General features: G+C 69.6%; 45 protein-coding genes and 5 pseudogenes (2 of these 50 only partly in view). 32 read left to right on the top strand and 18 right to left on the bottom strand.

Translation table 11 applies throughout. The annotated features are described in order from the left end of the window. The 3 genes and pseudogenes from AC07FK_RS23810 to AC07FK_RS23800 form a co-directional block, all read left to right on the top strand. On the top strand, positions 1–712 hold the 3' portion of the coding sequence (locus AC07FK_RS23810; protein WP_479106933.1) for an MFS transporter. The gene continues 494 nt to the left of window position 1, outside the view; only the last 712 of its 1,206 coding nucleotides appear in the window; its start codon lies beyond the left edge, outside the window; it ends in the stop codon at positions 710–712. 333 nt (positions 713–1,045) lie between these two features. Continuing rightward, a pseudogene (locus AC07FK_RS23805) lies at positions 1,046–1,834 on the top strand (serine/threonine-protein kinase); the annotation flags it as partial. Positions 1,835–2,329: 495 nt separating this feature from the next. Beyond that, positions 2,330–3,544, top strand: coding sequence for a branched-chain amino acid ABC transporter substrate-binding protein (locus AC07FK_RS23800; protein WP_479106987.1), 1,215 nt, complete (start codon positions 2,330–2,332; stop codon positions 3,542–3,544). 192 nt (positions 3,545–3,736) lie between these two features. Here the strand turns inward: AC07FK_RS23800 and AC07FK_RS23795 are convergent, their stop codons facing one another. After that, a complete protein-coding gene (locus AC07FK_RS23795) occupies positions 3,737–4,807 on the bottom strand; it encodes a GlxA family transcriptional regulator (RefSeq protein WP_479106932.1) in 1,071 nt (356 codons plus the stop codon). 138 nt (positions 4,808–4,945) lie between these two features. Between AC07FK_RS23795 and AC07FK_RS23790 the strand changes: the two genes are divergently transcribed. After that, on the top strand, positions 4,946–5,776 hold the full coding sequence (locus tag AC07FK_RS23790; protein ID WP_479106931.1) for a dienelactone hydrolase family protein: 831 nt from the start codon (positions 4,946–4,948) through the stop codon (positions 5,774–5,776). 90 nt (positions 5,777–5,866) lie between these two features. Here AC07FK_RS23790 and AC07FK_RS23785 read toward each other — a convergent pair whose 3' ends face one another. From AC07FK_RS23785 to AC07FK_RS23775, 3 genes and pseudogenes are all read right to left on the bottom strand, one after another. After that, positions 5,867–6,982 carry a substrate-binding domain-containing protein gene (locus AC07FK_RS23785; protein ID WP_479106930.1) on the bottom strand — a complete coding sequence of 372 codons (1,116 nt, stop codon included), beginning with the start codon at positions 6,980–6,982 and terminating at the stop codon, positions 5,867–5,869. Between the two features lie 221 nt (positions 6,983–7,203). After that, the gene (locus tag AC07FK_RS23780) at positions 7,204–7,647 is read right to left on the bottom strand and encodes an 8-oxoguanine DNA glycosylase OGG fold protein (protein WP_479106929.1); all 444 of its coding nucleotides are present in this window, start codon (positions 7,645–7,647) and stop codon (positions 7,204–7,206) included. Between the two features lie 272 nt (positions 7,648–7,919). Continuing rightward, a pseudogene (locus tag AC07FK_RS23775) lies at positions 7,920–9,012 on the bottom strand (hypothetical protein). Positions 9,013–9,564: 552 nt separating this feature from the next. On the opposite strand from AC07FK_RS23775, the gene AC07FK_RS23770 reads away from it, so the two are divergent. Together AC07FK_RS23770 and AC07FK_RS23765 are read left to right on the top strand one after the other, a co-directional pair. Beyond that, positions 9,565–10,497 (top strand): hypothetical protein, encoded by a 933-nt coding sequence (locus tag AC07FK_RS23770; RefSeq protein WP_479106928.1) that lies wholly within the window; start codon positions 9,565–9,567, stop codon positions 10,495–10,497. 555 nt (positions 10,498–11,052) lie between these two features. Then, a complete protein-coding gene (locus AC07FK_RS23765) occupies positions 11,053–11,790 on the top strand; it encodes a S1 family peptidase (RefSeq protein WP_479106927.1) in 738 nt (245 codons plus the stop codon). 158 nt (positions 11,791–11,948) lie between these two features. Here the strand turns inward: AC07FK_RS23765 and AC07FK_RS23760 are convergent, their stop codons facing one another. Continuing rightward, positions 11,949–12,557, bottom strand: coding sequence for a TetR/AcrR family transcriptional regulator (locus AC07FK_RS23760; protein ID WP_479106926.1), 609 nt, complete (start codon positions 12,555–12,557; stop codon positions 11,949–11,951). A 142-nt stretch (positions 12,558–12,699) separates the two neighbouring features. Here AC07FK_RS23760 and AC07FK_RS23755 point away from each other — a divergent pair, with 142 nt between their 5' ends. The 4 genes from AC07FK_RS23755 to AC07FK_RS23740 all read left to right on the top strand — a co-directional run bounded on the left by AC07FK_RS23755 (position 12,700) and on the right by AC07FK_RS23740 (position 17,751). Next, positions 12,700–13,506 carry an alpha/beta fold hydrolase gene (locus tag AC07FK_RS23755; RefSeq protein WP_479106925.1) on the top strand — a complete coding sequence of 269 codons (807 nt, stop codon included), beginning with the start codon at positions 12,700–12,702 and terminating at the stop codon, positions 13,504–13,506. A gap of 82 nt (positions 13,507–13,588) precedes the next feature. Further along, positions 13,589–13,801: a DUF4287 domain-containing protein gene (locus AC07FK_RS23750; RefSeq protein ID WP_479106924.1), complete on the top strand. Its 213-nt coding sequence runs from the start codon at positions 13,589–13,591 to the stop codon at positions 13,799–13,801. Positions 13,802–14,929: 1,128 nt separating this feature from the next. Continuing rightward, entirely contained in the window at positions 14,930–16,678 is a 1,749-nt protein-coding gene (locus AC07FK_RS23745) for a SpoIIE family protein phosphatase (protein ID WP_479106923.1), read from the top strand. A 569-nt stretch (positions 16,679–17,247) separates the two neighbouring features. Further along, positions 17,248–17,751: a nucleoside deaminase gene (locus AC07FK_RS23740; RefSeq protein ID WP_479106922.1), complete on the top strand. Its 504-nt coding sequence runs from the start codon at positions 17,248–17,250 to the stop codon at positions 17,749–17,751. A gap of 116 nt (positions 17,752–17,867) precedes the next feature. Here AC07FK_RS23740 and xdhC read toward each other — a convergent pair whose 3' ends face one another. The 4 genes from xdhC to cpt all read right to left on the bottom strand — a co-directional run bounded on the left by xdhC (position 17,868) and on the right by cpt (position 23,795). Further along, positions 17,868–18,677 carry a xanthine dehydrogenase accessory protein XdhC gene (gene xdhC / locus AC07FK_RS23735; protein WP_479106986.1) on the bottom strand — a complete coding sequence of 270 codons (810 nt, stop codon included), beginning with the start codon at positions 18,675–18,677 and terminating at the stop codon, positions 17,868–17,870. A 1-nt stretch (position 18,678) separates the two neighbouring features. Beyond that, positions 18,679–21,126 carry a xanthine dehydrogenase molybdopterin binding subunit gene (gene xdhB / locus AC07FK_RS23730; RefSeq protein ID WP_479106921.1) on the bottom strand — a complete coding sequence of 816 codons (2,448 nt, stop codon included), beginning with the start codon at positions 21,124–21,126 and terminating at the stop codon, positions 18,679–18,681. Continuing rightward, a complete protein-coding gene (locus AC07FK_RS23725) occupies positions 21,123–22,604 on the bottom strand; it encodes a xanthine dehydrogenase small subunit (protein ID WP_479106985.1) in 1,482 nt (493 codons plus the stop codon). The genes xdhB and AC07FK_RS23725 overlap by 4 nt, the downstream gene beginning before the upstream one ends. 660 nt (positions 22,605–23,264) lie before the next feature. Continuing rightward, entirely contained in the window at positions 23,265–23,795 is a 531-nt protein-coding gene (gene cpt, locus AC07FK_RS23720; protein ID WP_479106920.1) for a chloramphenicol phosphotransferase CPT, read from the bottom strand. Positions 23,796–24,264: 469 nt separating this feature from the next. Here cpt and AC07FK_RS23715 point away from each other — a divergent pair. Next, positions 24,265–24,537: pseudogene (locus AC07FK_RS23715) on the top strand (alpha/beta fold hydrolase); the annotation flags it as partial. 8 nt (positions 24,538–24,545) lie between these two features. After that, entirely contained in the window at positions 24,546–25,811 is a 1,266-nt protein-coding gene (locus AC07FK_RS23710; protein ID WP_479106919.1) for a PP2C family protein-serine/threonine phosphatase, read from the top strand. A 72-nt stretch (positions 25,812–25,883) separates the two neighbouring features. Here AC07FK_RS23710 and AC07FK_RS23705 read toward each other — a convergent pair whose 3' ends face one another. Continuing rightward, complete coding sequence (locus tag AC07FK_RS23705; protein WP_479106918.1) at positions 25,884–27,938, bottom strand: pectinesterase family protein; 2,055 nt, start codon at positions 27,936–27,938, stop codon at positions 25,884–25,886. 464 nt (positions 27,939–28,402) lie between these two features. Here AC07FK_RS23705 and AC07FK_RS23700 point away from each other — a divergent pair, with 464 nt between their 5' ends. Then, the gene (locus AC07FK_RS23700) at positions 28,403–28,777 is read left to right on the top strand and encodes a VOC family protein (RefSeq protein ID WP_479106917.1); all 375 of its coding nucleotides are present in this window, start codon (positions 28,403–28,405) and stop codon (positions 28,775–28,777) included. A 184-nt stretch (positions 28,778–28,961) separates the two neighbouring features. Here the strand turns inward: AC07FK_RS23700 and AC07FK_RS23695 are convergent, their stop codons facing one another. Continuing rightward, positions 28,962–29,840 carry a hypothetical protein gene (locus AC07FK_RS23695; RefSeq protein WP_479106916.1) on the bottom strand — a complete coding sequence of 293 codons (879 nt, stop codon included), beginning with the start codon at positions 29,838–29,840 and terminating at the stop codon, positions 28,962–28,964. A gap of 534 nt (positions 29,841–30,374) precedes the next feature. On the opposite strand from AC07FK_RS23695, the gene AC07FK_RS23690 reads away from it, so the two are divergent. Both AC07FK_RS23690 and AC07FK_RS23685 read left to right on the top strand, forming a co-directional pair. Further along, the gene (locus AC07FK_RS23690; RefSeq protein ID WP_479106915.1) at positions 30,375–30,857 is read left to right on the top strand and encodes a cupin domain-containing protein; all 483 of its coding nucleotides are present in this window, start codon (positions 30,375–30,377) and stop codon (positions 30,855–30,857) included. 402 nt (positions 30,858–31,259) lie between these two features. Continuing rightward, a pseudogene (locus AC07FK_RS23685) lies at positions 31,260–31,711 on the top strand (dienelactone hydrolase family protein); the annotation flags it as partial. 312 nt (positions 31,712–32,023) lie between these two features. Here AC07FK_RS23685 and AC07FK_RS23680 read toward each other — a convergent pair. After that, the gene (locus AC07FK_RS23680) at positions 32,024–32,998 is read right to left on the bottom strand and encodes a threonine ammonia-lyase (RefSeq protein ID WP_479106914.1); all 975 of its coding nucleotides are present in this window, start codon (positions 32,996–32,998) and stop codon (positions 32,024–32,026) included. Between the two features lie 334 nt (positions 32,999–33,332). On the opposite strand from AC07FK_RS23680, the gene AC07FK_RS23675 reads away from it, so the two are divergent. The 3 genes from AC07FK_RS23675 to AC07FK_RS23665 all read left to right on the top strand — a co-directional run bounded on the left by AC07FK_RS23675 (position 33,333) and on the right by AC07FK_RS23665 (position 34,838). Then, positions 33,333–33,764 carry a hypothetical protein gene (locus tag AC07FK_RS23675; RefSeq protein ID WP_479106913.1) on the top strand — a complete coding sequence of 144 codons (432 nt, stop codon included), beginning with the start codon at positions 33,333–33,335 and terminating at the stop codon, positions 33,762–33,764. Then, positions 33,758–34,387, top strand: a complete 630-nt coding sequence (locus tag AC07FK_RS23670; protein ID WP_479106912.1) for an O-antigen ligase family protein — start codon at positions 33,758–33,760, stop codon at positions 34,385–34,387. The genes AC07FK_RS23675 and AC07FK_RS23670 overlap by 7 nt, the downstream gene beginning before the upstream one ends. A gap of 121 nt (positions 34,388–34,508) precedes the next feature. After that, complete coding sequence (locus tag AC07FK_RS23665; RefSeq protein ID WP_479106911.1) at positions 34,509–34,838, top strand: glycosyltransferase family 2 protein; 330 nt, start codon at positions 34,509–34,511, stop codon at positions 34,836–34,838. A gap of 362 nt (positions 34,839–35,200) precedes the next feature. Here the strand turns inward: AC07FK_RS23665 and AC07FK_RS23660 are convergent, their stop codons facing one another. Then, the gene (locus tag AC07FK_RS23660) at positions 35,201–37,759 is read right to left on the bottom strand and encodes an AMP-binding protein (RefSeq protein WP_479106910.1); all 2,559 of its coding nucleotides are present in this window, start codon (positions 37,757–37,759) and stop codon (positions 35,201–35,203) included. A 266-nt stretch (positions 37,760–38,025) separates the two neighbouring features. On the opposite strand from AC07FK_RS23660, the gene AC07FK_RS23655 reads away from it, so the two are divergent. The 6 genes and pseudogenes from AC07FK_RS23655 (at position 38,026) to AC07FK_RS23630 (ending at position 44,366) form a co-directional block, all read left to right on the top strand. After that, complete coding sequence (locus AC07FK_RS23655) at positions 38,026–39,045, top strand: iron ABC transporter substrate-binding protein (RefSeq protein ID WP_479106909.1); 1,020 nt, start codon at positions 38,026–38,028, stop codon at positions 39,043–39,045. 6 nt (positions 39,046–39,051) lie between these two features. Beyond that, positions 39,052–40,650 carry an ABC transporter permease gene (locus AC07FK_RS23650; protein ID WP_479106908.1) on the top strand — a complete coding sequence of 533 codons (1,599 nt, stop codon included), beginning with the start codon at positions 39,052–39,054 and terminating at the stop codon, positions 40,648–40,650. After that, complete coding sequence (locus tag AC07FK_RS23645) at positions 40,647–41,690, top strand: ABC transporter ATP-binding protein (protein ID WP_479106907.1); 1,044 nt, start codon at positions 40,647–40,649, stop codon at positions 41,688–41,690. The genes AC07FK_RS23650 and AC07FK_RS23645 overlap by 4 nt, the downstream gene beginning before the upstream one ends. A 31-nt stretch (positions 41,691–41,721) precedes the next feature. Beyond that, a pseudogene (locus tag AC07FK_RS23640) lies at positions 41,722–41,891 on the top strand (MFS transporter); the annotation flags it as partial. Between the two features lie 387 nt (positions 41,892–42,278). Continuing rightward, positions 42,279–43,553 (top strand): extracellular solute-binding protein, encoded by a 1,275-nt coding sequence (locus tag AC07FK_RS23635; RefSeq protein ID WP_479106906.1) that lies wholly within the window; start codon positions 42,279–42,281, stop codon positions 43,551–43,553. 264 nt (positions 43,554–43,817) lie between these two features. Then, the gene (locus AC07FK_RS23630) at positions 43,818–44,366 is read left to right on the top strand and encodes a nitrobindin family protein (RefSeq protein ID WP_479106905.1); all 549 of its coding nucleotides are present in this window, start codon (positions 43,818–43,820) and stop codon (positions 44,364–44,366) included. Positions 44,367–44,493: 127 nt separating this feature from the next. On the opposite strand, the gene AC07FK_RS23625 is transcribed toward AC07FK_RS23630, so the two are convergent. From AC07FK_RS23625 to AC07FK_RS23615, 3 genes are all read right to left on the bottom strand, one after another. Then, complete coding sequence (locus AC07FK_RS23625) at positions 44,494–45,669, bottom strand: acyltransferase family protein (RefSeq protein ID WP_479106904.1); 1,176 nt, start codon at positions 45,667–45,669, stop codon at positions 44,494–44,496. Positions 45,670–46,049: 380 nt separating this feature from the next. Further along, positions 46,050–47,063, bottom strand: coding sequence for a hemolysin family protein (locus tag AC07FK_RS23620; protein ID WP_479106903.1), 1,014 nt, complete (start codon positions 47,061–47,063; stop codon positions 46,050–46,052). Next, complete coding sequence (locus AC07FK_RS23615) at positions 47,060–48,403, bottom strand: hemolysin family protein (protein WP_479106983.1); 1,344 nt, start codon at positions 48,401–48,403, stop codon at positions 47,060–47,062. Before AC07FK_RS23615 ends, AC07FK_RS23620 begins: the two co-directional genes overlap by 4 nt. A gap of 372 nt (positions 48,404–48,775) precedes the next feature. On the opposite strand from AC07FK_RS23615, the gene AC07FK_RS23610 reads away from it, so the two are divergent. Continuing rightward, complete coding sequence (locus tag AC07FK_RS23610) at positions 48,776–49,210, top strand: VOC family protein (RefSeq protein ID WP_479106902.1); 435 nt, start codon at positions 48,776–48,778, stop codon at positions 49,208–49,210. Positions 49,211–49,883: 673 nt separating this feature from the next. On the opposite strand, the gene AC07FK_RS23605 is transcribed toward AC07FK_RS23610, so the two are convergent. Next, entirely contained in the window at positions 49,884–50,063 is a 180-nt protein-coding gene (locus AC07FK_RS23605) for a CsbD family protein (protein WP_479106901.1), read from the bottom strand. Between the two features lie 305 nt (positions 50,064–50,368). On the opposite strand from AC07FK_RS23605, the gene AC07FK_RS23600 reads away from it, so the two are divergent. The 6 genes from AC07FK_RS23600 (at position 50,369) to AC07FK_RS23575 (ending at position 55,359) form a co-directional block, all read left to right on the top strand. Beyond that, complete coding sequence (locus tag AC07FK_RS23600; RefSeq protein WP_479106900.1) at positions 50,369–51,556, top strand: PP2C family protein-serine/threonine phosphatase; 1,188 nt, start codon at positions 50,369–50,371, stop codon at positions 51,554–51,556. Between the two features lie 59 nt (positions 51,557–51,615). Next, a complete protein-coding gene (locus AC07FK_RS23595; RefSeq protein WP_479106899.1) occupies positions 51,616–52,023 on the top strand; it encodes an STAS domain-containing protein in 408 nt (135 codons plus the stop codon). Positions 52,024–52,323: 300 nt separating this feature from the next. Then, entirely contained in the window at positions 52,324–52,791 is a 468-nt protein-coding gene (locus tag AC07FK_RS23590) for a MarR family winged helix-turn-helix transcriptional regulator (RefSeq protein WP_479106897.1), read from the top strand. A 264-nt stretch (positions 52,792–53,055) separates the two neighbouring features. Beyond that, positions 53,056–54,249, top strand: coding sequence for a PP2C family protein-serine/threonine phosphatase (locus tag AC07FK_RS23585; protein WP_479106896.1), 1,194 nt, complete (start codon positions 53,056–53,058; stop codon positions 54,247–54,249). Positions 54,250–54,589: 340 nt separating this feature from the next. After that, positions 54,590–54,817 carry a DUF5133 domain-containing protein gene (locus AC07FK_RS23580; RefSeq protein ID WP_479106895.1) on the top strand — a complete coding sequence of 76 codons (228 nt, stop codon included), beginning with the start codon at positions 54,590–54,592 and terminating at the stop codon, positions 54,815–54,817. 170 nt (positions 54,818–54,987) lie between these two features. Then, positions 54,988–55,359 carry a VOC family protein gene (locus AC07FK_RS23575; protein ID WP_479106894.1) on the top strand — a complete coding sequence of 124 codons (372 nt, stop codon included), beginning with the start codon at positions 54,988–54,990 and terminating at the stop codon, positions 55,357–55,359. 154 nt (positions 55,360–55,513) lie between these two features. On the opposite strand, the gene AC07FK_RS23570 is transcribed toward AC07FK_RS23575, so the two are convergent. After that, positions 55,514–57,109, bottom strand: a complete 1,596-nt coding sequence (locus tag AC07FK_RS23570; protein ID WP_479106893.1) for a sulfite oxidase — start codon at positions 57,107–57,109, stop codon at positions 55,514–55,516. Positions 57,110–57,436: 327 nt separating this feature from the next. Here AC07FK_RS23570 and AC07FK_RS23565 point away from each other — a divergent pair, with 327 nt between their 5' ends. Next, positions 57,437–57,671: the 5' portion of an ATP-binding protein gene (locus AC07FK_RS23565; protein ID WP_479106982.1), read on the top strand. It continues 233 nt past the right edge of the window; 235 of the gene's 468 nt are visible here — the first part of the coding sequence; it begins with the start codon at positions 57,437–57,439; its stop codon lies off the right edge, out of view.

The raw sequence follows: 57,671 nt of genomic DNA, 5'->3' as shown, positions 1-57,671 counted from the left end.
AGGCACCTTCATGGGCAAGGCGCTCACCTGGCAGGCGGCGTTCCTGACCATGAGCGTCCTCGCTGTCGCCCTGATTGTGTGGATCATGGTCGTCGTGCCCGATTACCCTGGGCGGCGCCCGGAGCACCGCGCGCCCATGCGTCAAGCGCTGCGCGTCCCCGGTGTCGCTCCGGTTCTCTTGGTGACACTGGTCTTCGTCCTGGCTCACACCATCCTGTACGCCTACATCGCCGCCTTCCTCGCCCATGTCCGGATGACCGACAGCACCGGGCTGGTGCTGCTGGTCTTCGGCGGCGCCTCCCTGGTGAGCATCTGGATCACCGGTGTTCTGATCAACCGCCGCCTGCGCAGTCTGACCACCGCCGGCACGCTCCTGGTCGGCGCGGCCGCCGCCATCCTCGCGGTCCTGGCCGACAGTCCGGTTCTGGTCTACCTCGCCGTGCTGCTGTGGGGCCTTGGTTGGGGCGGCGTACCGACGCTCCTGCAGACGGCTGCCGGACAGGCCGGACGTGACCAGGCGGACGCGGCGCAGGCGATGCTCGTCACCCTGTGGAACGTGGCCATGGCCGGTGGCGGTGTCGTCGGCGGTGTCCTGCTCGAGTTGCTCGGTGCCACATCGTTGCCCTGGAGCGTCCTGGCCTTGCTCGTACCGGCTTTGATCGTTGTCGTCGGCGCCCGCATCCACGGTTTCCCAGCCAAGCGATCAAGCTGAACGGAGGAGAGTCCCGGGCTCGTACGCCCGCGAAGGTCCGCATTCCGTGGCAGGTGCGCTGCCCGTTCGTCCATCCAGGCCGGTCCCGGTGACCACCCAGGCGGTCGGCCGCCTGGACGGACGAATCGGGCGACAGGGATGCCCGCTCGCCCCGACCGTCATCAGGTCGCGGCGCGCTGTCAGACGGTCGCTCCAGCGCATGGCGCGTGGTTCCGGGCCGGCGGGCGACGGTGGAGGCCGGGGCCGCTTGCCGAGGGCTCACCGAGTCACCTGGGTGAGGGCCGTGATCAGGCCATCATTCTGTCTCCTGATCGGCCTGCCAGCGCCTAGAGTGTGCGAGTGACCGAGCAGAACTCCGAACTCATCGCCGGCCGGTACCAACTGGTCGAACGCATCGGCCAGGGCGGCATGGGCCGGGTCTGGCGGGGCGTCGACCAGCAGCTCTTCGGACGCGAGGTCGCCATCAAGGAGATCCTCTTCCCGGTGGGGCTGGACGACGGCGACCGCGCCACGCTGCTCCGGCGCTTCACCGGCGAAGCCCGTGCGGCGGTCACTCTCAGCCATCCCGGCATCATCACCATTCACGACGTCGTGGAGCACCAGGGCGCCCCCGTCATCGTCATGGAGTTCATCCGGGGGCAGTCCCTGGCCGCGGCCATCCGCCAGCAGGGCCGGCTGTCCGTGCAGCGGGTGGCGGAGATCGGTTCCGCCATGCTCGATGCGCTTGCCGAGGCGCATGCAGCGCGGATCGTCCACCGCGACATCAAGCCGGACAACGTGCTCCTGACCAAGGACCGCGTCGTCCTCACCGACTTCGGTATCGCTCATCTCGCGGACGCCACGACCAAGCTCAGCCACAGCGGGACGGTCATCGGCACCCCGCAGTACATGCCGCCGGAGCAACTGGAGGGCAAGCGCCCGACGTCCGCCAACGACCTGTGGGCGCTCGGCGCCACCCTTTACCACGCCGTCGAGGGGCGGCCGCCGTTCGACGCCGAGGGGCTGCACGCCCTTGCCGTGGCCGTCTTCACGCGGCCGCACCTGCCGCCGCAGCACGCGGGCCCGTTGGCGCCCGTACTGGACGCGCTCCTCATCAAGGACCCGGCGCATCGACCGGGGGTCGCAGAGGCCGCCGAGTTGCTGGCGTCGGCGCTGCGGTCCTCCCGGCACCGGAGAGGCGTAACCGCCGCGGCCGACCAGCCCGAGCCCGAGCCCGCGCCGCCCGAGCCCGAGCCCGCGCCGCCCGCACCCGAGCCCGCGCCGCCCGCACCCGAGCCCGCGCCGCCCGCACCCGAGCCCGCGCCGCCCGTGCCCGAAGCCGTACCCGCCCCGGATCCGGCATCTGTTGCGGACGCGGTGACGGAGCACGCCCCGACTCCGACGGAGCGGGAGGCAGAACTGCCGTCCCCGCCGCCCCTGCCGACGCCCACGGTCAGGGACTCCGCATCCACCCCCGGCTCCTCCCGCAGACCCGTACCGAACCGGCCGACCACCCCGCCCGTGCCCACGACCGAGGCCGAGCACGTGGTCTCGCTCGGCGGCACGCACGAGGAAGGGCACGGCGAGGGGGCGACCGCCCGGCGGCGCGCTCTCACCCGGCGCTCCACTGTCCTCGGAGTGGCTGTGGCCACGCTCGCCGGCTCCGTCCTGACCTGGACCTTCAATCGCGACGATCCGCCCGGCGGCGGTGCGGCCGGCAGCGGTTCCGAGGCTTCGCGCGCGACTGTGGTGATCGGAGTGGACGCACCGCTGAGCGGCGCCCTGTCCCCGCTCGGCGTCGGAATCAAGAATTCCGCCGACCTGGCAGCCAAGACCGCCAACCGAACCCGCCACGTACCCGGCGTGAACTTCCAGATCAAGGCCCTGGACGACGGGGCCTCTCCTGCCAAGGGCGGGCCGAACGCTGCCCGGTTCGTCGCCGACGAGAAGGTGCTCGGCGTCGTCGGACCGCTCAACTCCGGTGTCGCCCGGACCATGGCGGAACCGCTCGCACAGGCGAAGCTGGTCAACGTGTCGCCGGCCAACACCGACCCCGTGCTGACACTGGGCCCCCACTGGGCCGAGGGCACCAAGTCCCGCCCGTACAAGACGTATTTCCGCACCGTCGCGACGGACGTCGACCAGGGGCCGTTCGCTGCCCGGTACCTCCACGAAGAGGCCCGGAAGACGAAGCTCTACGTCATCGACGACAGCAGCGACTACGGCACCAGCCTCACCTCCGGGTTCACGGCCGAATTCACGAAACTCGGCGGAACCGTCGTCGGCACCGAGCAGGTCGATCCCGCGGAGAAGGACTTCTCGGGCCTCGCCACGAGGGTCCGTAGCTCCGGAGCCGAGGCCGTCTACTTCGGCGGCTACTACGACACCGCCGCACCGCTCTCCCGGCAGCTCAAACAGGCGGGTCAGAACATCCCGCTGATGGGTGGCGACGGCGTCTTCGACCAGCAATTCCTCACGACCAACCCGAAGGCCGAGGGCGACCTCGCCACCAACATCGGCGTACCCGCCGAGAGCCTGGCGAGAGGAGAGACCTTCCTCGCCCGGTACCGAAAAGCGGGGTACCCCGAAGCAGCCGGTTCGTACGGCCCTTATGCGTACGACGCGGCCTGGGCTGTCATTGAGGCGGTCAAGGCCGTCGTGGCGGCTCACGGAGGTCTCCCCGAGGATGCTCGGGCGAAGATGCCGCAGGCGGTGGCGGGACTGGGGTTCGACGGCGTCACGGGTCGTGTGGCCTTCGACAAGTACGGCGACACGGTCGACCGCCGACTGACGGTGTACGCGGTGAAGGAAGGCAGCTGGACGACCGTGAAGAGTGGCTCTCTGACACCCTGACCCGCCCCGGCGGACGAGCCGCAGGTATCGGGCCCGGTGTGCCGAGCGCGTCCTGCCTGACGAATGACGCAGGATGCCTCCCGGCCAGGTGTGCGCCAAGAGCACCCCTGCCCGGCCTGCGTACGTTCATTGGTCGAGCCGGACGACGGTGTCGGCGAGGGCGAGGGCGGGCAGGTGGCGGTCGAGGCGTTCTTAGCGGGTGGCGATGCTACGACGCTGGACGCCGCCTTCCGGGGCGGACGCCCCGGCCGTGCGGCGGAAGGCGGCCCGGTAGGCGCTCGGGCGGTGGCCGGTGTGGCGGGCGAAGAGGGCGGCGAAGGTACCGGGGTCCTGGTAACCGACTGCCGCGGCGACGGAGGCGACGGTGCGGTCGGTGGTCTCCAGAAGATGGCGGGCGCGGCGGACCCGGGAGGCCTGCAGATGGGCCAGTGGGCTGCGTCCGGTCTCTTCGGCGAAGCGGCGCAGCAGCGTGCGGGTGCTGACCCGGAAGGAGTCCGCGAGCGCGGTGAGGTCGTAGCGCTCGGTGAGGTTCTGGTCGAGCCGCCGCATGACGCGCTGGGAGAACTCCCGGCCGGGCTGCGGAAGGAGCCGCGGGTCGACGTACGGGGTCTGGGAGGTCCGCGCGTCGTCGACGAGCGCCAGCCGTGCGGTGGTGCGGGCCACCCCGGCGCCGTTGTGCCGGCGGATCAGGTCCAGCGCGAAGTCGTACATGGCACTGAAGGCGGCCGTGGTCGTCACCCCCGTGTCCGTGACGACCAGGCGCTCGGGCCGCACGTCGGCGCCCGGGCAGCGCCTGGCCAGTTCGGCGGCGTACAGCCAGGAGGTGGTGGCCCGGCGCCGGTCGAGGATCCCGGCCTCGGCGAGCAGGAACGCGCCGACGCAGAGGGAGACGACGGCGGTGCCGGCGGCGGCCTGTGCGCGAATCGCCGCGATCTCGGGGACGAGCCGGGCGAGCCGCGCGTCGAGGTCCGTGTCCGGGAGAAGTTCGAATCCGGGGACCACGAGCACGTCGACCTCGCGCAAGGGACCCACGTCCAGGTTCGTGCCGCCCGAGGCGGTGACCCGGCGGCGGGGCGAGACGACCGACACCCGATAGCCGGGGGCGTCCGGTCCGGCGACATGCCCGGCCATCGTCAACAGGTCGGGGACGCCGAACACTTCGGAGGCGAAGCAGTCCGGGTAGGCCAGGATTCCGACCCGCAGCGCCTCCGGCCCGGCACCCGGACCCGCACCTGCCTCTGCCTGCCGCGTCGCCTCCGCCATCGCCCCGTACCTCCTGGTGTCCCGCCCCCGGGTCGTCGGCCGCGTACCGCTCGCCTTCCGCGCGTGTGGCGAGATTACCCCTTGCCTTGGCGATTCCGCCTCTCACCCGGTGGCTGGCCCCGGGACCAGGCTGGCCCCATGGGCAACGATGATGCGATCACCGATTTCAGCCGCCGGAGGGTGGACGTGGAGGGGGTGGAGAAGACGGTGTACGTAGGCGGAGTCGGGCCCGCGGTCGTGCTGCTGCCCGAGATGCCGGGGATCAGCCCCGACGTCCTGCGGCTCGCGCGCTGGGTGCGGGACGCGGGGTTCACCGTCCATGTGCCCTCCCTGTTCGGGACGGACGGCTCCTGGCCCACGGTCGAAGGCGGCCGGGAGGTTGTCCGCCGCGCCTGTGTCAGCGCCGAGTTCCGCGCCTTCGCCGGGGGCGGCACCAGCCCGGTGACGCTCTGGCTGCGCGGCCTGGCGCGGCAGGCCCACGCCGAGTGCGGCGGGCCGGGGGTGGGCGCGATCGGCCTGTGCTTCACCGGCAACTTCGCGCTCACCATGGCCCTGGAGCCGGCGGTGATGGCCCCGGTGGTCAACCACCCGTCGCTGCCGCTCGACGACCCCGGCGGACTGGAACTCGACGCGGCGGACGCGCGCGCGGTGCGTGACCGGCTCGTCCGCGACGGACTCACCGTCCTCGCCTACCGCTTCGAGGGCGACCGCTGGTGCACGGGGCAGCGCTTCGCCGCCTATCGCTCGCTGCTCGGCGACGCCTTTGACGGGCGCGTCCTCCCCGACAACGCCGCCAACCCGGCCCCGCCACCCTTCTTCGCCGACCTGGTCGGCACCCCGCACAGCGTCGTCACCGCTCATTTCGTCGACGAGGCCGGCCACCCCACAGCGCGGGCCCGCGACGAGATCCTCGCCTACCTCACCGACCGCCTGCACCCGCACGGGAACCGACCGCTGCCCGCCACCTGACGGGCCACGGCCCGCCGGACAGCTGGTGAACTGAGGCTGTTCAGGACGACAGAGCGAACGGGGCACAGGACGCGAGGCCGTCCTGGTGGACTACTTGAGCCCGAGCTCCTCGCACTCGGCCTTGACCTTGGGAATGCAGATCTGGTCCACCGTGTAGAGGCCGTCGGTGACGACGGTCTCCTCGATGTTGTCCTTCGTCAGGGCGATGACGGGGATGCGCACCGTCGGGACGGACGTCTCGGTCGGCGTGTCGATGTCCGTGTGCGCTGCGGCGCCGAGCGACATGTTTCTGGCCAGCAGGATCGCCATCTCGGCGGCGGCCTCCGCCTCCGGCGCGTACTGCTTGTAGACGGTCATGTACTGATCACCGGCAACGATCCGCTGGACTGCCGCCAGTTCGGCGTCTTGGCCGGTGACCGGCGGGAGGTCGGTGACACCGGCGGACTTGAGCGCGTCGATGATGCCGCCCGCCATGCCGTCATTGGCGGAGTAGACGCCGGTGATGGCGTCCTTGCCCAGTGCGGCGATCGCGGCCTCCATGTTCGCCCTGGCGTTCTCCGGCTTCCAGTCCTTGGTGTCGTACTCGAGGCCGATCTCGACCTTGCCGTCGAGTTCGGTGTGGGCGCCTTTCTTGAACATGGCGGCGTTCGGGTCGGTGAGGGCGCCGTTCATCATCACGATCTTGCCCGACGCGGGGCCGGGTTTCGAACCGGACCCCGCCTCGGCCTTGAGAGCCTTGAGCAGGGACTCTCCTTGGCTGTGGCCGACCTGTTCGTTGTCGAAGGAGACGTATCCGTCGATGGGGCCCTCGGCGAGGCGGTCGAAGGAGACGACCGGGATCTGGGCTTCGTCCGCCTTCTCTATCGCGCCGGCTATGGCCTTGGAGTCCACCGGGTCCACGATCAGCACGTCGACCTTGTCCTTGATCATGGATTCGACCTGCTGCGTCTGCAGGTCGGCGTCGTTCTTCGCGTTTGCGTAGCGGACCGTGCCCTTGCTGTTGGTGAGAAGCGCGATGCGCTCCTCGATGACGGGCTTGTCGAACTGCTCATAGCGAGCAGCCTCGTTCTCCGGAAGCAGCAGACCGACAACGATGTCGTCACTCAGCCTCACACCCGGGTCCTCGGTCGACCCGCAGCCGAAGAGGGACATGGCCATCGCGGGGGCGGTGGCTGCGACGGCGGCACGACGCAGTAGTGCGTTCATTGGTTGAATCCAACCTCCAGGGTTGACCGCATGAATCGCGGCCAATGTGGCCGAAACTCAACTATGTGGTGGAGGAAGCGTCAAGATGCCTCTGATTAACGTGACCGCAACGTGATTCTGTGTAAGCAAGCGTTCAAGGATCTGTGATCGCAGGGGTGTACGAATCCCAGGCGAAGGCAAGCGGGCCCCCGCAGGCCGAAGTCGAGTCGGGGCTGCCGACGCTACCGAGGCTCCGGATCGCGTACAGCTCCTGGCCGGACCGCACCGTCAGCCCACATCCACGTCGCTACCGAGCCATCGGGGTCGTGACCGGTCTCCCGGCCGACCTCGGCCGCCAGAGACCGCAGACGCCGCGACAGGACACGGTCGAGGATGAGCGGTTCCGGACCTTGGGCAGGCGGCACGGTCTTGCCGACGACGTACAGGAACTTCGTGAAGAAGGACGGCCCGAACCCCGGGATCCGCTGGTGGAGCGTCGCGTAGGCCTCGCGCGAACCGCGGTCACGAAGTGCGGTGACCCCTGCCGCCAGCGCCGCATCCAGGCCTTCCACGGCCAGGATCTCGCCCAGGGTGGCCGGTCCGCTGCCGCGAGGCGTGCCGCGCTTGCCCTTCCCCCATATGTAGGTGGCGACCAGGGCCTCCCGTAGTCCTCTGCCTGCCGTCATCTGGGGCACGGAGCGTGTCCAGGTACGCATGAAACCTGCCGCGCTCATCCCGTCGCCGGGCAGGTGGCAGATTCTCGGATCGGCCGCCGGTTGTTTCGTCAGCCCCTCGCGAAAGATCGGTCAAGATCCGAAGCGAGACAGGCCACCAACGGTGGACGAACTGCAGGGGGAGAGGGCCGGCTGAACCAACTGGTCGCTGATCAGGCCCATGCCGGCACGTCGATCCGCTCGCGGAGCGCCATGAGCTGGGACGTGACATCCAGCGCCAGGCTCTAGGAGCGGGTGGCCGTCGCGCAGCCGTTTCCCCTGGCCGTCGTGCCGTTGTCCGTGTCAATGGGCTTGCTGCGGTCGTACGGATCGACCCGGTGGGCCTCGTCGGCGGGCTGCTCGTCGGCCGTGCCGAAGGGCGGCACGAAGTAGCCAGTCGGGGCGGAGCAGCCGCCGTTGGTCATGTCGAGTGCGTACGAGACGAGGGACATAGCGCCCGGTTCGGTGATGACCCTGGCCGGGTCGTCCCAGCTCATCACCACCTCGCGCCGCACGATGGTACGGACGACCTCGGCGTCCCGGTCACCGTCGCCCGCGGGGGTCGTCGGGTACACAAAGGTGACGTCCGCCGTCACCTCGACCGTCCGCCGCTTCCCTTCCCGGTACGTGAGCCGACCGCGCGTCTTGACCACGTCACCGACCAGCCGGGCCTGCTCCGGACGGAAGCGGCTGAACAACAGCAGTGGGTCGGTCTCCGGAGCCGGCGCCGTCGACGACAGGGCGGTGCGCAGATACTTCTGGACGTCCCTCTGGTGCGGGTTCAACAGCGCGATCGCCTTCGTGGGCCGCTCGCCGCGCAGCACACGGGGGTCGAGACCCGCCGCCACCAGGAAGTCCCGGCTCTGCCGTAGTGCCCGCCCGACCTGCGTGGCGTCCATCCAGCCGGTCGCCTTGGCGGATGGCACCGTGATCCCTGCCGCTCCGTCGGCCCAGCGGGCGGCAGGCGAACCCCGGAAGGGTGTCAGTCAGGGTAGGACGCAGATCCGGCTCGGCGCCGGGCGCCTGGCGCAGGCCTTGCGACTCGGCGGCCAACGGAGCCCCGTCCTGCCCGCCGTCGTTGCCACCGAACCAGCCGACGACCCGCTGAGGGAAGAGCCCCACGACCAGGAGGGCCACGGCAGCCACCAGCCCGGTCGCGTACCAGCCTGTCCTGCGCCGGGGCCGGGGCGGTGAGTACGTACGCCAGCCCTCCGGCTGCCCGGAGCGCTCCCGCAGCCGCCGCTCCACTTCGCGGGCGCGCGCCGACGGCTCCACCGGGGCCCCGGCCGCACCCGTCGCCGATTCACGGAGGAACCGCTCCCACTCCTCTTCGGGCACGGACGACCCGTCCTGCCCCCCAGCCCCGCTCACACCGCACTCCCGTTCTCGTTCGGTTGCTCGATCTTCTGTCGGTTGACTGTGCACCGGTCGATCGAGAGCCGCCAGCGTGATCACATGAGCGGTCCTCCGGCTTGCCGGGCGGTTGGTGCGGCGTCAGGTAGCCGCGCTGTCCGCCGGCACGGGCGTGGCGCGACAATTGAGGACAGAACCTAATTCCCTCGCATGGCACGTGTGTTGTGTTCGGCGGCTCCGGGGCGGGGTGCGGCGGAGCGCGGTCCAGTCGCTCCTCAGCGGCGGCCGTCCGGCCGGTGAGCAACAGGAGCAAGGCGTAGATCGGTCCGCGGATTTCCGGCTCCTGGCCGCGGGGCCAGTCGATGTCGGTGGCGATCAGGCGGGCCTTCGGCAGCGGCCATGGGCGGGGCGGGAAGCGCATCGTCCGGACCCGGTCCGCGGCGTCGCGGGGAATCACTCGTGGAGTGTGTGGATCGTGCCGGCCCGGCCGATGGTTGGTGTGGGAGGCCCCCCACAGCAACCGTCTACGCTCTCGGGATGCAGCGCAGCGATGTCACGCGGGACGACGGCACGTGGGTGGGCCTGTCCCTGGACGTACAGGACCGCCACCAACCGGGGCTGTGTGTCTTCAGTGCCGGGCCGAGGCTCTTGGTCTCCCGGCTGTCGCGGCCCGTGCTGCTCGCCGTCGTCGACGAGCACCTGGAGGGCGTCGACTTCTGGCGCACCGACGAGTACCGCTCCTTTGTTCCGCCGCTGCGCGCGGACGTGGCACGCACTCTGGCGGGCAGCCCTGAACGGTGGGCTCACCGCTTCGCGCAGTACCTCATCGCTGCGTCGGACAGCCCGCTGCACGAGGGTCGATGGCTGCTCTCGTGCGAGAGTCCGCTGCTGCGCTGGCGCCACGCCGGCACTTCGCATGCCGAGTACTGGAGTTCCATGCTCGTCGACGGCCAGCCGGACGGGCACATCGACTGGTTCGTCCACTCTCATTCCTGGGAGGTCCTGCCGCTGCGCCCGATGCCCGGTCCCGGCGACAGCCGGGTCAAGGCGTACCGTAAGCAGGCCCGTGAAGGGACGCTCCCGCCCGTTCTGTTGTGGTGGGTCAGTGGCCTGGACTGCCATCTGATCCTGGACGGTCACGCGCGGCTGGCCGCGGCGATCGCCGAGTCCGTGGAGCCTCCGCTACTGCAGTTGCACCGCACGGTGCCGCGCGACGACCTGGCCGCGCGCACCGATGAGGCCGTGAGCTTCTACGCGTACGAACTGGCACGCTTCGCCGAACTCCGCGCCGCCCATGGCCCCACCGTCCCGGACGGCGCCGCCACCGCCGGCCCGCAGCTCGTCCGCCTCCTCCACGACCTGAACACCGCGGAACAGCCGACCTGGGCCTGGCCCCTGCCCGGCGGGGAGAGCCAGTGGCGGCGCATCGCACACGGGGTGACCGCCGAGCAGGACTGGCCCGGTAGCTGAGCGCTGTCGCACCCCTACCACCGGCCGTCATGTCCGGACGTACCGCCGCCAGTTGCCCGCCGTACCGCCAGGGGCACACAGGCGCGAACCACCACGAGGGCCGTGGGCAACCGGCCTGGGGCCGACCCTGGAATCTTCGGCGACCGGCGCTGAATACCGCAGAATCTGGCCTGTGCATTCCTGAACACGCATATCTACGCGGATAGTTGGCCTGGCAACCGTCGGGATTCCGCTGGCGACCAGAGGCCCGTTGATCGCGCCCATGACGTCGAGCCGTTCTGGTCGGCAGGCAAAGCCCGATTGTCGCCATTCGGCGTGAGAACGTCCGTTGAACAGGGCAAATGCCTCTGAATCGTCGACTCGGCGGGCTGGTTGGCGAACTTTCGCAACCCAACCCCTTGTGGGATTGAGGGCTCGTCTGCCACATTCGCCACAGCCGAAATGGCATGCACGTGACAGGCTCACCCCGGCCTGTGCGTGCGCAATTACCGCATACCTATGCGGACATGTGGTCCTCACCGAGGACGTTCCACCCCCCACACAATGGAGACGAACGTGCGAATAGCCAGACTGCTCCCTGCCCTCGCGATCGCCGCCCTTTCCGTATTAGGGCTGGCTCCCAGCGCTGCGGCGCAGGCATCGCCGCCCCCCAGCACCCCCGCAGTTGCCCCCGGCACCGAGGCCCAGCCGATCATCGGCGGCGGATACGCCGGCAACGCCCCCTGGGCTGCCCGCCTCTTCTCCAACGGCCGGCAGACCTGCAGCGCATCGATCGTCGCTCCCACCTGGATCCTCACGGCGAAGCACTGTGTCGGTGGCGGCGGACTGTCGTTCCGCATCGGCAGCCTCGACCAGACCACCGGCGGGACCGTGGCCAACGGGACCAGCGTGTACAACCACGCGTCCTCGGACCTGTCCCTGGTCAGGCTCGACCGTTCCGTCTCCGGTACCTACGCCCGCCTGGGCCAGCCGGGCTCCGTGTCGGTGAACCAGACGGTGCAGGTGTACGGCTGGGGCGCGACGTACCAGTGCGGCTCGGAAGCCAACTGCCAGTCCCAGTACCTCAAGGTCGCCGACGTGGTCGTGACCGGCGGTTGCCGTGACGCGTACAACGGCTCCGCCATCTGCGCCCGCCGAGGCAACGGCATCACGGCGGGCGGCGACTCGGGCGGCCCCATGATGGCCAACGGTGTGCAGGTGGGTGTCGCCTCCACGAGTGACCGCCAGACCACCACCGCGTACACGAACGTGACGGCGTACCGCTCCTGGATCCAGAGCATCGCCGGCGTCTGACGCGACACAGACCGGCTCGGCGCCCCCCGGCGCCACGCAACACGGCCCTCCACCGCGCCGCGGTGGAGGGCTCCGCGCGTCCACACCACCGAGTCGGTCGACGTCCGCCGCCGCCGTTCACCCCGTGCGGGTCAGGCGCGACTGCTGGAGGGCTCGGGTCAGGCGTACGCGGCGAGGAAGGCGCGGATGCCGCCTTCGGCGTAGCGGTTGAGGTCGGCCTCGCTGTGCCGGGGGCCACCGTGGAACATGGCCTGGTTCACAGGGATCCACAGCAGCAGTCCGGCGAAGTGGTGAGCGGCCAGCATCGGGTCGTCGGTCTTGAGCAGTCCCTTGTCGGTGAGGCGCTGGAAGGTGGCCGCCAGGGTCGCCAGCACCCGTTCGAAGCCTTGCTCGTACCAGGCAGCGCCCAGCTCGGGGAAGGCGTCGGCGTTGGCGATGATGAGGCGTCGCAGCTGGATCACCTGAGACTGAGTGAGAGCTGTAAGGAACTGGCGGGCGAGGCCGGTCAGGTTCTCGTCGAGGGCATCGGCGTCCGCGGGGATGTCGGCCACCAGGTCCACCATGGCGTCGATGCGGTCGGTCGTGGCGAGCACGATCTCGGCGAACAGCTTCTCCTTGTCCGCGAAGTGCTTGTAGACGGTCTGCTTGGACACCGCGGCCAGCTTCGCGATGTCGTCCATGCTGGTACCCGCGTAGCCCTTGCTGAGGAACACGGTGGTCGCCGCGTCCAGGATCGCCTGGTGCTTGCGCGCTGACCGGCTGTCCATCATCGGCTTCCTCTCGCTGTTCCATCCGCTGTCGCCCCCCGCCGAGGATAGTACTGGACTGACCAGTACCCATATGGGTACTGTACCGTCCAGTTCCGAAGTCAGGGCTGTCGCCCGCGCTGCGCATCAATGGGGGTTCCGCATGGATCAGGTAGTCTCCGCCGACGGCACGGTCATCGCTTTCGAACGTCAGGGCTCGGGCCCTGAAGTGGTGCTCGTCGGGGGCGCGTTCATGACGCGCGGCGATTGCGCCGAACTCGCCGGCCTGCTGGCCGAGCGCTTCGCAGTGATCACGTACGACCGCCGGGGCCGCGGCGACAGCGGGGACAGTCCTGCCTACGACGTGCGACGCGAGATCGAGGACCTCGACGCGCTGATCGACGGCCCGGGCGGCGGAACAGCCATGGTCTTCGGCATGTCCTCGGGGGCCGTCCTCGCACTGGAGGCCACTGCCCGCGGCAGCGCCGTGTCGCGCCTCGCGCTGTACGAGCCGCCGTTCGTCACCGACGACAGCCGGCCGCCGCTGCCCGCCGACTACGTGGAGCACCTGACCGCACTCGTGGGTCGCGAGGCGTACGGGGATGCCGTCGCCTACTTCATGACGGCGGCGGTCGGCCTGCCCGACGAGGTCGTCGCGGGCATGCGGCAGGCCCCGTTCTGGGCGGGCATGGAAGGCGTCGCGCGCACCCTGCCCTACGACGGCCGGATCATGGGCGACACCATGTCCGGGCGCCCACTGCCGGTCGAGCGATGGACGCCCGTGACCGTTCCCGTTCTGGTCGGCTGTGGAGACGCGGGCGCGCCGCACATGCTGACCGGCGCGCGGGAACTCGCCGCGGGGGGCGACAACTTCACCCTGCGCGTCTTCCCGGGGGAGGAGCACGCCATCGACGCGAAGGTCCTGGCTCCGGCCCTTGCCGACTTCTTCGCCGGGGAGCACGCGGGATGAGCGCCGGACTTTTTGACGGACTGGAACGTACGCGACAAGGCAGTGCAATCCAAGATCACGAGCAAGGAAATGAGGTAGCGGTATGACCGCACCGGTGAAGGGGCCCGCCAGCTATTTCCCCGCCATTGAAAAGAAGTACGGCCGTCCCATCGCGGAGTGGAAGGAGATCATCCGCGCGTCACACCTGACCAGGCACATGGAGCTCGTGGCCTGGCTCAAGGCCGAGCATGGTCTGGGCCACGGGCACGCCAACGCTCTCGTCGCTCACTCACTGGCCGAAGACGGCGCCCGATGAGCCGCCGATCTGCTTCATCGCGCGCAGTTTTCGCCAGGCACCTCTCGGGCGCCGCGCCGGCCGAGAGGCGCTGCATGCCCGCCCGCGACCGGTGACTCGGCCGGCTTTCAGCCGTACTTCCGAGCCACCGGCGGCGGCAGGCCGCGCACGTGGCCCCCGCCTCCGCCCCGCGCAAGGTGACCCGCGGAACCTGCCGGCCACACCCGGGCATACGTCATCCCCACCGCTCTGCCGACGACACCCAGCCGGATCAGGACGAACCCCCACCGGGGCTACGGCAACACGGTACCGAGCCTAATCCGTAACGAAACGGCTTGGGCCGGGTCAGGCCACATGCGGGGAGCCGAAAGCCGTCCGCGACGACGGCCGGCAACGTCGGACGGGCCGGTCCCGGGCGCCACGCCGACGAGCGGGAATGAGCATTCGACGGCACGGAGGGCTGCGGCCGCCCGCAGCCTGGGGGAGGGCGATGGCGAACAACGGCGAGAGCGTACGGAGACCCACGGGGCCAGCGGGACAAGGAGGGTCGGGAGCTCGCGCCGCATCCCCCCTCGCGGGCGCGCGGGCCCAGCAGCCGCCACTTGGATGACAGCCGTGGCGGGGGTTCTGATCATGCTCATGGTCGGCGGGCTGTTCACCCTGGTGCCGGACGCGCTGGCGGGCAACTGCGCGTATCGCTCGGCCCCGGAGCGCGGCCGGGGCGTCGCGCACGGATGCCTGCCGGACCGGAGTCCACGCCGTGGTCGAGAACGTTCGGTGCGTTGGCCGGTGCGCCCGGGACGTTTACGGAGACACCGCGGTAGGCCGTCGGTCGGGCGTGCGGCACCGACGGGGATGCAGCTCCGTCGGCTGGTGCCTCAGCCCGATCGCGCAGCACCGCGAGTCACACGGAGGATGCCTCCGGTTGCGCCCTTCGCCTCGCCACTCGAGCAGGGCGCACAAGGGATACTGTTGCTGGCCATGCGAAGGCGATCTTGCGCTGAGCGGCATCCGGGAAGAGAGCATGCGAGCGGTCACGATGTGTATGAAGGAGGTGCCATCCGGCCGGCCCCGGCATGCGACTCCCAGAATCGGGCACCGCATCTGGCATATGCGAAATGATGCGGCCGAGGGATTGAGGTGCGGGCGATGAGCGGTTCCTACCAGCCGCCGGAGGCCGGCAAGCGCCTACAGGCGATGCAGCGCCTCTTGGGTGACGCATTGGATCGCCTTGGACTCGGAGCGTACGCGGTCGACGCCGACGGGCTCATCGTCGCGGTGAACGCTCAGGCCGAGGTGCTCCTCGACCGGGGTGCAGACAGCCTCCTCGGTCAGGACGCGCACGATCTCCTGCACCGGGACGCCCACGGGATGCCCCTGCCGCGCAGCCGGTGTCCGATGATGGAGGCCTTCGTCGCCGGCCGGGCACGGCAGGAGGATCTGGGCTACTTCGAGCGCGGGAACGGGGCCCTGCTGGCCATGTCCTGGCTGCTCGCGCCCTTCCGTTTCACACCCCGCGAAGTCGGCGCTCTGGTGACGTTCCACGAGTACGACCGATCAGGCGCGCATCTGCCCGTGCCGGCCATCGAGGCGGAGCTGCTGCCGGAGCTGGAGCGACTGGCGCTGCTGGCCGAGACCACCACTCAGCTGACCGCCACCCTGGACGTCGACGAGGCGCTGGACCGGCTGGTGCGGCTGGTGGTCCCCCTGCTGGCGGACTGGGCGGTCATCGATCTGATCACCGACACCGACGAGGTGGTGCGCGCTGTCGTGGCCTGCGCCGAGGACGGCCGGATCGTACGCCGCGAGGACCTGCAAGGGGCCATGCCGCCAGTGCCGGCGGCCTCGCCGCTGCCGTTGTCCCGGGCCCTGCGCGGTGCCGGTTCCACACTGGCGACACCGCAGACGTACCAGGGCCCACCGGACTCCGGCATCGCCGTCGAACAGCGCAACCTCTTCGACACCACAGGCATCCACTCGGCCGTCATCGCACCCGTCCGGGGCCTTCGGGAGGTCCTCGGAGCACTCACCCTCGGCAGATCCACGCGGCCCGAGCCCTTCACCACCGCCGAAATCCCGCTGGTGGAGGACATCACACGCCGCGCCGGCCTGGCACTCGACAACGCCCGCCTCTACCAGCGCCAACGCAAAGTCGCCGAGACCATGCAGCGGCACCTGCTGCCACAGATGCCGCAGGTCCCCGGTCTTCAGATGACAGCCCGCTACCTGCCCGCGCCCCATGCCTCGCAGGTCGGCGGCGACTGGTACGACGCCTTCCACCTGCCCGACCGCGCCCTCGCCCTGGTCATCGGCGACGTCGTGGGACACGATCTCGATGCTGCGGCCGGCATGGCCCAGCTCCGCAACATCCTCCGCGCCTACGCCTGGTCCCAGCAAGAGCCGCCCGGTGTCATCGTCAGCCGCTTCGACCAAGCACTGCCGCACATCGCGGAAGTAGCCATGGCCACCATGATCCTCGGACGGCTGGAACCCACCGACGACGGCCAGTGGCAGCTGCAGTGGACCAACGCCGGCCACCCACCGCCCCTGCTGGTCACACACGACGGCCAGGCGCGCTACCTCACCGACGGTCACGGTCTTCTCCTCGGTGCTGAGGCCGGCATGCCCCGCGTTGACGCCACGTGCGTCCTGCCACCGCTGTCCACCCTCGTGCTCTACACCGACGGCCTGGTCGAATCGCCTCGGAACCCCATCGATCACGGGATGGAACGACTGCGCCGGCACGCCGCGTCCCTCGCCCACCGGCCCCTGGAGTCGTTCAGCAACCTGCTCATGGAACGAGCCCGCCCCACCGACAACGACGACGATGTGGCCGTACTCGCCGTGCGCCTCCCCGTGTCGGGACAGCCCGTCCCCAGCGTCGCGAGAACAGGCTGACCGTCGGCCTCCTGCGCCCAGTGCGCATCCCACAGTACGTGCGGTACCAACTGCCGTGTCCTGTTACGGTCGTTGAGGCAGAACGGTTCTTGTAGAAGTCTACGAAGAGGCGGCCTCAGCCAGCGGGGCTTTCAGGTCTTCCGCCCCTACCTGGCTCCGCTCGCTCTGCTGTGTACTCCTCACACAACGTGCAAAAAACACGGGGGAGTTGCATCTGTTGTGAGCGCACTACCACCACGTTCGAGGGGCGTCCGCGTCGTACCGGATCGCCTGGCCAAGACCTCGATCCTCCTGGCATCCCACCGTACGGGGGACAGTCCTTGTCCGACCCGGCGGTCGTGAATGCGATCCGCCATGCGACGGGGGTCGCACCCGAGCTGCGCCCCGATCTGAACCGGAGCCCATGGCCGGCGCCCGGCCGCATTGGACTCCGGAGGTGTCGCCTACCCGGCTGATCTCAAGTCGGCATACGCGAAACCCCACGTGTCGCCCCCGATCGTCGCCCGTCCGGAGTCCGGCCCGGGCAGAGCATTCGGGGGAGTCCTCACGTCTGTGACAAAGGAGTGAACATGACCGCGCACGCCCAGGAAACGAGCATTCAGGAGCTCGAGCGCACCTGGATGGACCAGGCCATCGGCCTGGCCACCAACAGCGTGCAGAACGGCGGAGGTCCGTTCGGCGCACTGATCATCAAGGATGGCGAGATCGTCGCGATCGGGAACAACCAGGTCACTTCACACCTGGACCCGACGGCGCACGGCGAGGTGAGCGCGCTCCGTGCCGCCTGCCAGAAGCTGGGCAGCTTCTCACTCGAGGGCTGCGTCCTGGTCACCTCGTGTGAGCCGTGCCCGATGTGTCTTTCCTCTGCGCTGTGGGCGCGAGTCGACCGGATCATCTTCGCCGCTGACAGAGATGACGCGTCAGTGGCCGGTTTCGACGACCGCAAGTTCTACGAGCTGTTCGAGAAGAAGCCCGCGGAGCTGTGGCCCATGGTGATCGAGCGAGTGGAAATGCCCAACCGGACGGCGCCGTTCGACGCCTGGCTGGCCAAGACCGACCGCATCGATTACTGACAACCGGGTTTGCCGCGCCCTGGCATCGAGCGAATCGAACCCGCCGGATCACCAGGGTGCCCCGCATCCGTGCGTTCGCACGAGCGCGGGGCACCCCGGTCGATCCGAGTGAAGCGTCAGTCTCCCTCGGTTTCGAAGGTGCGCAGCAGATCGGCGGCGACGCTCACGGCGATCGTCGCCGGTTCCTTGCCGGTGATGTCGGCCAGCCCGATAGGGGTCTTGATCCGTTCGATCGTGGCCTCGTCGTGCCCGCCCTCGACAGCGAGGCGCTTGCGGAACCGCACCCACTTGGCCGCGGACCCGATCAACCCGATGGAGCCGAGGTGTGATGTCCGCAAGGCGGCATCACACAGAGCGGCATCCTCGGCGTGATCATGGGTCATGATCAGGACATGGGTGCCGTGCGGCAACTCTTCCAGCACCTCCTCGGGCAGCAGCGGCGTGTGATGCACGTGCACCTGCGCCACCGCGTCCGCCAGCACCTCGAGCCGCTCCTTGGTGAGGAGGTCGGAGCGGGTGTCGATCAAGTGGAGGTCGAGGTCCTGACGTGCCAGGATGCGCGCCAGTTCCAGCCCGACGTGCCCGACGCCGAAGACCGCTACCGCCCGTACGACCGGCAGCGGTTCCAGCAGCACCGAGACCGTGCCACCGCAGCACTGCACGCCGTGCCGGTTCGTCACCTTGTCGTTCAAAGCGAAATCAATCAGCTCCGGCTCGGGCTTGGACGCGGCGAGCATCTCCCGGGCCCGGTCGATCGCGACGGCCTCGACATTGCCGCCGCCGACTGAGCCCCATGTCTCGGTCTGCCCCACGACGAGCTTCGCACCGGCATCGCGCGGGGCATGGCCGCGCACGGTCGCAACGGTGACCAGCACGCCGGACTCCCGGCGTGCTCGCAACCGCGCGACCGCGGCAACCCACGTCATGTCAGGCACCGTTCAACGCTATTGCGCCGGTCCGGATCCTGCCGTTGGCGCCGAGCCCGTTTCCGGTGTGGCCGCCGGCGGCAGATCCGGTACGGGCATGACCATTCCTGGCGGCATCGTCCTGGCGAGCCGCCTGGATCGCCCAGTACACCGCCTCCGGGGTAGCGGGCGAAGCCAGCTCGACGCTGGTCCCGCTCGCCCCGAACGCGGCGGCGGCCTGCCGCAACGCCTCCCGCACCGAGAACGCCAGCATCAGCGGAGGCTCACCCACCGCCTTGGACCCGAAGACCGCGCCCTCCTCGGTGGCGTTCTCCAGCAGCGTGACGTTGAACTCCTCGGGCATCTCCGAAAAGCTCGGCAGCTTGTAGGTGCTCGCGGCCTGGGTCAGCAACCGACCGCGGTTCGGCCCGTCAGTGGCGTCCCAGCGCATGTCCTCGAGCGTCAGCCAGCCCGCCCCCTGCACGAAGCCACCCTCGACCTGACCGATGTCGATCAGCGGGGACAGGCTGTCACCGACATCGTGCACGATGTCCACCCGCCGGATGCGGTACGCGCCGGTGAAGCCGTCCACCTCCACCTCGGCCGCGGCGGCGCCGTACGAGAAGTACTTGAACGGCGAGCCGCGGAACGTCTTCGCGTCCCAGTGCAGACCTTCGGTCCGGTAGAAACCGGCCGCCGACAACTGGACCCGCTGGAAGTACGCGGTGCGGACCAGGTCGTCCCAGGCCAGCTCCTTGTCGCTGCCCAGGGCGCGCGCGACCCCCTCGACGATGCGTACGTCCGAGGCGTTCGTGCCCAGCTGGGTGGCGGCCACCCGCAGCAGCCGCTCACGCAGCTGCTCGCAGGCGTTCTTCACCGCCGCACCGTTGAGGTCCGCCCCGGAACTGGCGGCGGTGGCCGAGGTGTTGGGCACCTTGTCGGTACGCGTCGGGGCCAGCCGCACCTTGTGCAGCGGGATGCCCAGCGAGGTCGCCGCCACCTGCAGCATCTTGGTGTGCAGGCCCTGGCCCATCTCGGTGCCGCCGTGGGTGATCAGGACGGAGCCGTCCTTGTAGATGAGCACCAGCGCGCCGCCCTGGTTGAAGGCGGTGAGGTTGAAAGAGATGCCGAACTTGATCCCGGTGATCGCGAGCGCCCGCTTGGTGTTCGGGTGTGCGGCATTGAAGGCCGCGATCTCGCGCTTGCGATCGGCGATGCCGGCGTCGGCCTGCACCTGCTGCCAGATGGTGGAGATCCGTTCGGCCTGGGTGACCGGCTGCCCGTACGGCGTGGTCTGGCCCTGCCCCGGCCGGTAGAAGTTGCGCTCCCGCAACTCCATCGGATCCAGGCCGAGGAGCGGCGCACACCGGCCCAGGACGTCCTCGATCACCAGCATGCCCTGGGGGCCGCCGAAGCCGCGGAAGGCGGTGTTGGAGACCTTGTTGGTCTTCGCGATGCGGCCGGTGACGCGGGCGTTGGGGATCCAGTAGGTGTTGTCGATGTGGCACAGCGCGCGTGCGACAACCGGCTCGGACAGGTCCAGGCTCCAGCCGCCGTCCGCGGTCAGGGTGGCGTCCAGGGCCTGGATGCGGCCGTCGGCGTCGAAGCCGATCTTCCAGGTGGCGTGGAATCCGTGCCGCTTCCCGGACATGGTCAGGTCCTGGGTGCGGTTGAGCCGTACCCGGACCGGCCGGCCGGTCAGCTTCGCGCCGAGCGCGGCGATGGCCGCGAAACCGTGGGGCTGCATCTCCTTGCCGCCGAAGCCGCCACCCATCCGCAGGCACTGCACAGTCACCTCGTGGCTGTGCAGGCCGAGCACGTGCGCGACGATCTCCTGTGTCTCCGAGGGGTGCTGGGTGCTGCTCTGGACGAACAGCTGCCCGTTCTCGTCGACAAGGGCCAGCGCCGCGTGCGTCTCGAGGTAGAAGTGCTCCTGGTCGGAGAACTGGAACTCGCCGGTGAACACGTGCGCGGAGTCGGCGAAGCCCGCGTCGACGTCGCCGGTCACCATCGCGGGCCGGGCGCCGTGGAAGCTTTCGGCCGCGATCGCGTCCTGCAGCGTGATGACGGAAGGCAGGTCGTCGAGCTCGACCTCGACGGCCGCCGCACCGAGCCGGGCCGCTTCAAGGGTCTCGCCCAGCACCCAGGCGACCGCGTGGCCGTGGAACATGACCTCGTCCGGGAACAGCGGCTCGTCGTGCTTCATACCGGCGTCGTTGACACCGGGCACGTCGGCGACGGTCAGCACGCGGACCACCCCGGGCACGGCGAGCGCGGGCTTGGTGCGCAGTGCGGTGATCCTGCCGTGGGCCTTCATGACCTGCACCGGGTAGGCGTGCAGCACGTCCTTGGTGCGGTGGATCAGGTCGTCGGTGTAGAGCGCGGTACCGGTGACGTGCAGGCCGGCGCTCTCGTGCGGCATGGAAAGGCCTACGGTGGGCATTTCGGGACGCTCGGACAGATGGCTCATGACGACACCGCCTCGGTGGTCTGGGCGTACAGCTTCAGCAGGCTCTGGCCGAGCATCGCGGAACGGTATCCGGCACTGGCGCGATGATCGTCCATCGGTGTGCCCTCGGCCTCCAGTACGGGGGCTGCGGCTTCGACGGTCTCCTTCGCCCACGACTTGCCCTCCAGGGCCGCCTCGGTGGCGAGGGCGCGGATCGGGGTGGCGGCCACGCCGCCCAGGCCGATGCGCGCCTTGCGGACGATTCCGTCCTCGATGTCGAGCGCGAAGGCGACTGCGACGCTGGAGATGTCGTCGAAGCGCCGCTTGGCGATCTTGTGGAAGGCTGCGGTCCGCGACAGGGGCAGTGGGATGCGCACCGAGCGGATCAGCTCGCCGGGACGGCGGACGCTCTGCCGGTAACCGGTGAAGTAGTCCGCCAGCGGGACCTGGCGCTCACCGTCGGCGTCGGCGAGCACCACAGATGCCTCCAGCGCGAGCAGCACCGGCGGGCTGTCACCGATGGGGGAGCCGGTACCGAGGTTGCCGCCGAGGGTCGCACCGTTGCGGATGAGCCGGGATGCGAACTGCGGGAACAGCTCGGCCAGCAACGGGACATCGCCGTCGAGGCGGCGTTCTATCTCGGTGAGTGTCAGCGCCGCGCCAATCTCGACGCAGTCGGATTCGACCCGCAGCTCCCGCAGTTCGGGCAGCCGGTCGATGGCGACCACACAATCCGCCCTGCGAGAGCGGATGTTCACTTCGACGCCCCAGTCGGTGGAACCGGCGACAACCACCGCGTCGGGCCGCTCGCGCAGCAACTCCAGCGTCTCGGCCAGAGTGCTCTTGCGCAGGAAGGCACTGTCGCCCTGGGTGTACTCGGTGGCAGCCGGTGCGGGCGGGGACTGCTCGCGACGCCGCGCCAGCGGATCCTCGTCGGTGGGTGCACCGACGGCGAACGCCGCATCGCGAATCGGACGATAACCGGTGCAGCGACAGAGGTTTCCGCTCAGCGCGTGCAGGTCGAAACCGTTCGGACCGTGCTCGGCGTCCGTGCTCTCGTCCGCGCCCGTGCTGTCGTCCGATGCCGCGTGGGCACAGCGGTTGGGCCGGTAGTACTCGGCGGCCATGCTGCAGACGAATCCCGGTGTGCAGTAACCGCATTGGGAGCCGCCGCGCACGGCCATCTCCTCCTGCACCGGGTGCAGGGTGGGCGGCTTGCCGGGTTCACCGGCGGTGGCGAGACCCTCGGAGGTGATGATCTCCTGACCGTCGAGTGCCGCGACCGGCACCAGGCAGGCGTTGACCGCCACCCAGTCGGTGGGCTTGTTCACCCCGGGACGGGCCACCAGGACCGAGCAGGCGCCGCACTCACCTTCGGCGCAGCCCTCCTTGGTTCCGGTGAGGCCACGCTCGCGCAGGAAATCCAGCGCTGTGGTGTGGGGCGCAGCCGGTGAAATGGGTGCTTCTTTCCCGTTGACCGTGATCCGCGCCGCTACCATGACGGACCTTCGTTTCGGTGCGCGATCGGTGAATTCATCATATTCGCCAATTTTCAGGCAGCTTTCTGTGTTCAGATGCGCCACGGGAGAGGTGCGGGCGCAGCAGGGCACGCAAGACAGGCGTGCCGGAAGGTGTTGACGGGAAACCCGGAATGCGCCACGAACGGGCACATCAGAACGGCGTGATCAGCAGCCGTGCGCGATCCGACCCGGAACCCAGGCAGTGCACTGGGCGAGGCGACCGAGATCAGAGCTGGTGTACATCCGCTGGTCGCCTCCTTCCGGTAGATATGGGTCGACGATTACCGCAAGTTAGTGGCTCGGGCCGCCGAGGTCAAGAGGTTGACCCCGGCCTCTCACGAACCGATCGGGGGGCAACCGCAGCCGGGTCGTACTGCCCGACTCATCCAGCCACTCTCCGCCGTCGCCGCGCTGGTCTGTGCCGTCGCGAACGACGCGTGGGTCACCTGATCATCACTCAGGTCTCCCTCAGAGGCCTGTCATCCGGGGACGGCACCCTCACCTTTCAAGCTCACAACCGATTCGATTGCGCCGTACCGCCACCGGTGGGCAGGACGACCCCTGGCCTCAGCACCCCGGGAAGAACCGCCTGACCGTCCCGGCGACGGGGGTCGAAGGGGCAGGCGGCCGTGCCGCCGGTCAGCTGACATGCGCGGCGATGGCCCGGGCGCACTCCATCGACTCGGCCTGCGAGGTGTCCACCTCCAGGTCGTAGACCACGCCTCGATGGACCAAGTCTGCCTGAGACGCCGCCATCCCGATGACCCGATTACCTCGTGCGACCTCCCGGCCCGCGGCGACGGCACTGTCACACCGGACGCCGACCCACAGCACCCGCAGCTCGCCCAAAGCCTTCAGCCATCGCTTCTGCGATTCCGCTCCACCGAGGAAGACCTCATCGACGATGACCCGGGCACCCGCACGGGCCATCGCGGCGACCCCCTCGAGCCAGGCCGCTTCCAACGTCCGGAACTCCGGCCCTACGCTCACCTGTCCGTTCGGAGCGAACTCGATCCCGGCATCCGCTGTCTGCATGGACGCCGGCATCGCCTCAACCAGTGTGTCGGTCCCGAGGGCCAGCCACGGATCCGGCAGGACTGCCTGCAGACACCGGGCGATCCCGGACTTCCCCGAGCTGGAACCACCGTTGAGAACGATCACGTCAGTCATCACCGCGCCACAGTAGAGGCACCGCGGCAACACTCGAAACGGCTTTCCGTGAATCCCGCACCGGCTGCCAGGTCATGGGCACCGACCGGCGCACACCGGCCTCGGTTCCCGGCAGACCGCTGGCGTCGGCGGGGCCGGTGGCGCGGGGGAGGGTGTCTTCGACCAGGCGGACCGTGGCAGGCCCGGATGGCAACCGCCTCCGCACCGGCCCGTGCTCGCCGACGTGGGATACGGCAGCAATCCCGTGCACCACCGGCTGACACCGGGCGGGTCATGCTCCCTGGCGGCCGGTGAGCCGACATGTCGCAGCGTTGATCATGAGTGCTCTCGCCAGGCCCTCCGTGTCTGCGAGGATGGCTTCATGGACGTGCTGAGCAGGAACCGGGTACGGGTGTCCGGCCGGCCGGGCGGACCGTCGGTGCTGCCGGCCCATGGGTTCGGGCGCGACCAGAACATGTGGCGCCCGGGCTTCTGCGCCACCGACCCGGACATCGCCCGGGTCTCCGCCCGTGTGACGTTCCTGTCCGACAACCGCGACGACCTGGCGAAGGTCGAGGTGGCCACCCTGGTGGCCGAGACCTCCAGTGACGCCATCGCCCCACCGGAGGCCGGCGCCTTCGTCCAGTCCCAGACCGAGGGCGGCCGGCTCGTCACCCTGGACGCCACCGGGCACTGCCCCCGGCTCAGTGCCGCCGAGGAGACCGCTGAGGCGATCGCCGCGTTCGCCGGGGCCCTGCGGTGATGTGCGAGATGGGCGGCGACCAGGGCGGCGACCCCCATGGTGAAGAGCGCGCGGACGACGACCAGACGTTCTCCGCACTGCTGGAGGACAGCACGGAGGACCTGTACGAGAACGCCCCGTGCGGGTACGTGTCCACCCTCCTGGACGGCCAGATCGCCAAGATCAACGCCACCCTGCTGGGCTGGCTGGGCTTCGAGCGGGACGACCTGGTGGGCCGCAAATCCTTCTCCGAGCTGCTCACCGTCGGCGGCCGGCTCTATTACGAGACCCACTTCGCCCCGCTGCTGCAGATGCAGGGCGAGATCAGCGGCATCGCACTGGAACTCGAGGCCGCCGACGGTTCGCGCCTGCCGGTCCTGGTGACCTCCACCGTCAAGACAGCCAGCGACGGGCAGCCGCTGCTCATCCGTACCACCGTCTTCGACGCCCGCGACCGCCGCGCCTACGAGACGGAGCTGCTGCGCGCCCGCAGGGAAGCCGACCAGGAACGCGACCGACTCCAGCGCCTGAACGCCACACTGCAGAGGACGCTGCTGCCGCCGGCGCTGGCGAACGTCCCGGGCCTGGACGTGGCCGCGCACTACCACATCGCCTCCGTCGACGAGGTCGGCGGCGACTTCTACGACCTCTTCCCCCTCACCGCGGGCACCTGGGGGCTGTTCCTCGGCGACGTCTGCGGCAAGGGCGCCGCCGCCGCGGCCGTCACCTCCCTGGCCCGCTACACCCTGCGCGCCGCCGCCGTCTACGACCCAGACCCGGCCGCCGTCCTCGCCAACCTCAACACGGTCCTGAACCACGAGTACCACGGCATTGATCCCCGCTTCTGCACCGTCATCTTCGGCCTGCTCACCCCTGACAACGAACAGGGCGGCTTCCGCATCGTCCTGGCCAGCGGAGGCCACCCTCCGGCCCTGCTGATGCGCGCGGACGGCACCGCAGACTACCTGCCCACGCCCGGCGGGCAGCTCATCGGCGTCCTGCCCGACCCCGACATCGCCACCGTCACCGTCCACCTCGCCCCCGGCGACACCCTGCTGCTGCACACCGACGGCCTGACCGAAGCGCACACCAGCGCGGGCGGCGAGGACCGGTACGGCGACGACGCCCTCCTCGGCTTCGGTCGCGCGCTGGCCCCCGCCACCGCATCGGCCACCATCGACGCGGTCCGCGACCTGCTCGACGCCTTCGGCACCGGCGTGGACGACGACACCGCCGTACTGGCAGTCCACGTGCGACCACCCGCCACTGATGAGCAGCCGCGACCCGGCACCTGACCTTCCGTCCCCGCCTCCGGCGCCGGGAGCCACTCGGTGACGTATCTCCCGGGCTCCACTCTCCACCACCGCTTACGGGGTCCAGTCGCCCAGCCAGTCCGAGACCTCCTGGGACGCGGCCTGGGCGTCCGTCAGATGAGGCCGCTCGCTGCTCTTCGGACCGGCGCCCGGACCGGTGTTCATGTACTCGGCGAAGCGGTCGTCCTTCCAGGAGAAACCGCCCATGTCGGTCCAGGGAGTGCGCTTGATCGCGGCGCTGAGGGTCGAGTTGCGGACGGTGGCCTGGGGGTCGGCCGTTGTGTCGCCACCGGGGTGCCAGTTCCGGCCGAGGTGGAACGAAGACGCGTCCACGTCACCGTTGACCGTGGAGCGGTTGATGAGGATGCCGTTGCGGCCCGCCGGTGTGCTGGGGGCGGTGATATAGCCGGCCGAGGTGCCGTTCCAGCGCTTCTTCAGGGTGATGACCGACCGGTCGATCACAGCGGTGGCGCGGCCGAAGATGAAGTCGACGTTGCCGACGATGTAGGAGTTGGTGACGTAGACGCGGCCGGGCTTGTCCTTCGCCGCCGTTTCCAGCTCCAGGGTGTCCTGGTCGCCGGTGACGATGAGCCCGTCCAGCACGATCTTGTCCGCCGTCGTGAGTAGGGCGACCGCCTGATGGCCGTTCACGGACTGGTTCGCGGCCTCGTCGAAGTCGTTCGAGACGGTGAGGTTGCGGAGCTGGGAATCGTCCGACCGGACGGCGGCCGTGGCGCTGCCCGGAGTGCCGTACGTGCCCGAGCCGTCCGGCTTCCGCATGCCGGCCGCGTTGCCGTACACGATCACCGTGTCCTTGCGGCTTGCGCCCGAGCCCTGGATGGTGACGTGCGGCTTGTTCGCCGGAACGTTCACCGTCTCGCGGTACGTACCCGGTTTCACGGAGATGACCACGCGGGAGGGATTCCCGGCGGGTACGGCGTCCACCGCGGCCTGCACTGTCCTGTACTGACCTGTGCCGTCCTTGGCGACCGTGAGGGTTTTGGCGGCGGCAGCGGTGGTCGCGGCCGCCGTACCGAGGGAGCCCCGTGGCCCGGCTCCGGACTTCACCAGCGCAGGAACCTTGCCGGCCGCGTCCAGGGTGTAGCCGTAATACTTCTTCGGATCGAAAGCCGAACCGCCGCCGTGCTCGTTGCGTCCGCTCGTGCCGGAGAAGATGCTGCCTCGCTGCACGAGAGCGGCAGTGGCGTCCCTGATCACGGGGTTGTTCATACCCTGGAAGTAGGAGTTCTCCAGCAGCATCCGCGTCTTGCCGCGTGCGTAGTTGCCGTAGGAGGACTTGATGGACGTGCCCGGGACGTCCTCCATGAAGTTGTTGTAGAGGTGCGCGTGGGCGGCGTTGTCCGTGGACGGGTTGCGCTGTTCGGTCTCACGGACCCAGTTGTGGTGAATCGTGATGTCGGTGACGACGTTCTGGGTCCATCCGATGCCGAAGGCCTTGTTGGCGTTGCTCAGCCTGTTCCAGGAGACCGTCACGTACGTGCTGTCCTTGCGGACGTCGATCAGTCCGTCAGCGGTGTGCCGCAGGTCGTTGTGGTCGATCCACACATGGTGGGCGCCGTCCATCTGGATGGCGTCGAAGTCGTGCTCCTTGTCGTTCCACACTCCCTGGTACGAGTCCCTGATCGTCAAGTTTCGGATGATCACGTTGTGAACGCCCTGACCGAGGAAGAAGCCGCCGCCGACGATGTGCCCCAGGGTCCCGGATCCGATGATCGTCTTGTCCGAAGCGACCCTGATCTCCTTGCCGACGGGGGACATGTTGATCGCGCCGGCGACGACTATGACGTACGGCTCCGGGGCAGTGGCGTACTTCTCGAGGTCGGCGAGCGTCTTGACGGTGACGGTCCTGCCGCCCCGACCGCCGTACGTACCGTTCTGCCCGAGAGCGTCGACCGAGGCGAACCCGTCGGCGGCGGCAACCGCCCAAGCCGGCGCCTCCGCCGCTGCGGCCCTCTCCTCTTCTCCCGGTCCCAGCCCGAACACGGACCCGTACGCCAGAACGCCGGAAGCGGCCAGCGCCAGTGGCACGCCGATTGCCAGGGCCCTTCGCGGTCTGCGATGACGGGCCGTACGGCGAGTCGAACTCATAAGGGATTCCGTTCTGTGAAGAGGGGGCGATCGATGCAGGGGTCGCCGCCGGAGGTCGAAAGGGTTGCCGTGCTCGTCGAAAAACTCGAAACGGTCTCCCAGAGGGCCGACGTGTTGGGTCCTGAGGCCCGTGAGCAGTTCGCCGCCGTGATCCCGGCGCGGGTCAGGTCCGGCCCACAGCTGGCAGCGGTTCCGCCCGGCGGACCCGGGTGCCGCCGGCACCTCAGCCACCGGATTGCTCTTCCGGGTGTTAGAAGCCGTCTCGCGTGGGCACCCGCTTTGTTGAGTGGGAGTGGAACAGAGCGTGGCCTCCTAGGGGTCGGCCGCAGTGGTTGGCGGTCGGCCCCGAAGGGTGTTTACGCGGTCCCGGCCGGGAAGATCGCTGCTTACGTGGCTGCGCCCCTTATACGGGGAGAGTGCGCAGGCAGAGGCATGGAGGCGAGCCACAGGGGCACGGTGGGGGCATGACGACGATGCTCGGTGCCATTGTTCTCGGTACTCCCGATCCGCCCGCGCTGGCCGACTTCTACCGCGCGCTGCTGGGCTGGCTGGAAGTCGAGCGGGAGCCCGACTGGGTCCGACTGCGGGCTCCGGAACAGGAACGCCCTGGCCTCAGCTTCCAAATGGAGACCGACCACACGCCTCCCGTGTGGCCTCAACGCCCGGGCACTCAGCAGATGCAGGCGCACTTGGACCTGCAAGTCGACGACTTGGATGCGGAGACCGAGCGAGCCTGCGCCCTGGGCGCGACGTTGGAGGAGTACCAGCCGCAGAAGGGCGTACGGGTCCTCCGTGACCCTCATGGTCACCCGTTCTGCCTCTTTCTCCCGGGCGCTTGACCCCCTATTGGCCCAGGTCGGTTTCTCGGGGAGTTCACCGTGATGCGCACTGTTTCTTGCCGACTGCGTCCACCGCATCCTCGTTGCTGTCCGGGGTGGGGAGGACGGGTATCAGGGCCCGCCGGAGAAGGCAATCCGCGTAAGCGTGGGAGGCCCGCCTGGTGCGGACCTCCCCGCAGGTGTCTCAGCCGTCGCCGGTACCGGCGTGGCCGAGTCCGTCGTCAAGGGTGATGCGAATGGTTTCCCCGGAGCCGGTGACACCGGCGAGCCCAGCCGCGATCCGGTTGTAGGCGGTGGTGGCCAGAGCCCAGTCGGCCTCCAGGACGGTGGCGGTGTTCCGTGTGTTCCAGAGCTCGATCAGGACGGCGATGAGTGAGCGCCCCGAGAGGGCGGCCTGGACGCGGCCCTCCTTGATGTCCTCCACGGCGGGCGGGGTGCGGAAGTGGCCGTGGTCGACGGCGAGCGAGGAGAGGAACTCCCAGGTGTCGCGGTGAAGGACCAGCTCGGCCGAGGCGACGCCGGCTGCTCTCAGCAAGAGGACCCCGTGTGCGGCCTTCGGGTCCTTGAGCCGGGGTTCGGGCGTCTGCCTGGAGGCGGTGAGCTCGGGTACGGGTTCAGGGGCCGTGCCTAGGCAGGCGGCCTCGATGGCGTTCTTCAGACCGGCGTCCGCCCTCTCGCTCCCAGTCGTTTGCCGCGCATGCCTGTCCTGGCCTGCAGTGTCCACGTTCTCCCCTTGGTCCTCACGGCCGGGCACTGCCTCCCGGGACAGTCCGGTGATGTTCGCGTCGCCGTCCGGCCCGGGACCGGCGACTGCCCCGGGTGACTGCTGCGGGGCGGCAGTTGGTGCTGTGGCGAGGCCGCGCAGGATGTCGGTGAGCTCGCGCAGCTGCCGCAGCTCCTCCCGCGTCTCGTCCCTGCTCTCCTGCAGCTCGCCGATCATTTTGTCCTGGCGGCGGCGCAGCTCGCGGTTTTCCTCGCGCAGCCCGGTGACACCGTTCTGCACGACCTCCTGGATCTTCATGCGGGCCTGCGCGAGTTCGCCGTGCAACGCGGGAAGACCCACCGTCGGATCGTCCAGACGTCCCAGCTGCGTGCGTGCTTCCTTCAGTTCCCGTAGCGCTTCATCGAACGCCCGTTTCCACCCCACGTGACTCCCTGACTACGCTCAGTTGCTGGACCGCTCGTATCTCCCCATAAGCAGCTCGGCCGACACGGCTCTTTCCGGCCCTTCCTGGACGGGTCGACGGGTCGACGGGCCGATCGGCGAGTTGGCCCCCTGCGTTGGTCCGGGGCTGAACACGCCGGAACCGGACCGCTCGCCTGGTCTTCTCTCCGGCGGGTGATTTTGCCGACGCGGAAGCGGCCGCCCGATTACCGACGCCCGGCTTCCCTCCAACGCTCGACCGCGTGATGGGCGGGTGTCCAGCAGTCGGCGTCCATGTGATCAGCCGTCACCGCAGCACGCTGCCGCGCATATTCAGCCAGGCAGGCGCGCCCAGGCTGACGCGGAGCTTCGCGTTCTGTGGGGAAGAAAGGCGCCGGACGGCAGGTTACGGCTGCGCTTGTGCATGCAGGAGATACACGGGAGGGGACAGACATGTCGTATCCGGAGGCACGCTATTCCGGGGACAGTGGCGAGGTCAGTGCGGTGTTCAGGCCCGTGGACACGCCGGCCGAGCTGTCGTCGCCGAAGGGCGACGCAACGCACTATCTCGCGACCAAAGCGTCCACGAACGGGGAGTTCGGTCTCTACCGGGTGGAGATGAGCGCCGGGGCCGGTGGTCCGAAGACACACTTCCACAAGACCATCTCGGAGTCGTTCTTCATCCTGGATGGGACGGTGCGGCTGTTCAACGGGGCAGAGTGGGTCGATGCGAGGAAGGGGGACTTCCTGTTCGTGCCGCAGGGCGGCCTGCACGCCTTCCGCAACGATTCGGATGCCCCGGCGGAGATGCTGATGGTGTTCGCGCCGGGGGCCCCGCGCGAGGAATACTTCGAAGGGTTGTCGCAGCTGGCCAACGCGACCGACGAAGAACGCACGGAGTTCTTCATCAAGCACGACTCGTACTTCGTCGAGTAGGGCAGCAGAGCAACGACCACACCCGCCGCACCCGTTCGCGAGCCGTCGAATAGATGGCTTCGCGAAACGGGACTGCTGTGAGCCCGGTTGCCGCCCGACCCTGTCTGCTCGGGCGGCAACCGGCGGGCCCCTGTCCGTTGCTCGACCACCGCTCTGCCTACGGCACCGCTGACCGTGGACGTCCCCCTGCTTCTCTGGATCGCAACGCGGACAGGGCAAGCCGCGGGCTGAAGGTGAGCTGGGCCCGTGACCAGGGCGCTGGCGCAGGTAGCTCTCCTGAGCACCGTACGGGCCGGTACGGGCCCGCTGTTGTATCGAGGATCCGCCGCTGCTGCGCGGGCTCCGCCTCCGTCGTGTTGATCACAGGCTGGACATGTCAACCACGACAGGAGAAGAGAATCCATGCCCACCAAGGCAATGTTCGTCCCCACCCCGGACGGCCGGGCCGACGCTTTCGTCGCCTTCCCCGACGGCGGTGAGCGGCACCCTGGGGTGCTGCTGTACTCGGACGCCTTCGGCGTGCGGCCCGAGCTCGAGGAGAGGGCCCGTGAGCTGGCCGGACATGGGTACTACGTACTCGTTCCCAACCTTTACTGCCGGCACGGCCCCGCACCGGTGGTAAACCTTCCTGATCACATCGGGGAAGAGGTCCGTCCCGCGGTCGTCGCCCAGCTCATGCCCTTGCTCAAGGCGGACGCCACCACTGAACGTGTCCTGCGCGACGCCGGCGCCTACTTCGATTTCCTTGCCGCCCAGTCTCAGGTCAGCGCCGGACCGTGGCCGTGATCGGCTACTGCATCGGCACCCTCTTGGCGCTGCGCACCGCAGAGGCGTGTCCCGATCAGGTGGCGGCCGCTCGGGCCAGAGCGGCCGGAGCCTCTACATCCCACGCCAACCCAAGGTCGTGCGTGCGGTTGTGATCAGCGCGACCGGGCTGCAGCAGCCCCCCGCAAGCACCGGTGCTCCGCTACTTCCGGCGCCGTAGAATCACAGGCTCATCGTCCAGCTCATGCGGCAGGTACTCACGGATCTCGGTTCGGTCGGCGCCGCGATGAACCGCTGGAGCAGAGCGGCGGGCTGTCCGGGAACGGCTGCCATCACCCGCGCCGCCTTGATCCGAACAGAACCCCCAACTCAGTCCGCGGTCAGCTCAGGTGCATGTCCCCTCACCTCAGGCCGAAGCGCTCCGCCCAGCGGAAGACGTCCTGTGTGGTGGCGTTTCCACCGCACACCACCAGGCCCAGCCGCGCACTGTCGCCCACCCGTTCCCGCACCTGCCGGGCCGCCGGCAGGAGGCAGCCGGCGGCCGGTTCGGCCCAGACTTTGCCATGGTGCGCCAGGTCGAGCGTGCCCTGTACGGCATCGGCGTCCGGCACCACGAGTACGTCGGTGACCAGGGCAGACACGTGGTCGTACGTGATCTGCGAAACGGTCGGCGCGCTCAGCGTGCTCACGATCGACGACAGCGCGACCTGCTGCGGCCCTCCTGCGGCCAGCGCCTGGGACATGGCCTCGGCGCCCTCGGTCTCCACGCCCCAGACCCGTACGCCGGGCAGCCGCGCGTGCAGTGCTGTCGCGACACCCGCGACAAGCCCGCCGCCACCGACGCTCACCAGTACGTCGGTGATCGCACCGCTGCCCGCCGCGCGCAGGTCGTCGGCGAACTCCAGCCCGACCGTGCCCTGTCCCGCTACCACGACCGGGTCGTCGAAGGGATGCACCAGGCTCAGCCCGTCCGCCTGCAACCGGGACATGAGGGCGAACGCGGCGTCCATCGTGTCGGTGAGGTGCACGGTCGCCCCGGCGGATTCTGCGATCTCCACGGCGTGAGCGGGCGCCGACTTCGGCATGACGACGGTGGCCTTCACCTCCAGGGCCTGGGCCATGACCGCCACGGCGATCGCGTGGTTGCCCCCGCTCACCGCGACCACACCCGCCGCGCGGTCGGCCTCGTCGAGCGCAAGCAGCTTCGCCGTCGCCCCCCGCGCTTTGAACGAGCCGGTGCGCTGCAACAGTTCGAGCTTCGCGGTGACCGGCACGCCGAGCAACGCGGACAGTCCCGGGCTGGACACCGTCGGCGTACGCACCACATGCCCGGCGATCTGCCGGGCTGCCGCCTCGATGTCCCCGATGTTAATCACTTCACACAACTCCTGTCAGTCATGTTGCCTCGACTCGGCGCCCGACCCCCGCCGCGGGCCTGAGACGCCACACTGTTGTGCAGACGGTACAGGGACCACATCGGCCCGCTTGCGGGCAAGTGACACAGGACCGAGCCGATGGGTCAGGGAGCGGTCAACTTCCCTCACGGTGCTCGTGCCCTTCGAGATACGTCCTCCTCGTCCTCGGGCTGTGCCGGGTCGGATGGCTGGTCCTCTCGCGCAGGCTGAGGATCGACGCGCCGCTCCTCGCCGCCGCGGCGGTCACCCTGGTGCTCACCGGCGCCCTGGCGTGGGAATCGCCCACGGAGCCGCCGTGAGCGAGGCGGGCCATGAAGCCCGTCGCGTGATGCTCGGGGTGGGTGCGTTCGTGCTGGCGTGGCCGGTGGTCCATGACGAGGCGGCCCGACGACGTCTCGAGAACGCACTGATCGCTCTCGGCCTGGCTCTCGGGGTCTGGGGGTTGATTCAGTGGGGGTTCTCCATCAGCTACACGAGCGCGGCCGATGTCGGCGTACGCCCCGGGGTGGACCTCACCTCATCGGGCCGCGGTTCACTGCAGGGCGGGCTGTACGCGTACCCGGTCGCCGTGACCCTGGCCTGGGCCGCGCTGGTGTCCGGTCGTGTGCGGTCGATCCCGCTGCGGTGGCTGCTGGCGGCGATCGTGTGCTTGAACGCGCTCTGCGTCTGGGTGACGTACGAGCGGACTTTCTGGGTGGCCACGGTGGTGGCTGCACCGTCGTGGTGACGATGTCGGGGGCGCACGCGCGCCGGATCGCGGTGAAGTGGGCGCCGATCGGCACCGTGTCGCTGCTCGTGTGCCTCTTCGTGCTCGCACCCGGCGAGGTCCGTACAGCCGCGGAACGTCTGATCTCGGTCACTCGGCTCGAGGTCGACGCGTCCTACGAGTACCGGCTGATCGAGTCGCGGATCGTCGGGGAGGAGATCAAGAGCCGGCCCCTGACCGGATCGGGCTTCGGCGCCACGATCGCCTGGGGCAAGGACGACACGTTCAACACTCTGACGACCCCCTTCGCCCACAACGGGTATCTGTGGCTGGCGTGGAAGATCGGGATACCGGCGGCGGCCTTCCTCGTGCTCGTGATCGCAGCGGCGGTCGTGCGGCGGGGCCCGGCCGGGGAGGAGTGGCGGCGGCACACCCTCCGGATCGGCAGCCGAGCGGCCCTGTTCGCCCTTCTCCTCACCAGCGTGACCTTTCCGGCCTTCGACGCCCTCGGCATCACGGCGGTGATGGGCCTGCTGGTCGCCGTCTGCTTCTGCGGTGGTGACCGTGCCACCGCGGCGAGACCGCTGTCGCCGTCGTGGCGCGGTGCGCCGGAGCGGGTTCAACCGCGTGTGCGGCGGATGTGAGGGGACGATGCCCTGGCCGCGGAACATGCGCATACCCGGAAGGCAGACGTGATGGCGGACATGCGGGGCTCAGGACGAGACACCGAGCTGGACGTCGTCATCGCGTTTCGAGCACTTCGGTGTGATCGTGGTCGATGACGGCAGCCGGGACCCGGTGGTGGGTCGCGTCGAGGCGTCACACCCCACCCGCCCGGTCCGGGTCGTCCGCAATGAGGAATCGGCCGGGCCTGCCGCGAGCCGCAACCGGGGGTGGCCCTGTCGGACGCACCGTACATGCTGTTCATCGACGACGACTGCCTCTCCCGTCCCGAACCTGCACGCCGATCGACCGTCGCTGGCGGCCTTCAGCCTGGTCTGGGATCTCGAATACACCCACGCCCTGGCGGAGGTGACTCCGGCGGCAGGCGTAGCGGAGAGCGGGAGCCGGGCGGGCCGCCGGTCGCGAGCGTGAGCAACTTCCGGGCCGCCGGTGACCCACGCGGTCCTGCGTGTGAGAACAGCGATCAACGGGGTACACGCGCCGGCATGACTTCGAAGCAGCCTCAGCCTCTGGCTCCGCGGGCAGTACGGCAGTTGCGTCGCACGCGTTCGGTCTACGCGGCAGGTATCGCCCTGTGGGCGGTAGGCGCCACAGTGGAGGGGTGGCAGCGCCCCGGCAGTCAACAGATGTGGGTGTCTGTGCTGTTCCTGGTCGTCTTCACCGGATTGCTGGCTGTGACGTCCTGGTGGCTGTGGCGCCATCAGGACGCACTGCGAGTGGCCCGGCGTGAAGCGCACGTCGCGGGTGCACGTCGCTGAGCGGTCGGCCTGTCGTCACGACGCCCGCCGCAGGCGGAGCCAGGAGCGCCACCGCGTCGCGAGTCGAGCCGCCAGCGCGGCGTACACGATGCCGACGAGGAGCGAGGCGAGCGTCGCGAGCAGTTTCGAACGGTCCTCCAGGTACGGGAAGACCTGCCAGTGCGTCACGTAGATGTAGAGCGAACTGCCCGCGAGTACGCCCGCGACCCGGTTGACGGAGGCGAGGCTCGGCAGGTTCCGGACCCAGATCAGCAGGGTCAGGCCGGCCATGACGACCGCCTCCCGTGCCGGCTCGCCGCTGAAGTAGCCGGGCACGGCCGCCAGGACCACGGCGTTCACCAGCAGGCGCTGACGCGCCGTCTCGGCCCTGGCGGCGGTCCAGCCGAGGGCGAAGAGCCAGAAGACCGTGGCCACCAGCGGAATGTGCATGCGGTCGTCCAGGCCGAAGAGGGCGTACCGGCCGACGAGTCCCATTCCCAGCAGGGCGGCGGGCAGGGCGAACGGGAAACGCCGCTCGGCGCGGTCCACCCGGGGCACGGCGAGCAGCGCGGCGACGGCGAGCAGCATGTAGAGGAGGACTTCGATGAACCAGAAGCCGTCGTTGGGTCCGAGGAGGCTGGTGAGCAGCAGGACGCCGGTGAGGTCGTAGTCGTCGGTGACCGCGAGCATCAGCGCGAGCCACGCCGTGCTCGGCACGGCGATCCTCACGACGCTGCGGGCGATGTTCCGTATGCGTTCGGGCCGGTCCGCCGCAGTGAGGTGGAAGCGGGCGAAGTTGTACCCCGCCACACCCAGGAGCACGTGGGCACCGCCCTTGATCCAGAAGAGATGGGTGTGCGAGCCGACGATGAGCACGATGGCCACGGCTCGCAGGGCGACGCTCATCTCCAGCGTGCGGCGGCGGGCGCCGGCTCGACGGGGTGCGGGCGTGGCCGGTGGCTGCCGGAGTTCGCGCAGGGGGAGGGTGTGCCAGTTGTCGGGCAGGCGCCCCAGCGCTTCCTCGAGGTGGAGCGACATCTCCACGTACGACAGGGAGTCGCCGCCGAGGCTGACGAAGCTGCTGCTCTCGGTGACGTCGTCCCGGTCGAGGATCCGTGCGTACAGCAGGCGCAGGTCGACTGCGGCGGGCACGGGCATCGCCGTGTGGGCGGGGGCAGGGGAGTCGGCCGCGGGGCGGGTCAGTTCGCGTATCGCCCGGTAGTCGGGCTTCCCCGTGGCGAGCCTGGGCAGTTCGGGCAGGACGCACACGCGTACGGCGCGCGCCGGCAGACCGCATTCTGACGTCACCAGCCGTCGCACCCCGGCGGGGCCGACGGCGTCCGGGACGTCCGTGAGCGCCACGACGAGTTCGTCGTCGTCGCCGGCGCAGCAGGAGGTGACGCCGTGGTTCTCCAGCATCGTCTCCACCTGCTGGGGGTCGATCCGCAGGCCGAGTATCTTCGCGAACCGGCTGCGCCGCCCGATGAGTTCGTACAGACCGTCGGGGGCCAGCCGGGCGATGTCGCCGGTGTGCAGTTCGTCGACGGTACGGCCGAGTCCGAGGTCAGCGGGGTCCTCGGCGTAGCCGAGCATGACGTTGGGTCCCGTGTACACCAGCTCACCGGTGGCCTCACCGGGCCGGTCCGGCAGCGGCTCGAGCCGGAAGGAGCCTCCCGGGACGGCGATTCCGGCTGCCTCGGGGCGGGTCTCGGCGAGTTCCGGGGGCAGGTAGGCCATGCGGGCCGTGGCCTCGGTCTGGCCGTACATGACGAACAGGTCCCAGCCCGCCGCGCGCCCCATGGCGGCGTACCGCGCCACCCGCTCGGGTGCCAGGCGTCCACCGGCCTGGGTGACGTAGCGCAGGTGGGGCAGTTCCATCGCCTCGAAGCCGACCCGGTCCAGCAGCTCGAAGGTGTACGGGACTCCCGAGAGGCTCGTTCCGCGGGCGGTGCGGAACAGCTCCCAGAAGCAGGCGTCGGTGACCGAGAGGCCGGTGAGGATCACCGCGGCGCCGCGTAGGAGGTGGCTGTGGATGACGGAGAGGCCGTAGCAGTAGTGCATCGGCAGGGTGGCGGCGGCGCGGTCGCTGTCCCGGATGCCGAGGTAGGCGGCGATGGACTCCGCGTTGGCCTGGATGTTCTCGTGCGAGAGCCGGACGAGCTTCGGCGAGCCGGTGGAGCCGGAGGTGCTCAGCAGCAGCGCGAGGTCCGGGTGGAGGGTGTGAGCGGAGACCGGGCGCCGTTCATCGAGCACCCACCGGCCGCCCTTCGCATGCGCTACGACGTCCGGGTCGTACGCGTCGGTCAGCGACCGCACGGCCTCGGGATGGTCGCCGGGCACGAGCAGGACGGGGTGGCCCCCCGCCAGGGCCGCGAGGTGGACGACGAGTGCGTCGACGGTGTTGGCCGCGACCAGCAGGATCAGGCGCCGCTCCCGGCCGAGGCGGCGGGCGATGGCGTCGACCCGTACGGCGAGCTCGCGGTAGGACACCGGGCCGTCGGCCGTGATGACGGCCGTACGGTCGCCGTGAGCCGCGAGGTTCTCGGCGAACGGGACGGTCTTGGTGCCTGGGAGCAGGCCGGAAGGGGCTTTCACGAGCGCATCGTAGGAAAGCCTTACCTTCTTGGGTAGTCACAGGAGAGTCACAGGTGACCCCCTGCGGGCCCACAGGTAAAGACAAGGTAAGGTCGGCTTCGCCGCTCGCGGGCCGGGTTGAGAAGTTACCTGTATCACCCTTGACCTTTAGGTTAGCTTTACCTTATTTGTAGGGCGTCCCCAGGTCCCTCCCGCGGCGCCGCTACGCCGCTCGCTCCCTGACGACGCGACACGCGGCGCAAGTGAGCCATGCAGAAAGGCTTCGCATGCGACGCCCCCTGATCCGACGTCTGACCGCGCTGGGCGCGGCGGCGGCCGTCCTCGCCACGGTCGCCGGCTGCGGCAACCCCGAGGACGACGCCGGTCTCGTGATCTACTCCGGCCGCAACGAGAACCTGGTCGAGCCGCTCCTGGAGGACATGGAGAAGGCCATCGGCACGACGATCGCCGTCCGCTACGGCGACAGCGCCGAGATGGCCGCCCAGATCCAGGAGGAGGGCGACAAGACCAAGGCTGGTCTGTTCTTCTCCCAGGACGCCGGGGCCCTCGGAGCCCTGTCCAAGAAGGGCCTGCTGAAGAAGCTGCCCCAGTCGTCCCTCGACGAGGTGGAGCCCTCCTTCCGCGGCGGCGCGGGGGACTGGGTCGGCACCTCCGGGCGCGTCCGCGTCCTGGCGTACGACCCGGACCAGGTCACCAAGGTGCCGGACAGTGTGCACGAGCTGACGAAGCCCGAGTGGAAGGGCAAGGTCGGCTACGTGCCGACCAACGCCTCCTTCCAGGCGTTCGTCACCGGCATGCGCGTCCTGGAGGGCGACGACGCCACCCGCGCCTGGCTCAAGGGCCTGAAGGCCAACGAGCCGAAGGTGTACGAGAACAACCTCAAGGTGCTGGACGGGGTAGGCGCGGGAGAGGTCGCCCTCGGCCTGGTCAACCACTACTACTGGTACGAGCAGGTCGCCGAGAAGGGCGAGGACAAGGTCGGCGCGAAGATCCACTTCCTGCCCGGCGGCGACCCCGGCTCGCTCGTCAACGCGGCTGGCGTCGGGATACTCAAGGGCAGTGACCAGGCCCCCGCGGCGCAGAAGGCCGTGGACTTCCTGCTGGCCGAGAAGGCGCAGAAGTACTTCGCCGAGGACACCAAGGAGTACCCGCTGGCTGCCGGCGTGACCAGCACGGTCGAGGACCTGCCGCCGCTGGACTCGCTCGACGCCCCCAAGATCGACCTCGGCAAGCTGGAATCGCTTCAGGAGACCCTGAAGATGCTCCAGGACGTCGGGATGGTCTAGGACGCCATGACTGCCCCGGATCCCGTCGCACCGGCGGGACCGGGCGCCCTCCCGCCCCGCCCGTCCGGCCCGCGCACGCCGGCCGGGCGGCTGCGCGCCGAGCGCCGCCCGTCCGCCGTGCTCCTCGTTCCCGCCGCCGTCGCGGCGGTGTTCGCGCTGCTGCCGCTCGGCTACCTCGCGGTCCGATCCCTGGAGCGCGGCCCGGCTTTCGCCTGGCAGGTCGTCGCGAACGAACGCACCGCGCAGCTCCTCGGCCGCAGCCTCACGCTCGCCGCCGTCGTCGTCACGGCCAGCCTGCTGCTGGGCGTCTCCCTGGCCTGGCTGACCGTCCGCACGGCGCTGCCCGCCGCCCGGGCCTGGTCCGTGCTGGTGACCCTGCCGCTCGCGGTGCCCAGCTACGTGGCGGCGTTCACGTGGTTGTCCGCCTTCCCGGACCTCGCGGGCTTCACCGGGTCGGCGCTGGCACTCACCCTGGTGAGCTTCCCGTACGTCTACCTGCCCGTCACGGCCTCGCTGCGGGGCGCGGACCCGGCGCAGGAGGAGGTCTCCCGGTCGCTCGGCGCGGGACCGGTCCGCACCTTCTGGCGTGTGACGCTGCCTCAGGTACGGCCCGCCGCCGCCGGTGGCGCGGTGCTGGTCGCCCTGTACGTACTGTCCGACTTCGGTGCGGTCTCCCTGATGCGGTACGACACCTTCACCCGCGGCATCTACACCTCGTACCGGGCCAGTTTCGACCGTACCCCCGCCGCCGCGCTCAGCGTGGTCCTGGTCGTCATGACCATCGCGCTGGTCGCCGCCGAGGCGCGTACGCGCGGCCGCGCGGGGCACGCGAGAACGGGCTCCGGGACAGCGCGGCCGGCCGTCCCCGTCCCCCTCGGCCGGTGGCGCGTACCCGCGCTGGCCTGGTGTGCGACGGTCGTCGCCGTCGGCGTGCTCACCCCGCTCGGCACGCTCGGATACTGGCTCGCCGTCGGCAACTCCGCCACCTGGGACCCGGCCCGGCTGCTCGACACCGCCGGCACGACCCTCGCCGTGGCCGCGGCGGGCGCGCTGCTCACGAGCCTGCTCGCGCTGCCCGTGGGGGTGATCGCCGCCCGCTACCGGGGGAGGGCGGTACACCTGCTGGAGCAGTCCGCGTATGCCGGCCACGCCCTGCCCGGCATCACCGTCGCGCTGTCGCTCGTCTTCTTCGCCGTCCGGTACGCCGAACCGCTCTACCAGGCGTACCCGTTGCTGGTCTGCGCGTACGCCGTGCTCTTCCTGCCGGTGGCCGTCGCCGCCACGCGCGCCGCCGTGCTCCAGTCCCCACCGGTCCTCGAGGACGTCGCCCGCTCGCTCGGCCGCAGCCCGCTGCGCGTGTTGCGCGAGATCACCGTGCCGCTCGCCGCGCCGGGGGTCGCCGCCGGGGCGGCGCTGACGTTCGTCGTCTGCATGAAGGAACTGCCGGCGACCCTGCTCCTGCGCCCCACGGGCATGGACACCCTCGCGACCCGGCTGTGGACGGAGACCGGGACCGGGTCGTTCGCCGCCGCCGCGCCCTACGCGGCGGCGCTGATCCTGCTCGCCGCCGTTCCCTCCTACCTCCTCGGGAGGCACCGCACATGAACGATCTGCGGATCACCGGAGTGTCCAAGTCCTACGGGCCGGACGCGACGGTCCTCGACGGACTCGACCTGTACGTCCCCGGCGGTTCGCTGGCCGCCGTGCTCGGCCCGTCCGGCTGCGGCAAGACGACGCTGCTGCGCGTCGTGGCGGGCTTCCTGCGGGCCGACGCGGGCACCGTCACGGTCGGTGGGCGCACCCTGGCCGGCCCCGGCACGCACCTGCCCGCGGAGCAGCGCCGGATCGGGATCGTGCCCCAGGAGGGCGCGTTGTTCCCGCACTTGAGCGTCGGGCGCAACGTGGCCTTCGGCCTGACCGGCCTCACCCGCGCCGAGCGTCGCACCCGTACGGAGGAGATGCTCGGACTCGTCGGCCTCGGTGGCTACGGCGACCGGATGCCGCACGAGCTGTCGGGCGGCCAGCAGCAGCGCGTGGCCCTCGCCCGCGCCCTGGCCCCGGAGCCCGAACTGGTGCTGCTGGACGAGCCGTTCAACGCGCTCGACAGCGCCCTGCGCGCCGGGGTCCGGGCCGATGTGCGCGCCGCCCTGCGCGCCACCGGCGCCACCGGGGTCCTGGTCACCCACGACCAGCAGGAAGCCCTCTCCATGGCCGACCTGGTCGCGGTCGTACGGGATGGCCGGGTCGCCCAGTGCGACGCGCCCCAGGAGGTCTACCGCCGCCCCGCCGACCCGTGGGTGGCGCGCTTCGTCGGCGACGCCGTGCTCCTGCCCGGCGCGGCGGACGCCCCCGGCGACGACACCGCCACGACCGCCCTGGGCCGCATCCCGCTCGTCGCTCCGGCCGGGGACCGGTGCGACGGCACCGTCCTGCTGCGCCCCGAGCAACTGCGTCTGACGGAAGCGGGAAAGGCGGCCCGGGGGACCGTGACGGACGTGGCCTACTACGGGCACGACGCGATGGTCACGGTCGCCGTGCAAGGACTCGGTGACCCGGTGGGGATCCGGGTCACGGGGCCGGTGTCGGTGCGTCCCGGCGACCACACCGGAATCCACGTCACCGGCGAGGCGACGCTGCACACCTGAGTTCCGCCACCGAGGGCCGCAGGCGCCGCCACAGCGGCCGGCGCCCACCACCGCGCGGCAGGACCTGGTCGACGGACTGCGCACATCCGCCGCCACCGCCTCATAAGCCCGCTCCTCGCCGCAGGCACCGTGTGCGAGCTCGGTCTCGTCGGCACCCTCAACGTCGGCATGGTGCTCCTCAACGCCGAACGCGGCTGGGGCCTTCCGGAGACGAGGTGCGGCGGGCCGAACCGCCCCGGCAGCGGCCGGCCGCGAGCACCTGACCGGACGTACCCCCACCTTCGCCCGAAACCGGCTCCCAGTGCTTCGAGGCCGGCTCGTCGGCGATCACCCGATACGGGGCCACTGTCGGCGGCGGGAGGCAGCTCCCCTTTGGCCGCCTTGCGTCAATGCGCCATCGAGGAGTTGTGTTGGACACGGCGGAGGGTTCTACGCGCGTCGGAATCCGGGTCGCCATATCGGAAAACACCAGTCGCAATCGGCGCAGCTGGAGCAATGGCCACAACCTTTGCGCAGGGGGCGCAATTCGACCCGGGTCGGGAGAGAATTCCGGACGCACTGTCCGAAATGAAGTAAGAGGAAAGATCTGTGCGACCAAGACTCTTCGGCGCGACCGCCTCCATGGCCGCACTCGGCCTACTGGGCTCCCTCGTCACCGCCTGCGGCTCGTCCGGCAGCGGCGACGGGACGACACTGCGCCTGGTGGCCGCCGAGTACGGCAACAGCCCGGGAACCAGCTCCAAGGCGTACTGGGAAAAACTGACCGCCGCCTTCACCGCAGCCCACCCCGGCAAGAAGGTCGAGGTGACGCTCTACCCGTGGGCCGACGTCGACCGCGAGGTCACCCGCATGGTCAAGGAAGGCAATGCCCCGGATGTGGCCCTGATGGGCGCGTACTCCGACTTCGCCGCCGAAGGCCGCCTCTACGCCGCCAGTGAGCTGCTGTCGATCAAGGCGGAGGCGAACTTCCTGCCGCCGCTCGTAAAGGCGGGTTCGGTGGGCAACACCCTGTACGGCTTGCCTTTTGTGGCCAGCAGCCGACTGCTCTTCTACAACAAGGAGCTGTTCGACAGCGCCGGAGCGAAGCCGCCGAAGACCTGGTCGGACCTGCGGAACGCGGCCCAGGCGTTGAAGACGGACGGTGTGTCCTACCCGTACGCCCTGCCGCTCGGTCCCGAGGAGGCGCACGCCGAGGCCCTGATCTGGGAACTGAGCAACGGCGGGGGATACGCCGACAGCAGCGGCGGCTACAGCATCGCGTCCGAGCAGAACACGCAGACGTTCCGCTGGATCAAGGACAACCTCGTCACGCCCGGCCTGACCGGCCCCGTTCCGCCCGCCGAGCTCAACCGGCAGGATGCCTTCGCCGCCTTTCTGCGCGGGAAGGTCGGCATGCTCAACGGCTATCCCTCGCTCCTCCACGAGGCGAGGGCGAAGGGCATGAAAGTCGGCACCCTGCGCATGCCCGTGTCGGACACACTGAGAGACGGGAAAACCTTGCCCTCGGCGGGCGTCGCCGACTGGATGATGGCCTTCAAACACGACCACAACCGTGAACTGGTGGGCTCCTTCCTGGAATTCGTCTACGAGGACAAGAACCTCGGCGAGTTCGCCGGGCGTTACCACCTGTTGCCCTCGACGGTGTCCGCGGCCTCCAAGGGCGCGACGGCGGACCCCAGTGGCGCACAGTTCCTGAACGCGCTGAGCGGGGCCGAGCTCTACCCGGTCAACGAACCGTCCTGGCTGCAGGTCAGCAACACCATCAAGCGGAACATCGGCAAGGCCGTCGCACCGTCCGCCGATCCGAAGGCCGTGCTCGAGGACATCGACCAGCAGGTCCAGGAGATAGAGGAGCAGACGTAAGGGGTCACCGGGTCGGGTCGGGCGACCTCACTGCCCCGGCTCGGCAGACCCCGCCCGAAGAGGTCATCTCGGCTGGCCCCGCGAGCTGTTGCCCGTGGTAGGGGTGGTTGAGCGGTCGGTGCCGGATGAGCGCAATGTGCCGGCCGGCGGCGTGATTCCTGTCTGTCGGGCCCCGCGGTGTGACGCGCGGTCCCGTCGCGGAGGCTTTCGCGCACCGACGCCCTAGGCTGCACCCGGCACCCCCTCGACACAGGAGCACACCTCATGTCCGACCCCGACCGCAACCACCCGTACCCCGACGCCCTGCGGCCGGACGCGGCACCCGCGCCGCACCCCCTGCTCACGCCGGTGCTCGGCTTGCTGGGCACATGGGCCGGGCGGGGCCGCGGCACGTACCCGACGCTCGCCGAGGACTTCTCGTACGCCCAGGAGATCACCTTCAGCCACGACGGGCGGCCCTTCCTGCACTACGAGGCGCGCGCCTGGCTGCTCGACGCGGACGACAACCCGCTCCGGTCGTCGGCCCGGGAGAGCGGCTGGTGGCGGCTGCAGCCGGACGGGCGGGTGGAGGCGCTGATCACCCAGCCCACCGGCGTCGCGGAGATCTCGGTCGGCCGCGCGGCCGGCGGCGCGGTCGACCTCACGACCCATCAGGTGGCGCTCGCCCCCACCGCCAAGCAGGTCGACGCCACCCGCCGCCGCTACACCCTGACGGACGAGGGCACCCTCACCTGCGTTCACGACCTCGCCGCCGTCGGGCAGCCCCTGCAAGACCACCTGTCGGCGCAGCTCCGGCGCGAAGGCCGGAGCTAGGAGCGGAGATCACCGCCGCCGAGCAGGCGCACACGAGACCGGTGAAGGAGGCCCAGGCGGCAGGGGCGACGGTGAAGCCGGCCGGGCCGCGGCCGGCACGGCGCAACGGCTGTCCGCGGTGGTGCTGTCACGAGGCCCTGCTGGGGGTTGCCTGCGCCCTGGTGTCGGGCTGGGCCTGCGGGGCCTTGTCGAACTGGTCGCGGCGAAATGCCCATTCCATCTTGGGCTCCATCACCCAGCGGAACATCCGCAGCACGGGTGGCGTGCACAGCAGAGTGACCGCGACGGCCATCACGATGGTCAGGAAGATCTCGCCGACCGGGGTCGAGAGCCATGAGTACGTCTCGAAGAGATCCCCGTAGATCGCGCCCTTCACCAGGAAGCCGTGCAGCAGGTAGCCGCCGAGCGTGCCGGCGCCGAGCACCGTGAACCACATGGTGCGCCCCGGGACCCAGGCCAGGAAGCAGGCCGTGAGGACCAGCGAGCAGCCGAAGAGGGCGAAGGTCATGACGACCCCGAACCACCACGGAACACCCCTGTCCTGAGCGGCGCTGCTGTGGTAGAACCACCCGAGCTCGAGACGGGATGCCACCCAGTACGCGAAGACCAGCGTGCACAGTACGACGGGGAGGGCCAGCAGCCGGACTTCACGCCTGCGGACCATCCGGAAGTGCTCCGGCTTCAGCAGCAGTCCGAGCACGAAGTACGGCGCGAACTGCAGCACGCGCTGGAGGTTGAGGTCGTCCCCTATGTTGGGGCTCACGGAGGCGAGCACGGCGAGTCCGAGCGCCACCGGCAGGGGGTGGCGCAGCGACTGCCACATCGGGGTGGTCAGCCGCCAGACGAACAGGACGATCAGGAACCAGTTCAGGTACCAGGGGTCGAGCAGGCTGATCGGCTCATCGGAATCGTCGGCCCACCACCTGAAGACGGTGTAGGCGGTCTCGAAGACGACATACGGTACGGCGACGCCCGTGATCAGGCGCTGAACCTTTTTGCGGCTCATGTCGAAGCCGCGCGAGAAGTAGCCGGAGATGATGATGAACGCCGGCATGTGGAACGTGTAGACGACGAGGTACAGGGCGCGTGTGGCGCGGCTGCCGTCCATCACCGGCTCCCACATGTGGGCTACCCCCACGAGCACGATGGCCAGGTACTTCGCGTTGTCGAAGAACGCGTCCCGCTGCCCGGGGACCCCGGATCGCGGGGCGGTCGTGACTGCCCGGGCAGGGAGAATCCCGGGATTCTGCTCGCGGACCGGCGGGAGCGGGGCCCTCTCGTATCCGCGCGGAGCATGAAACATCTGTGGCACCCCAGCGTCGCCTGTCGGGTGCCGTGGATCCTTGTTCCCGGCACTCTGCCTGCTGCCCGGCTACCCCGTCGGATTCGACCTAACGAAGATCATTGTGTGGCGTGGATCACACGGCGACCGGCAGTGCTGGTGCCCGCGCGGGTCCACGGCTTCCGGCCGTTGTCAGTCGACCCCTCGTACGGGAGTGCCCCGGGCGCGGCCCGGGGCTCCCCTGTCGCCGTACTGATTTCGGCAGGCGCGTGGGTGGTCACATCAATCGCACGATGAGGTCGGCGAGGCTGATCAGGCCGGTCGGACGGCCGGCACGGGGCGGTTGGAGCCAAAGGTGACCCGCCCGGGTGTCGGATGGGGCTGCGCCCGCGTGCGGCTCGTCAGGCGGCCGGGCCGACCAGTTCTTCCAGTACGTCTTCCATGGTGACGAACCCCAGGACTGTGCCCTTGTCGCCGGTCACCGCCGCTAGGTGGCTGCCGGCGGCGCGCAGCGCGGTGAGGGTGTCGTCCAGCGGCGTGTCGATCCGGACGCGGGTCACCGCGCGCAGCGCGGTGCGCGGGAAGGGTTTGTCCCGGTCGATGATTCCAAGGGTGTCCTTGATGTGGAGGTAACCCAGGACGGCGCCGGTGGGTCCGGTGACCGGGAAGCGGGAGAATCCGGCCGCCGCGGCGGTGCGCTCCAGCTGGGCCGGGGTGACGGTGTGGCCGACGGTGACCATTTTCGGCGCGGCGACGAAGATCTCGCCCACCGGCCGTGTGCCCAGCTCAAGGGCGTCGCGCAGCCGCTCGCCGTCCGCCGGCGAGAGCAGGCCGGCCTCACTGGAGTCGCGAACCATACGGGCCAGCTCGTCGTCGGTGAAGACGGAGGCGACCTCGTCCTTCGGCTCGACCTTCAGCAGCTTCAGCAGGGCGTTGGCGAAGGCGTTGATGGTGAAGATCACCGGCCGAAGCGCGCGGGTGAGGGCGACCAGCGGCGGGCCGAGCAGCAGTGCCGTCTTCACCGGGGCTGCCAGCGCGATGTTCTTCGGCACCATCTCGCCGATGAGCATGTGCAGGTACGTCGCGGCCGTCAGCGCGATCGCGAAGGCGATCGGGTGGACCAGACCGTGCGGGACGTGGGCCGCTTCGAAACCCGGCTCCAGCAGATGGGCGATGGCGGGCTCGGCGACCGCGCCCAGCACCAGCGAGGAGACGGTGATCCCGAGCTGCGCAGTGGCCATCATCGCGGAGATGTGCTGCAGCCCCCACAAGGTGAGGCGGGCCCGCTTGTGACCCACGCGGGCCTGCGGCTCGATCTGACTGCGGCGTACGGAGATCAGGGAGAACTCGGCGCCGACGAAGAAGGCGTTGGTCAGCAGCGTCAGGGCGCCGATGGCCAGCTGGACGACGGTCATCGGGCCATCTCCTTGGCACGCTGCTGCGGAACATCCGCGGATTCGGGTTCGGTGATGTGCACGCGGTCGGCCCGGTGGTGCTCGACGTCGAGCACCTTCAGCTGCCAGCCGTCGAGCAGGAGAGTGTCGCCCTCGACGGGGATGCGCGCGAGGCGGGTCGCGATCAGTCCGGCCACGGTCTCGTACGGCCCGTCGGGAGCGGTCAGGCCAATGCGGGCGAGCTCGTCGATCCGCACGCCGCCGTCGGCCTCCCAGCCGGCGCGGCCGTCCGCAGTGGGCGGGGCGGGCAGCAGGTCGGGAGTCTCCGCCGGGTCGTGCTCGTCGCGGACCTCGCCGACGACCTCCTCGACGATGTCCTCCACGGTCGCGACGCCGGCCGTGCCGCCGTACTCGTCGACGACCACCGCCATCGTGCGGTGCGCACGCATCCGCTCCAGCAGGCGGTCGGCCGGCAGCGAATCGGGGACCAGCAGCGGCTCGGTCGCCAGCTCGGTGACCGGCGTGACGGGCCGCTTGCCGGGGTCGAGGGCGAGCACGTCACGGATGTGGACGGTGCCGATGACCTCGTCCAGGCTGTCGCGGTAGACCGGGAAACGGGAGAGCCCGGTGGCGTACGTCAGATTCGCCGCGTCGGCCGCCGTGGCGCTGGCCTCCAGCGCGCGGACGTCGACGCGCGGGGTCATGACGTTCTGGGCGGTCAGCTCGCTCAGGTGCAGGGTACGCACGAACAGCTCGGCCGAGTCCGCCTCGATGGCGCCCTCGGCGGCCGAGTGCCGGGCCAGCGAGGCCAGCTCCGCGGGGGTGCGGACTGAGGCCAGCTCCTCGGCGGGCTCCAGGCCGAAGCGGCGTACGAACCGGTTCGCGGTGCTGTTCAGGTGATGAATGAAGGGGCCGAAGGCGGCGGTGAAGCCGCGCTGCGGGCCGGCCACCACCTTGGCGACGACCAGGGGCCGGGAGATCGCCCAGTTCTTGGGCACCAGCTCGCCCACGACCATCAGCACGACCGTGGAGACCACGACGCCCAGGACCGTGGCCACGGAGGACGCGGCCGCGCCGAGCCCCATGGCCTTCAGCGGTCCGCGCAGCAGGGCCGCGAGCGACGGCTCGGCGAGCATGCCGATGACCAGTGAGGTGACGGTGATGCCGAGCTGAGCGCCGGACAGCTGGAACGTCAACTTGCGCACCGCCTTGAGCGCGCTCTCGGCGCCCCGCTCTTTCGCCTCGGCGGCTCGCTCCAGCTCGCCGCGCTCGACGGTGGTCAGCGAGAACTCGGCCGCGACGAAGAGCGCGCAGGCCAGGGTGAGAGCGAGGGCCAGGAGCAGCAGGAGCACTTCGGTCACCATGCCACCCCTGCTTCCTGGCTCACATGGTGCGGGCAGGCGGTGGCACGGTTCGTACTGGGAGGCTCACCCATGACGGGTCGCTCACTCCTTCTCTGTTGCAGCGCTGAGGACCAGTGTCCCCAATCTCATGGTAAAGAGGCATTAAAGCCGCATGTATGTCGGACGGGTCCGCACCGGAGTCGTTCCCGGGCCTTCTGGGCCCCACACTCCCGCCCGCGCCGCCGCATCGCCGCTCAGGCTTTGGGCGGCCGGACCGGCAGGTCGGCCTCCACGCGACTTGGCAGTGGCTTGCAAGGACCATCCCACTCGTCAACATGCTTGTCTTTGCTGGGAGATGAGCAGCAGAACACTCCCTGCTATGGTGCGCCGATGTCATCGATCAAGCAGTTCCAAGTCACCTTCGACTGCGCGGACCCTGAGCGCGTCGCTCGTTTCTGGTGCGAGGTGTTGGGGTACGTCGCACCGCCGCCGCCGAAGGGATTCGCTACTTGGGACGATTTCAATCGTTCGCTGCCTCCTGAGCGCCGGGGGGAATGGTTCGCATGCAGCGACCCCTCGGGTGTGGGCCCGCGACTGTACTTCCAGCGCGTACCCGAGGGCAGGGTCGTCAAGAACCGGGTGCACCTTGACGTGCGGGTCGGCACCGGGCTCGTGGGCGAAGAGCGCCTGGCCACGCTTGAGGCCGAATGCGCACGTCTGGTGGCGCTCGGCGCGGTGTGCGTGCAAGTGCTGCGCGCCGATGAGGACAACGAGTCCTGCATCGCGATGCAGGACATCGAGGGCAACGAGTTCTGCCTCGACTGAGCATCCTGACGGGCGTAGATCACCTCTCGGTGGTCCCGATGGCACACCCGGACAAACGAGCACACGATCCGGAGGGAGTGACTACACGCAGCCGGTTCCATCGGCTTCAGCTCATGCCGCAGGGAACTCACTGATCTCCGCCTGGTCGGCGCCGCCCCGGGCCGCTGGAGGAGAGGGGCGAGCATGCAGTCGTACTCGTCCTGCACATCGTCGGCGACGCCGATCGGATCCCACTCATTGAGCAGATGCCGCAGGCCGTTCTCGGTGACGTCGGTTCCCGCTCGCATCGCTCCAGGGTGCCACCCCGGAACCGCCGTCATCACTCACCCCCACCTTGGTCCAAACGGAACCGCATGGTCGAAGGCGGCGGGCTACCGTCGCCTTCCGACTCACTGACGCCCAACCGCGGGGGGTTGGAGGGCACCCGGCGCGATCGGTGGTACCGCGCTGAGCCAGAGCGCTTCGTGCTTGGCGTAGGTCGAGCAGCAGACCGAACTCCTCCAAAGCGATGCTCTGGACGTCCTTCGCAGTCGCGGGCCGGTTGCTGTTCGGGCGATGCGCAGCATGCCGTCGACCGGAACTCGGGGCAGCCGGTCGGTGGCTCAATGGCGCCCGGGAAAGAGCCACTGACCGGCTGCCGGACGCCGATGGTCACACGTCCGCGCCGAAGAGATCAGTGCTTGAAGACGTCCTTGATCTTCTCCTTGGCCTGGCGGGCATCGCCCTTCGCCTGTTCGGCTCGGCCTTCGGTTTCCATCGACTCGTCGCCGACCGCTCGGCCGGCGACCTCCTTCGCCTTGCCCTTGGCCTGCTCGATCTTGGCCTCAGCCTTCTCGTCCGCCACCGTGCTCACGTCCTTCGTTGAGGGGGTTGGGCGCCTTACACCTGACCGCTGTTCCGGCGGTCAAACGGTGCATCCGGGCGGACGTCAGGGGACCGCCGGGAGCTCAGACACTCCGACAGCCAAGGTGCGTGCTGTGTCGGTCCCGGCTGCCCCGAAGCCCGGGCGGGCGTCAACGGGAAATGGGCGATTGCCGCATGGCAATGGTATCCATGCGGCAACATTCTGTCGCGTGTCAGGAGGTGGCGCCGGGGTACCAGAGCGCCCACCCGACTGTCGCACCAGATGTCTTACAAAATGACCATTAACCCAATGAAATGACCGTGACCGTGAGAAACTTCCTGGCTGTAGGGCGAGCAGTGCGCACCGCCGCACCTCACGACCTGCTGGGCAGAGTTCGCGCCGCGATGGCCGAGTATTACGAGGCCATCGAGGTCAATCTCCTGATGGCCGACTACGCCCTCACCGTTTTGCAGCCGGTCACGGCTCTGCCGCACACGGCGGAGCCGCTGCCGGTGCATTCGACGCCGGAGGGGCGCGCCTTCGGCAGTCAGGCACCGTACGAGCAGCATGTGACCCGGGACGGGGCGGTCGACCTGCACCTTCCGGTGACGGTCCGCGGCGACCGGCTCGGGATTCTGACCGTGCGTCTGCCACCCCACCGCTGCACGGACGAGACCATCGAAGAGCTCACCGAACTGGCTGAGGTCCTCGGGCACGAGATCGTCGTCGCCTCGCGGGACACCGACCTCTACCTGCAGGCCCGCCGCGCCAGCAGGCTCACCCTGGCGGCGGAAATGCAGTGGCAGCTGCTGCCGGCCCGGGCGTGCAGACGCGAGGAGTACGCCATTGGGGCCCAGCTGGAGCCCGCCTACGCCATCTACGGTGACAACTTCGACTGGTCCACTTCGGCGGAATCGCTCACTCTCATGGTCACGAACGGGATGGGTGAGGGCATTCAGGCCTCCCTCCTGACCAATCTGGCCGTCAACGCCCTGCGCAACGCCCGCAGGGCGGGGATCGACATCGAAGACCAAGCGGCTTTGGCCGACCAGGCCATCTATGCGCAGTACGGCGGAGCGGAGTACGTCTCGACGCTGCTGCTTTCTTTTGAGCTGGCCACGGGCCGCGGGCGCGTCGTGGATGCCGGCTCGCCCCAGTTGTGGCGCCAGCGGGACAAGAAAGTGGAGCGTGTCGAGTTCGAGGCTCAGCTCCCGCTGGGGATGTTCGACGAGACGGCCTACCTGGCCCAGGAGTTTCACGCGCTGCCGGGCGACCGGCTGATCTTCGTCAGCGACGGCGTCTACGCGGCCGTCTCCAAAGCCGGCGAGACGTACAGCGAGCACGCGCTCGCCCGCGCCATCCATGCCGCCAGTCTTCTGCCCGCCGCCGCGGTGCCGAGGGCCGTCCTGCAGGAGCTGGCCTCCTACCGTGACGCCGAGGCCGAAGACGACGCCATGGTGCTGTGCCTGGACTGGTTCGGCCGCACCCCCGCCACCTCCTGAACCCTGTTCCCGGGTGAGCCGGTCGGCCCCCTGGTTCCGTTCTACGCGACCACCCCTCGATGAGCAGCGGTTCGAGCGGTGTTCCCCTCCTGCGCCTGGGCGACGTCCTGGTCACCGGGCTGCTCAACGAGCTCGACGACAAGGCCGCCCTGGCCTTCACCGACGAGCTCACGGCGCGCATCGTGGCCGACAGGGCGCGCGGCGTACTGATGGACATCTCCCGCCTGGAGATCATCGATTCCTTTGTCGCCCGCACCCTGATGGAGCTGACCGCGATGGCCAGACTGCTCGGGGCGCGGGTGGTCGTCGCCGGCATGCGGCCGCCCGTCGCCATCACCCTCGTGGAGCTGGGCGTCGAGCTCGTCGGCGTGGAGACCGCACTGAACGCAGAGCAAGGCATGGCCATCCTGGGCCGGCGCCCAAGTCCGCAGCCCCCGGAAGGGGCCCATCGTGACTCGACTCCCTGACACCGGCACCACGACCTCTTACTCGGGCCACGGGCCCGAAGCGGCAAAACCCGTCCCGGAGGGCGCCGCGCCCTCAAAGCGGTGCTCGGCACGGAAGAGGATCTTCTGGCCGTTCGGCACGCGCTGCGCACAGCCACCCTCGCGGTCGGGTTCGGCATCGTCGACCAGACACGGGTGGTGACCGCGGCCAGTGAACTGGCCCGCACAGCCCATGCCAGGTCAAGCGACTGTAAAAACAGACGTCAAGCTGTCAATATGGCACCTATGCTTCGCACCCCACACACCGCATCCCATGAGCTGATGGCTCGGGACGTGTGTGCAGTGCTGGAACTGCTGCACATTCTGTGGGGCCGGGGCCAGGAAGCCGTGCCTTCAGCCCCGCTTTCACCCTCGCAGCTGCGCGCGCTGACCGTCCTGGAGGGCCAGGACGGGGTCAACCTCCGGGCTCTCGGGGAAGCACTCGGGTCCCGGCCGTCGTCCGTGAGCCGCCTGTGCGACCGCCTGGAGGCCGCCGGACTCGTCGAGCGGCTCCCCAGCCCGACCAGCCGGCGGGAGATCGAGGTCCGCCTGAGCCGGCGCGGGCGCGCCCTCCTCGCCGACGTCCGTACACACCGCGGGAGCGAGATAGAAGCGGTGCTGCAGCACATGGCCCCCGCAGGTCTGTCAGCACTCGCGGAAGGGCTGGAAGCCTTCAAGAGCGCCGCGGCCACCCGGATCGGCCTGGGCGAAGCCGAACCAACGCACCTGCGTTCCTCGCACACCGGCTGACACGGCGCAAGCGGCACGAGGCGGAGCCGGGGAACAGCGGAGCAACCGGCGACAGCGCCGGGCCTCCCCGCTCTGCCCATGCTGTGGAACCGCCGCCGACACCTCGGTACCTTTGCGGTATGACAACGGTCGCTTGAGAACACGGCGGTGAAAGCCGCTCGCCGACGGGAAAAGTCAGGTTCCCGGGGTACACCAGAAAACCGCGGGCCATCACAGATCACGCCGTTTCGCGCAGTCCCACGCCGAGGTAAGGGAACCCCCATCATGGTCAGCCAGCCCGGTCGATGGCTCGGAGCGGCCGAAAGCGCCCTGCGGGCGGCCCCGCCCAGCAGCCTGCTGTCCGCGGCGGGCACGTTGCTCGCCGATTACGTGAACGCGCGCGCCGTGACCCTGCTTCTGGCGGACTACGGCCTGAGCGTGCTCCAGCCGGTCACCCATCTTCCGCGCACCGGCGAGACGGTACCCGCACGCGGCGACCATCCCGCCAGCCGGGCGTTCGCGGCCCAGGCCGCCGTCGTAGAGGTGACCGGGGAGCCCGGCATGGTCACCACCCACCTGCCCATCACCGTCCGGGGAGACCGCCTGGGAGTCCTGTCCGTGCACCTCCCGGAGACGGTCGCGGCAGCTCCTCGCGTGCTGGAACTGGCTGCCTTCGCCACGGCGTTCGGTCACGAGCTGCTGACCGCCGAACGCGACACCGACCTCTACCTCCAGGCCCGCCGACGCAAGCGCCTGACCCTGGCAGCGGAAATGCAGTGGCAGTTGCTGCCCGGCCGCGGATTCGCCCGCGAGGAGTACACGCTGGGAGCCCACCTGGAGCCGGCGTACGCGATCGGCGGAGACAACTTCGACTGGAGTACCACCGAAGGCCAGCTGACCGTGACGGTCTCCGACGGCAGCGGACAGGGCATCCAGGCCGCCCTGCTGACCAATCTCACCGTCAGCGCCCTGCGCAATGCCCGCCGCAGCGGCATCTCCCTGGCCGACCAGGCATGCCTCGCCGACCAAGCGGTCTACGGCGAGTACGGCGGGGCCCTGCACTCGTCGACCCTGCTCCTGCGTTTCGACCTGGCCACCGGACAGGTACGCGCGGTCGACGCGGGCTCACCACAGCTCTACCGCCTCCGCCAGGACATCGTCGAGCGGGTCCCACTCGAAGCCCAGATGCCGCTGGGCATGTTCGAAGAGACCGAGTACCACGAACAGTCACTGCACATCGAACCCGGGGACCGCCTGATCATCGTCAGCAGCGGCGTGCACAGCGCCCTCTCGGCGGACGGCAAGCTGTTCGGTGAAATCGCCCTGCGCGAAACCATCGCCGCGACGCGCGCCTCACCGCCCCACGAGACCGCGCGAGCCGTCGTCGACGGGCTGGTCCAGTATCACGGCAGCCACGACCTGCCCCACGACGCCGCCGTCGTCTGTCTGGACTGGCGTGGCAGGCCCGGCACCGCCTGAGCCACGATGCTGCGGCGTCGGAGGGCGAGTCGTCCTCATCCGGTGCCGTCGGCGTTTCAGCCGTCGCCGTGACTGGCCCTTGAGTAAGCCCGGAGCCCCCTGCAGTGACGAAAGCCGTGGAGACGTGGAATGAGAAGCCTCCTGCCAGGTGGACACCAGCGCTCCCGCTGTCTCAGCCACCTCGGCGGCCACCGAGTGCAACGGCTCGTCCGACCGTGCCGCGCCGTCCATGCCGGCACAGTCGGGCAGCGGTGCATGCCGGACGTGAGCGGGGGTACTTGCCGTCTCGGCCAGGAGGGGACGGCGCCTGCGTCGCAAACCGTACGAGAGGAAACCGCACATGCTGATGGCTCACCCTGACGTGCTTGCCAGGCTCGTCGAGGAGTACGAGACGCTGCGGCTGCTGCATGCCGAGGCCGGCAGCCCGGAGGCGCAGCAGCGCATGGAGGATGTCGTCTACACCCTGTGCGTCTCGACCGGGACACGTGACGTCGACACCGCACTCGTCGCTGCGCGCCGCCAGTTCGCAGAAGCCCGTCCGGCGGACGACACACTGATCCCCGCCTGACGCGGAAAGCACGGGGCGGCATCCGAGTCATACCGCCGCAGGGGCCGTGGTCACTCCCGTGGCGATCGGCGGCCTGCTTGAGTGGCCCGACTGGCAGGGCGGTTTTGCCGATGAGTTCACCGTCCTCGAACGGTCTGCCCAGCGACACGACCGTTCTCGACAGGAGTGCCATGTCCACCATTCAGCCAGTGATCTTGACTGCCGACCACGACGTACTGCGCGGCTTCTATACGAAATTGTTCGGCGCCGAGGAGATCTTCCGGGTACCGGAGGAAGGTCCGGCCTTCTACCTCGGCTTGCGCATCGGCGACGCCGACCTCGGGCTGGTGGCCAAGAATCCGGGGGCGGAGACCGGGGTGGCACCGCGGGTCCTGCTCAGCATCAGTGTCGACGACGTCGATGACACGCTCGGCCGGGTGAAGGCGCTGGGCGGCTCGGTCCACGGCGGCCCCAACGACATGCCGTGGGGACAGCGCGTCGCCCACATCCAGGACCCCGACGGCAACCCGGTGAACCTCACCCAGCCGATCCCGGCACAGTGACGGTGTGCCGGGTGCTTGTGCTGGTCATGAGCTGCCTGCAGGAGAGATGATTTGCCGGTAGTGGCCTCGATGTTCGTCAAGACGAGCAGCGCGCGGCGCCGGTGGGTGGCGCGGGCGGGGCCAGTGCGGAGCTCGGTGAGTGGGCTGCCTTGGTTCAGTCCACGCTGACGACGACCGAGTGCCAACCGCTCGCGCCGTTGGGAATCGTGCGGGTCCGCTTCTCCGTCTGGACTGCGCCAGTGCGGTCGGTGGCCCGGACCGTGAGTGTGTGGCCGCCGGTCGTGGCCTTCCAGGGGAAGGACCACTGCCGCCACGTGTCGGTCGTGGCCTCGGCGGCGAGGTCGGCCCGCTGCCAGGGGCCGTCGTCGATACGTACCTCGACCCGCTCGATTCCGCGGTGCTGCGCCCAGGCAACCCCCGCCACCATCACGGTGCCGGCCCTTGGCCGGGCGAACGGCTTGGGCGTGTCAATACGCGACTGGGTTTTGATCGGCGCCTTGCGGGCCCACTTGCGCTTCACCCAGTACGGGTCGTACGTGTCGAATGTCGTCAGTTCGATGTCCTCGATCCACTTGCAGGCGGAGACGTAGCCGTACAAGCCGGGGACGACCATGCGGACAGGGAAGCCGTGGATGAAGGGGAGCGGTTCGCCGTTCATGCCCACGGCCAGCATGGCGTCGCGGCCGTCCATCACGTCCTCGACCGGCGTGCCGAGCGTCATGCCGTCCACCGAGCGCGCCACCAGCTGATCGGCCGGCCCGCCCCGGGACGGCGGCCTGACGCCGGCTTCCTTGAGGAGGTCGGCCAGGCGCACGCCGATCCAGCGGGCGTTGCCGACGTAAGGGCCGCCGACCTCGTTGGAGACGCAGGTCAGGGTGATGTCGCGCTCGATCAGTTCCCGTTCGAGCAGATCCTGGAAGGTCACGGTCAGCGGGCGCTTCACCCCCTTGCCGTGGATACGCAGCCGCCAGCCGGCCGCGTCGACCTTGGGGACCACCAAGGCCGTGTCGACCCGGTAGAACTCCTTGTTCGAGGTGGTGAAGGAGCTGACCCCCGGGACCCGTACCCGGGTGCCTTTTGGCAGTGGGGCGGCGGGTGAGTCGGGTGCGGGCAGCGTGATGCCGGCGCGTGAGGCGACAGCCGCCTGCGTACGGGTTCCGTTCAGTTTGCGGCCCACCGCGCCGGCAGCGGTCGATGCGGCCGCCACGGCCGTCGCGGCGCCCAGGAAGCCGCGCCGGTTCCATCCGGAACCTGCCATCGTCGCAGGTGAATCCGATGGTTGATGCTCTGAGCCGCTCAGTAGGCCGATGAGCCAGTACAGGAGGGCCGCGCCGGCCAAGGCGCCCACCACGGAGGGCAGCGCGTCGGAGAGGCCGGTGGAGTCCGGGCGGCTCGTCGCGGCAGCTGCCCCGACCACGCCGAACACCAGAACACCCGCGGCGCCGAGTCGTCGGAACCGCAGGGCCAGTACGCCCAGGGCAAGTGCCAGGAGTGCCAGCGTGAGCAGGATGCCGAGCTGCAGGACCAGCTTGTCGCTCTCACCGAAGTTCCGGATCGCCCAGTCCTTGACGGGGGCCGGAGTACGGTCGATGGCGGCCCCGCCCACCGCCGTGACCGGCCCGGCCTCCGGCCTGACCGCCGCCGAGACCAGCTCGGCGACGGTGAGCGCCGCGTACCCGGAGAGCAGGCCGCTCAGCGCGGCGAGAGCGCTTCGTGCCAGGGTCGTTCCGTTGATCCTCACGCCGTTCATTCGGAACCGCCGACTGGTCGGATTGGTCGATCTTCGGGGCGGGGCGGGGCGGTGCCTGCGGACACCGGCCACGGAACCGGACACTGAGCATTGGCCGTTCGCAGCCGTTCGCAGCCGTTCGCGGCCCGTATGGCCTGCCGACTGTTCACCGGAGAGGTACTCCAGCGGCCCCCGGTCGCCAATCCGGTCGGGCCGCAGGCGCGAATGCAGGGTTGTGAGGGAGAGGGTGCGGTCTCGGCACCCGAACAGGCCGAGGCCGCACCAGCGTGACCCCGGCCCGTGCTCGCTCGCACCCATCCGCCGGCGAGCCGGCAACGAATCAAGGACATGAAGGCTGATAGTTCGGTTTCGTCGCTCCTTGGCTGTGGCAGCTGTCTCCTTGCCTCACCCACAGGAGCGATCGTACGAGCCGAGACCAGAAGGCAGCTGGAGCGTTGGAACCTGGGGGAGGCCGCCGGTGAGGACGTCCTGCTCGTCGTGACGGAACTGCTGGCCAACGCCGTGCGCCACGGCGTACCACCCTGGAGCGCCCGGATCCGGTTCGTCGCACAGGAGAGCGGAC

The organism is Streptomyces sp. NPDC046122 (assembly GCF_056429965.1).
Note: the sequence above shows the minus strand (reverse complement) of the source record. Positions and strands in the feature narration are given on the sequence as shown.

Bases quoted from the DNA above. Each gene is read 5' to 3' on its own strand.
- AC07FK_RS23795 (WP_479106932.1), bottom strand. From the start codon at position 4,807: ATGGCGGAGGCGACGCGGCAGGCAGAGGCAGGTGCGGGTCCGGGTGCC.
- AC07FK_RS23790 (WP_479106931.1), top strand. From the start codon at position 4,946: ATGGGCAACGATGATGCGATCACCGATTTCAGCCGCCGGAGGGTGGAC.
- AC07FK_RS23785 (WP_479106930.1), bottom strand. From the start codon at position 6,982: ATGAACGCACTACTGCGTCGTGCCGCCGTCGCAGCCACCGCCCCCGCG.
- AC07FK_RS23780 (WP_479106929.1), bottom strand. From the start codon at position 7,647: ATGACGGCAGGCAGAGGACTACGGGAGGCCCTGGTCGCCACCTACATA.
- AC07FK_RS23770 (WP_479106928.1), top strand. From the start codon at position 9,565: ATGCAGCGCAGCGATGTCACGCGGGACGACGGCACGTGGGTGGGCCTG.
- AC07FK_RS23760 (WP_479106926.1), bottom strand. From the start codon at position 12,557: ATGGACAGCCGGTCAGCGCGCAAGCACCAGGCGATCCTGGACGCGGCG.
- AC07FK_RS23755 (WP_479106925.1), top strand. From the start codon at position 12,700: ATGGATCAGGTAGTCTCCGCCGACGGCACGGTCATCGCTTTCGAACGT.
- AC07FK_RS23750 (WP_479106924.1), top strand. From the start codon at position 13,589: ATGACCGCACCGGTGAAGGGGCCCGCCAGCTATTTCCCCGCCATTGAA.
- AC07FK_RS23745 (WP_479106923.1), top strand. From the start codon at position 14,930: ATGAGCGGTTCCTACCAGCCGCCGGAGGCCGGCAAGCGCCTACAGGCG.
- AC07FK_RS23740 (WP_479106922.1), top strand. From the start codon at position 17,248: ATGACCGCGCACGCCCAGGAAACGAGCATTCAGGAGCTCGAGCGCACC.
- xdhC (WP_479106986.1), bottom strand. From the start codon at position 18,677: ATGACGTGGGTTGCCGCGGTCGCGCGGTTGCGAGCACGCCGGGAGTCC.
- xdhB (WP_479106921.1), bottom strand. From the start codon at position 21,126: ATGAGCCATCTGTCCGAGCGTCCCGAAATGCCCACCGTAGGCCTTTCC.
- AC07FK_RS23725 (WP_479106985.1), bottom strand. From the start codon at position 22,604: ATGGTAGCGGCGCGGATCACGGTCAACGGGAAAGAAGCACCCATTTCA.
- cpt (WP_479106920.1), bottom strand. From the start codon at position 23,795: ATGACTGACGTGATCGTTCTCAACGGTGGTTCCAGCTCGGGGAAGTCC.
- AC07FK_RS23710 (WP_479106919.1), top strand. From the start codon at position 24,546: ATGGGCGGCGACCAGGGCGGCGACCCCCATGGTGAAGAGCGCGCGGAC.
- AC07FK_RS23705 (WP_479106918.1), bottom strand. From the start codon at position 27,938: ATGAGTTCGACTCGCCGTACGGCCCGTCATCGCAGACCGCGAAGGGCC.
- AC07FK_RS23700 (WP_479106917.1), top strand. From the start codon at position 28,403: ATGACGACGATGCTCGGTGCCATTGTTCTCGGTACTCCCGATCCGCCC.
- AC07FK_RS23690 (WP_479106915.1), top strand. From the start codon at position 30,375: ATGTCGTATCCGGAGGCACGCTATTCCGGGGACAGTGGCGAGGTCAGT.
- AC07FK_RS23655 (WP_479106909.1), top strand. From the start codon at position 38,026: ATGCGACGCCCCCTGATCCGACGTCTGACCGCGCTGGGCGCGGCGGCG.
- AC07FK_RS23650 (WP_479106908.1), top strand. From the start codon at position 39,052: ATGACTGCCCCGGATCCCGTCGCACCGGCGGGACCGGGCGCCCTCCCG.
- AC07FK_RS23645 (WP_479106907.1), top strand. From the start codon at position 40,647: ATGAACGATCTGCGGATCACCGGAGTGTCCAAGTCCTACGGGCCGGAC.
- AC07FK_RS23630 (WP_479106905.1), top strand. From the start codon at position 43,818: ATGTCCGACCCCGACCGCAACCACCCGTACCCCGACGCCCTGCGGCCG.
- AC07FK_RS23625 (WP_479106904.1), bottom strand. From the start codon at position 45,669: ATGTTTCATGCTCCGCGCGGATACGAGAGGGCCCCGCTCCCGCCGGTC.
- AC07FK_RS23620 (WP_479106903.1), bottom strand. From the start codon at position 47,063: ATGACCGTCGTCCAGCTGGCCATCGGCGCCCTGACGCTGCTGACCAAC.
- AC07FK_RS23610 (WP_479106902.1), top strand. From the start codon at position 48,776: ATGTCATCGATCAAGCAGTTCCAAGTCACCTTCGACTGCGCGGACCCT.
- AC07FK_RS23600 (WP_479106900.1), top strand. From the start codon at position 50,369: ATGACCGTGACCGTGAGAAACTTCCTGGCTGTAGGGCGAGCAGTGCGC.
- AC07FK_RS23595 (WP_479106899.1), top strand. From the start codon at position 51,616: ATGAGCAGCGGTTCGAGCGGTGTTCCCCTCCTGCGCCTGGGCGACGTC.
- AC07FK_RS23590 (WP_479106897.1), top strand. From the start codon at position 52,324: ATGGCTCGGGACGTGTGTGCAGTGCTGGAACTGCTGCACATTCTGTGG.
- AC07FK_RS23585 (WP_479106896.1), top strand. From the start codon at position 53,056: ATGGTCAGCCAGCCCGGTCGATGGCTCGGAGCGGCCGAAAGCGCCCTG.
- AC07FK_RS23580 (WP_479106895.1), top strand. From the start codon at position 54,590: ATGCTGATGGCTCACCCTGACGTGCTTGCCAGGCTCGTCGAGGAGTAC.
- AC07FK_RS23575 (WP_479106894.1), top strand. From the start codon at position 54,988: ATGTCCACCATTCAGCCAGTGATCTTGACTGCCGACCACGACGTACTG.
- AC07FK_RS23570 (WP_479106893.1), bottom strand. From the start codon at position 57,109: ATGAACGGCGTGAGGATCAACGGAACGACCCTGGCACGAAGCGCTCTC.